Below are 57,671 nucleotides of genomic sequence, written 5' to 3'. Positions count from 1 at the left end.
ATAATCATCACCATAGAAGGAACTGTTTTCAGTGACTTCTATGGTGATTTTCAGTTACATCCTATGGGGTTTGGACAGTCACCTAAAAAAGGAATAAAGCGACGGTTTGGTAAAAAGAGTATGGAGCTGTTCAAGGTAAGGTTTTAAATATAGATCAAGGTTAAAGTAAAACTTGATAAAAATTACCTTGCAGATAAAAAAGGAGGAAAAGTTAATGTTACCCTTGGTATGATTACAGAAACTAGGGTTAAGTATGAAAAAATCACATATATGAAATACTTCATGGAACAGATTGGGATAAAACTTAATTAGCTATTTTAGGTGTCAGCAAGTGCTTTTGATATAAATAATGCAATTAATGTGATTATTAATTGTAGTAAACAGTTGAAAATATTATAATAATGGGAAGGGGATTAAAAAATTGAAATGGCTTTAAAATTACCGAATAATTATGTTGAGGTTGAGAGTGGTGAGATGGAGTATGGTTAGGAGTTGATGTTATGCCAGTTCGGGTAGCTGGAGAAGGAGCTATCTCATCATATATTAGAAAGGTAGGAGTTAGTGAGGGAAAAAAATATTTAATAGGAATATTAAAACCAAATTACTTTCTATTGGTGCTGGAGCACTAGCAGGTAGCCTTGTTGGTGCAGTAAATTTTGCAATAAATGCCGCTGATATTGGAAACACTGTTGCAAGATACTTAGATAATCATGATTCAAAACCAGGAAACGGTTGGTTATCAATATAAATTTTATAATATAGTAAAAAAATAAGTATTACCAGCTTTAACATTGTATCTTGGTACACTTAATAGTGCATAACAAAATATTAATGTTGAAGCTCGATTATACACAATGTGAGATATAAAAAGTATAGTTTTAAAATTATAAGGAGATGATTTATATGAAAGTCACAAAAGGAAAAGTAATTACTTGTATAAAGTTTTCAGTGTCACTTTGTTTTTTTAATTTTTTGTTTGACTATTTTTTCAGACCATCAAATATAAGTTTAGCAAGAAATATTTCTGTTGCAGTTGGTGTTGCAGTAGGGGTGGTTTTCTATAGCACAATTTTTGATAAAAAGGCAAACTGATATATATATTACTAAAAATTGGAGTATAATATTTATATAAAATTTAAGAAGGTGTATATGATAATTAAAAAGAAAAATATAAAATTAATATATATTAGGTTGCCATGTGGAGATTTCATATTATGAATATAAGTAATAAAAAAATAATGGGTCTTGTTTCATTTTTTGTAGGTATAGATATATTAATAATATTAACAGCGTTATGTAAAATTAAAAACTTATCTATTGATATTGAAAGTGTTCACAAATACAGTATATTAATATTATTAGTTTTATTATTAAGTTGTATTTATATCGATATAATAATTCATGAATTAGGTCACTTTATAGCTGGAAAATTAGTTGGATTTAAATTCTATTCTTTTACTATTTTTCCGTTTGAAATAAGAAATCAAAATCAAAAAGTCATTTTTCAAATCACTGGCAATTATGGGTTATTAGGTTCGTGTATGATGTATCCCAAGACTTTTAGTAAATTATTTAAAGAGTTATTAATATATTATCTTGGAGGCATAGGTTTGAACTTTATATTTATAATTGCATATTTATTTTTGATAATTTATAAGGTACCTAACATGAATAATATTTTCATAAAAATATTTTTTTGTTTTTTATTAATTATTAGTGAATTTAATTTAATTAAAAATGTTATACCAAGTAAAGTTAATGGAATGAAAACAGATGGCTCAAATGTATTGACTATAATAAACCCATCAGATTCCAATGATATTGATTTAATGGAAATGGTAATATCATTGCAACTTTTTTGTGGTATTAGACCAAGGGATATAAATTTTAAAGTACTAAATAATCGAAATATATTTAGTGATAAAAGCTTTCACGAATATATAAGCTTATATTATTTTTATTATTACCTAGATAGTGGAAATTTTGATAAAGCCCAAGTATGTATAGGTATAATTGAAGAAAATATTGATGAATATACTAAGGATGTAAGGCTAGATGTAATGTGTGAAATTTTATATTCTTATTGTTATATTAAAAAAGATATCAACAAATCAAAAGAAATATATACACAAATTTCACAAGTACTTTTAAATGATAAAAGTATTGGTGGTTTTCGAATACAAATGGCATATGAACTTTATATTAAAAAAGATATTGTAAAGGCTTTAGAATTTGGGCAGAGTGGATTAAGTTTAGTTAATCAGGATGAAGTAAAAGGAATAGATATTTTTGAAAAAGCTGAAATAGAAAGAATGATTGAACGAATCTCCAATTATAGTAATTAGCAAACAGAAGGCATACACCGTGATAGAGTAGTTATTACTGTGGCAGGAATGGAAGGTGACTTAGGGTGGATGGGTATGAAACTAGATAAAGAATATTATGTGATAGTGTCTATAATAGTATTTGTATGTGGTCTTATTATTAGTACTTATAATTTATATAATTTTACTGGATTTTTAATAATATTGCTACCGAGTACTATATTTAATGTTAGTTGGCATTGGTATCATAATGATAAAGGAGAATGATGTAGAACACTTAGGGAGCAGTTGTGATTTAAAGTGTATATGCTTTTATGTTAAGAGGTGGTCTGCTTTATGAGAAAAAGATAATCAGGCTAATAACTAAAGGTGGTTGCCAAGGATGTAGGTGATTAACATCTTGATTTAAGAGAGAAATAATGTCTCTCATCTGAATGCCCAAATTAAGTAACTTTAGCTCAAATAATTTAGACAAATGGAGCTAATTTGGTTTGTGACTAAATAGTAACTATAGTTAATAGATTTCAATTTTAGTATTATTTAATTTTTGGGGGGGGGAATCAATTAATTACATAAATAATAATATATTTCATAGAAAATTCAGATTCACTAAAATAATAATTAATGTTATTATACTAATAATCTTAATGAAGGGTGCGTATAAAACCAATTTATATAACATAGTTTTAGGTAAAGTGAATTTAAAAAATGATTACATGTTGAATAGAATGGTAATGTATTTTATTGTGGGAATTTTAATCTACTTTGTTTCAATTTTTATGCATGAATTAGGTCATTATTTAATGAGTAAATTAGTATGTATAAAGTTGGAATTATTTGTTGTAGGGCCAAGCATATATATGAATGATAAAAAAAGTCTCTTGTCATATACAAACCAATATATAAAGATATTATATGGGGGACCGATATTTACATTTGTAATTATTCTCATTTCATCCCTGTTTATAATAGAAAATAAATTTACTGTGATTTGTATGATTTTATTAATTGTAAATTGGTCAATTTTTATAACTATATTTTATAGCAGCATTAGTGTATATGGTGACTATTGTTTAATTGATTTACTCAAAAGAAAGCCTGAGTTTGTTATATTAATGTTTTCTATTCAATTCTCATCTGAATATCCAATTAATAATTTTATAGTTGAAGAATCTGAGCTGTTTGTGGACAAAATTTTGTCCAAGTGTGAATATAATAATATGGTCGTAGCACTAATAAACAGAATTATTGATCAAAAGATAATAAATGGAGAGAATTTAAGTATTCAGTGTATTAAATTTAAAGAATGGATTTTTAATTATTACTTTAAGTCTTCAAAAGGAAATATAATGTTTGATGCTAAAATTATAAAAGTTGCTTATAAATTCCTTCTGCATGAATACTCTTTAACAAAATATGAACTTAAATTAGATAATTATAAAAGTTTTGATAAGTTTTTAACCTTAAATAATTATAATACATTTAAATATTTTGCCATGATAAACGAAAGTTTAAGAGGATTATTTAGTGACGGTACTGGTTTTGATAAAAAATACAAAGAATATATTTGTGATGCGGGACAAATACTTTCAAAATGTAGTAACTATAAAAATTTGTTAGAAGATATTATGAAGAAATTAGGAGGCTGTGAGAAAAGTCTGTAAAATACAGCTTTCTATGCTAAAAATAATAGCTCCTAAATGAAACAAATTTTTTTTGTTTTACTTTGGTCATACGGATATCTCGCTTGATTGTTGCCAAAGAAGAAACTTTATATTTAATTGATAGCTAATTATAAAAAGTGTGATTTATTTTATTTAGATAAATCTTTAGCAAAGAGAATTTTTGTTAGAGACGCTTTGTATGCATCTCTTGGATATATATTAGTTCTTATATCTGCATTTGGATTTTTTGGAATAGGTACTTTGCTTGAATCTGCGGTTATATTGATTGGAATTTTATTACTATATCCAACAATATGTACTGATAGAAAAATAGGACTTAGATATACAAAAGTTAAAGATATTTTAGGTGAAAATTTTTATTCGTATTTTAATTGTAAAGAAAAGAATTTGTAGCAAGGTGAAGAATGCGACTGCGACTCCTGCAGTTTGTGTATAAATCGGATTTTCTGAATTATAATCATCACCATAGAAGGAACTGTTTTCAGTGACTTCTATGGTGATTTTCAGTTACATCCTATGGGGTTTGGACAGTCACCTGAAAAAAGGGAATGAAGCTGAGTTAAGTAAAGGGATAACAACCTCCGGTTAGTATAGAATAATAAAGTATAAAAGGGGAACATATGAGTTTAGTGTTTATATATATCATTATAAGTTTTTTATTAGCGAACATAATTCACGAGCTAATTCATTTTTGGGCTTTAAAATTAATAGAATTGGATATATGTCTTGATGCTTATTCAATTAAAGTTTATAAAAATGAAGGTAAATATAATATAAAAATAGATATTAAGTTGAAAGAATACATGCCTGGTTTTGTTTTACCTAAAATAAGTATGGTTAGAAATGAAACTGATTTTAAAATTAAAAAAATAAAATTATTTATTTAGCTTTAGCTGGTTCTTTTGGAAGTTTACTACTAACAAAAAAAGAATGATGGAGATTGCTAAGGGTTAACAGACCCTATGGCTAGATAGTGGATGGAGAGTGTGTGATGAAAATTACAACGAAAGACAGAATGGTTTCATTTATAAAAGTGTTTTTGATATTTTTTGTGATTAATTTTATTGGTCAATATTTTTTTAAACATTCAATTATGGATTTATACACAATAATCTAGCCGGAGCAGGACTAGTTGTCGCATGCTCGTATGGTCAAGTATGGGTAATTGCTTCTATAATGAAAGTTACTTTTGCTGCTGCAGTGAATAGCTTGGGAATTGCAGGAGTTGCAACTATAGTTGGAGGTACATTTGGAGTTTCAAAGGGTTAGTTGCGCTTGCGCTAAGTAAAGTTTTTAAGGAGGATTTATGACTAAGAAAATGAAACTTGTAAGCTACATCGTAATGCAGTCTTTCATATTATTAGCTGCATTTTTAATAATACTTTTATCATTAAAGTATAATTTATCAATGATGATACCATTGATAATGATTATAATTGCACAAATACCAGTTTTTATATTTTTATTTAGTAAAAATACTAAATAAAAATAGAGGGACTGTCATACTGAATTAGTGGTAGACTTTCATTATTACGCTTAAGATAAAAAAGTAGAGGAAAACGTCATTACATTCATTCCTCTATTTTAAACTATTCGAAATATAGTGTATATAGTATTATACTAATACTAAAAATACTTTAGAGGAGGGGATAAAAAATGGCATTTTTACAAGTGAACTTTGCTTCAAAAGCCTTAAAAAGAGATGTTACTTTCAATGCGCTTATACCAATTGATACAATAGAAATACAGGAGGAAGAAATAATTAAGAAAAAACCAATGAAAGCGCTGTATCTCTTGCATGGGTTAACTGGAAATTACACTGATTGGGTTTGTAGTAGTAAAATTGAGGAACTATCTTTAAGACACAATATCGCAGTGTTTATGCCCTCTGGAGAAAATAATTTTTATTTAGACGATGTTGATAAAGGCGAATTGTTTGGTGAGTTCGTTGGAAATGATTTAGTGGAATTTACACGCAGGATATTTCCGTTATCAAGGAAAAGGGAAGATACATTTATAGGTGGGTTGTCTATGGGTGGATATGGAGCAATTCGAAATGGATTAAAATATTCTGACAATTTTAGCCGTATCATTGCATTATCTTCTGCTATAGTTACATACAATATTGCTGGAGCTTCTAGTGATTTTAAGGACGAAGTTCGTGACTATAAATTTTATACTAGAGTATTTGGTGATCTGAATCAACTTTTGGATAGTGATAAAGACCCAGAGGCACTTATTATTAAGTTGAAGAAGAAAAATGCTCTAATTCCTAAAATATATATGGCGTGCGGTACAAACGATTTTTTGTTAGATGTAAATCATAAATACCGTGATTTTTTAATTTCAGAAAATATAGATGTAACATATGTAGAAAGTCCTGGCAGCCATACGTGGGATTTTTGGAATGAATATATTGAAAAAGGAATCAGATGGGCAGTTAAAAATAAGTAAATAAATTGTTGTATTGCTTTTTACTATCAGGAGTGGTACGGTTAGATTGATTTTAAATTAACAAAGTTATCGTTCTGAATGCACGAGGGTTCGTCCCGAATGAGAAGGCGAGAGAATAGTTGGAATGCTCCAAAGAACATATCTTTATTGGTTGTACCTTTGGTTTCGACGTACTATCCTTGTGCCTTTTCGGGTGCAGGGGTTTTTTTTATTGTTTAAAAGAAAGGAGGTTGCCAATGGAAACAAGAATTGCTCTAATTGGAATTATCGTTGAAAACACAGATGCTGCTCCAAAGCTTAACTCTATTCTCCACGAATATAGAGAATACATAGTAGGAAGAATGGGAGTACCCTATCTGAAACGCCATATTTCGGTAATAAGTATCGTTGTGGATGCGCCGAATGATGTTATCAGTGCCCTGTCAGGTAAGCTTGGAATGCTACCAAATGTAAACACCAAAACGATTTATTCCAAGGCGCCACCTATAGCAAAGCAGTAAACGAATGATTAAATCAAGGTCTATAAGAGTTTGACCATTTATAAATAATAAATATTAAAAAGGGGTTTATGCTATGTATGATAATAAGTCTAAAAATGCAACTGAGTTTATTGATGACGGTGAAATTCTATCTACCATTTCTTATGCTCGAGAAAACAAAAGAAATCGTGAGCTAATTGATAGCCTGATAGAACGTGCAAAAGACTGTAAGGGTCTAACACACAGGGAGGCTGCAGTACTTCTCGAATGTGATTTGGAAGATGAAAAAGAAAAAATGTTCAAACTGGCAAAAGAGATTAAGCAGAAGTTTTATGGCAATCGTATTGTTATTTTTGCTCCACTATATCTTTCGAACTATTGCGTAAATGGTTGTGTGTATTGTCCATATCACGCTAAAAATAAAACAATATCCCGTAAAAAACTTACGCAAGAAGAAATAGCACAAGAGGTCAAAGCACTTCAGGATATGGGACACAAGCGATTGGCTTTAGAATCAGGAGAAGACCCTGTGAACAATCCAATTGAATATATCCTTGAAAGTATAAAGACCATTTATAGTATTAAGCATAAAAATGGAGATATCCGCCGTGTCAATGTCAATATTGCTGCAACTACAGTGGAAGAATATAAGAAACTTAAGGATGCGGGCATCGGTACCTACATACTTTTCCAGGAAACGTATAACAAAAAAAATTATGAGGAGTTGCACCCAACAGGACCAAAGCACAACTATGAATATCATACGCAGGCTATGGATCGTGCCATGGAGGCTGGTATTGATGATGTGGGGATCGGAGTTTTATTCGGTTTAAATATGTACCGTTATGACTTTGTTGGACTACTCATGCATGCAGAGCATTTAGAGGCAGCCATGGGTGTGGGTCCACATACAATTAGTGTTCCTCGAATATGCCCTGCTGATGATATTGACCCAAATACGTTTTCAAATTCAATCTCGGATGAGATGTTCGAAAAAATTGTGGCTATTATTCGTATCGCTGTTCCATACACTGGCATGATTGTATCAACCCGTGAATCGAAAATAACACGTGAGCGTGTCTTGGAACTGGGTATATCTCAGGTAAGCGGAGGCTCATGCACCAGCGTTGGCGGATATGCGCAGACAGAAACGGAAGAAGATAACTCGAAGCAATTTGAAGTAACTGACACTCGTAAATTGGATGAAATTGTAAACTGGCTTTTGGAATTTGGGTATATTCCAAGCTTTTGCACCGCCTGTTATAGAGAAGGGCGTACAGGTGATCGTTTCATGAGTCTTGTGAAATCAGGTCAAATTGGAAACTGCTGTCAGCCGAACGCACTAATGACACTTAAAGAATATTTGGAGGATTATGCTTCACTTGATACCAAAAAAAAGGGCGAGATGGTAATTGAAAATGAGATTCCTAATATAAAAAATGAAAAGGTTCGTACAATTGCAATAGAGCATTTAAAAGAACTTAAGGAAGGGAAGCGAGATTTCCGTTTCTGATATTACAAATTAACATTTAAACATAACCATAATCATAAAATACAGTAAAGGTGTGTGTCAAAGTAATTGACACATGCTTTTTACGTTCTCGCATTAAGTAAAATTTATTTAATAGCTCAGCAACTATAAAATTACATCGCATTTATTTTTATAAACAACATACACGGCGAAAACTAATAAATAAGAAAACGATTTTATTGAAAATATCTATTATAATGTAAATAATTATATTATAATAGATATTAACAAAGATTAAATATTAAAAGGTTTTAAATATTAATAATATGTTGAGGGGTGATATTTATGTATGATGTAATTATTATAGGAGCAGGAGTAGTAGGTGCAGCGATAGCAAGGGAACTTTCAAGATATAATCTAAAAATAGGCGTTTTAGAAAAAGAAGATGACGTTGCAACGAAAGCATCAAAAGCAAATAGTGGAATAGTTCATGGTGGATATGCTGCAAAGTACGGTACATTAAAAGGACGATTATGCGGAAAAGGAAACAAAATGTATAGAAGTCTTGAGGAAGAATTAAATTTTGGATACAGACAAACAGGAGCTTTAGTGATTGGATTTAATGAAGGTGACGAGAAAAAAATTACTGAGCTTTATGAAAATGGTCTAAAATTAGACTGTAATGATTTAGAGGTGATAAGAGGAGCGAGACTAAAAGGAATAGAGCCACACTTAAATAGTGAAGTAAAGGTAGCACTATATGCTAAAAGCGTAGGGGTAGCGTCTCCTTATGAATTTACAATTGCGTTAGTAGAAAATGCTATAACTAATGGCGTTGAACTTAAGCTTGAAAATGAAGTAATATCTATAGAAAAATTAGAAGATAAGTTTATTGTACATACTAACAAGGAGGATATTAAAGCAAGATATATTATAAATGCTGCGGGTTTGCATAGTGATAATATATCTAACATGGTAGGGATCGATGATTTTAAAATAACACCAAAGAGAGGCCAATATATTTTAATGGGAAAAGATCAAGGGCACCTTGTGAATACTGTTATTTTTCAAGTGCCTACAGATAAAGGGAAAGGGATATTAGTAACTACCACATATCATGGCAATTTTATGATAGGACCTAATGCAGAAGAAGTGAGTAATGGAGATGATGTGTCAACTACCGCTGAAACTTTAAAAGATGTCATTATGGCGGCTAGAAAGTCCATACCTGATTTTAATGTGAGAGGCGCATTAACTACTTTTTCAGGGATAAGAGCTAGTAGCAGTACGGGGGATTTTATCATTGAGGAAAGCAGAGTTAAAAGATTTATTAATGTGGCTGGGATAGATTCTCCGGGGCTTACATCATCGCCAGCAATTGCTGAGATGGTGGTAGAAATACTTAAGAATTCAGGAATGAATCTTGTGAAGAATAATAATTTTAATCCTTATAGAAAAGGAATAATAGTAAAAAAAGATAATAGTTTTGATGGAGAAGTTAATCATGAAGATAAATCAAAAAATATTATATGCAGATGTGAGCAGGTTACAGAGGCAGAGATTATAGATGCGCTTCATAGAAATATACCAATTAACTCTATAGATGCGATTAAAAGACGTACAAGAGCAGGAATGGGAACTTGCCAAGGGAATTTTTGTAAACCTAGAGTTAAGGCTATTATAGCAAGAGAACTGAATATTTGCGAAGATAAAGTGAACGTGCGAGGCAAAAGTGATTCTAAACCGCCTGTTAGAGCGGAAATAAATTTGATTAGGAAATTTGAATCTTAGCAAAGGATGATAAAGTAACAAACTACAACCTTAAATATTATTATTTACAATTATCAATTGATATGCTAAAATTATTTATTATATCAAGACTCTGATTCTATTTATGATGATTTATGGAGGAGCTCAATGACAAAAGGACAAATTGAAGCGAAATTAAGCGAAGCAATTAGTAAATTTGAGATTGAACACATGGGTAGAGGCCCAGAAAAAATTCGGACAATCATATTTCAAGATTTAATTATAGTAAGACTTAAAGGATTTTTAAGTAAATCAGAAAAAAGCTTGGCTCAAAGCAAGGAAGGCGTCGATTTAATTAAAAGACTGAATATTGCTTTGTTTGAGAATGCAAGAGAAAATTTGGAAGAAACTATAAAATCTATAATTGATGTTAATATAGTAAGTACTTATTCTGATGTGAGTACCAAAACAGGTGAAAAAATTATAGCTATAATTGTAGACCAAGATATTGAAGAACGATTAATAAAATAATCATGGAAGACGCACTGAAGGGTCAATGACCAGTCAAGGGGTAAGCCAATAACTATAACTCTGAGTGAGGAGTTTTTGTTATTGGCTTTTTTATTGATTTTAATTTTAAAGGAGTATTATAAAAAACGAAGGGGATGATAATATGAAATTTAAGCAAAGGTGGATATATGTGATTTTGGGAATTATAATTATGATGTGCTTAGGCACTGTATACTCATGGAGTGTTTTTAGGATTCCAATTGAAAAGGCTTTTAATATAGGATCTACTCAAAGTGGCTTTCCTTACATGGTTTCTTTAGCAGCTTATTCATTTTTTATGTTTATAACTGGAAAATATTTAGAGAAATACAGTCCAAGAATGGTTATTTCTATGGGTGCACTTCTTGTAGCATTAGGATGGATATTATCTGCATATGCACCAAATATATATATTTTAACTATAACATATGGGGTAATAATTGGCGCTGGCGTAGGCATAGCATATGGAGCTCCGATGACGGTAGTAGCAAAATGGTTTCCAGAAAAAAAAGGCTTAGTAGTAGGCATTGTATTAATAGGATTTGGGTTGTCACCACTTATAACAGCTCCACTTGCAAGAAATTTAATAGAAAGTTATGGAATAACAAAAGCTTTCCTAATATTAGGTGTATCTTTTGGGGTAATAATACCTTTGCTTTCGTATCCATTTAGATATCCGTCTGATGTGGAAAGTAAAAGTCTTGAAACAACTGCAAGCACAAAAATTCATATGAATGGTACGAATACTGCTAAAATGATTAAATCAAAAAACTTTAAAGGGTTATATGTAAATTTTATGATTGGATCAATGATTGGACTAATGTTAATTGGAATGACAAGTAACGTTGGTGTAGAACTCATTAAGCTATCCCCAAAAACAGTAGCTTTATTAATGATCGTATTTGCAGTTTTTAATGGAATAGGTAGACCTATATTTGGCTTGATTACGGATAAGTACTCGTCTAAAACCGCCATGCTAATTTCTTACGCACTAATTATTATCGCAGCATTATTAATGCTAGTGGCAAATGAAGGCAGTTTAGTATTATTTAGTATAGCGTTTTCGATATTTTGGTTTAATCTTGGAGGATGGTTAGCTATAGCGCCTACTTCAACTCTTGATATGTATGGAACGAAACATTATAGTGAGAATTATGGTGTTGTGTTTACGGCATATGGTATAGGAGCCATTATCGGGGTGTTGGCTTCTGGACTTCTAATGGATATCCTTGCGAATTATAATTATATTTTTTATTTTATAATTGGTTTATGTATTATGGGTATTCTTTCATCTAAAAGAATGATTAAAACGTAATCTAACAGAATTGCCCATTTTAGTGGGCTAGAGTTAAGAGATGATTGATAGTAATTTCTAAGTTATTATATTTAATGCTACGTAATATTAATATTACGTAGCATTAAATATAATACAGTAAACTTCATGATGAACAGAATAATGTATTAGTATAACTTTTGGTTGAAGAAAAACGTGAAGTAGGTAGTAGATATATTTCGAGTTAATTTAGAGCTTTGGTTATAGCTAACTTTGATAATCGTTTTAAAGGTAGAAGCCCAATAATTACACAGGTAATAATGGTTTCCACACTTAGGTATGAACCGTTATATAAAAGGGAGTATAAATAAACAGAGGTTCCTTTTGGAGCATAGCTTCCGAAGAACACTACTCCAGAAATAAAATGGCATGTAAATCTAGCTAGCATTGCTACGACTACGCCAATAAGTATGACCTTAGTATTACGTGATCTAAAGTAACCAACTATTCCAATGGCCATAAAAGGAAGCGGATAATCAAATAGTACTTGCACTGGATGGAGTGCGAAGGGTGCTACTAAAAAATTAATAATTCCAAATAAAAAACCTGTTAAAAACCCAACTTCAGGACCATAAAATAAGGATATAAGTATGATTGGAACCATGCTCCCAGCAGTAATGCTACCACCTTGTGGTAATTTTATAATTGTAATAAACTGCAATACAGTAGATAATGCAAGAGATATACCAACTAAAGTTATCATCTGCGTAGTAAATTTAATTTTCCTAACTTTCAAAACTGCATAGATTAATAACAAAACTCCTAATAGTGCAAAAAGAGCAATGGGGGTTTTTGTAATTTCAGCGATTCTTTCGGTAAAAGTCATTTTTATAGCCTCCATGTATTGTGCTACAGAAGTATTATGGCAAAAACAAAAAAACTATATTCAAAAAAGGAATATAGTTAATATACTTATACATCATAACCGCTTTCCTCCGCTGGTATTATCCAGATCAGGTATAAGGGTCAATGAATTAAATATTCATATCTCAGCCATTAGGCACCCCTAGCACATATATTATTATTATAATTTAATTATATAGAAGTATATTATATTTTACAACCTGTTTTAGATATTTATGAATTAAAAGAAAATAATAAAATAAAGAAAATACCGGAAAAGATTGATTTTATAATCTGGATGGTATAAAGTTAATAAATGTAAGGTGATCAATTTAGCATTAGGGTTACAAAATACTCAGGGAATTTATTATTAAGGGGTTTTGTATTAGATGATGAAGATTAAAAAATAATATGTGTTTCCGAAAAAATACATACAAGGAGGTTATTATGAGAAAAAAAATAATTTTAATATTTACACTCGTTATTTTAATGTCTCTTTCGGGGTGTTCAAGATCGAAGACTGCTACAATAAAAAAAACTGCCCCAGTTAAACCAGCAACTGCAGTTGAACCCGTTAAACCGGCTGAACCCGCTCAAACCTCTTCGATACCCGCTTTTGACAAGACTGCTGTTATGAAGGCTTCAGGAAAGAGTGTTCCAGTTTTAATGTACCATTCAATTGACTACGAAAAAGATAATCCTATTCGTCTTCCTGTTAAAAGATTTGAGGAGCAACTAAAATATTTAAAAGATAATGGTTATTATACTATTACACTTACAAATTTATATGAATATCTTATTAAGGATATACCAATACCTGAAAAATCCATAGTTCTTACTTTTGATGATGGTTATGAAGATAATTATACGGATATGTTCCCTGTTTTGAAAAAGTATAATTTTAAAGCAACAATTTTTGTTATTACTGGTAGTATTGATAAAAGTCCTAACTATATGACTTCGAAACAGCTTGTGGAAATGGAAAAATATGGAGTGGAAATAGGGAGTCATACCGTAAAGCATGAAAATTTAAAAGAGATGCCTAAGGATAAGCAACTAGAAACTTTAGTTAAATCTAAAAAAGATTTGGAAAAAATATTAAATAAACAAATAAAATTCTTTTCCTACCCTTATGGTGGATACAGCAAAACTTCAATTGAGGCTGTACGAGAAGCAGGGTATACAATGGCTTTTAGTACTGACGGCAGATGGTCTTCCAAAGAGGATGGTATACTTTCCTTACATAGGGTATATATAAGTTCATTCCATGACATGGAAGAATTTAAGAAACGTATTTCTAATACAGATTAAATTTTAATAAAGTTCAATATTTAGAGTTGGGTCCCTAAGTTACTAGGGGCCCAACTTTTATATGTATTATTCTAGGTACACCAAATTGTAAGGTGTCTCCTGATAAACATAATAATTTAACCAGTTTAAAAAAAGCAAACTTGAGTGACCTCTCCATTTTACGATAGGTATTTTTAATGGATCGTCTTTTGGATAATAATTTTTGGGGACATTTATATTTAAGCCGTTTGCTATATCCCTGTCATATTCATTTTTTAATGTTAATGGATCATACTCTGAATGCCCGGTTATAAAAATTTGTCTTCCCTTTTTTGCTGATACAATGTAAATGCCTGATTCCTCAGATTCTGATAAAATTTCAAGCTCATCTATTTTATCAATATCAACTTTTCTTATTTCAGTATGTCTTGAATGTGGAACATAAAATTCATCATCAAATCCACTCAAAAGTTTAACGTTTTGCTTTGTTATTTTATGTTTAAACACTCCAAATACTTTACTATCAAGTTTATGTTTTTGCACTCCGTAATGATAATGAAGCCCTGCTTGAGCACCCCAACAAATATGCAAGGTAGAGTATACATTGTGAACACTCCATTCCATAATTTTTTTAAGCTCCTCCCAGTAATCCACTTCTTCAAAGGGAATACTTTCAATTGGCGCTCCAGTTATTATCATTCCATCAAATCTAGAATTCTTTATTTCTTCAAAAGTGTTATAAAATTTAATTAAATGTTCCTGCGATATATTTTTACATGCATGGCTTGCAGGGTGAAGAAGAACTATATCAATCTGTAGTGGAGAGTTCCCAAGAAGTCTTAAAATTTGTGTTTCAGTATCGATTTTTGTTGGCATAAGGTTTAAAATCACAATTTTTAAAGGCCGAATATCTTGGTGAAATGCGCAGTCTTCTGTAATAGTAAAAATGTTCTCTTTATTTAAAGTTTTAAACGCTGGAAGATTGTCAGGTATTTTTATTGGCATTTGCATCCTCCTTGTAATTAGGCATCTTATAAAAAAAAGCTGCTTTCCTATAAGGAAAGCAGCGTGATTAACTTTAATAAACAATAAAATTGTATTATAAAATTTGCTATCGTCCTTATCTTTCAGATTTTATAATCTGATGGAATTGACACCATTGCACTCCACTTAAGAATGCTGGTTGTCGGGCATCATCGGGCCAGTCCCTCTGCCGCTCTGGATAAGTTGTATTCAGTTGTTATTGCTTAGTATATTACTCGTAAAAGCAATTGTCAATAGGTAAAAATGTCTTTGTTTTATTTTTGACAATATTGAACATATGTGTTACGATTGCTACTGTTCATCGGAGGGTATATAGATAATTATATGCTGGATAAGATGGTTGGATAAAGCCAACTTCCTTATCCAGCATTTTTTTATTTTAGGAGGCACATATTATGACACAACAGAACATTTTAACAGAAGGAAAGGTTATTATGAAACAAGAGAATACTTTAACAGAGGGTAAGGTTATCCCAACGCTTTTAAAATTTGCATTTCCGTTTCTATTAGCAAGCTTGTTGCAAGCACTCTATGGTGCAGCTGATTTGTTGGTTGTTGGACAGTTTGATAATTCGGCGCAAGTTTCTGCTGTGGCAACAGGAAGCCAGATTATGCAGACAATCACAAGCGTTATCCTTGGATTAACAACTGGAGGTACTATTTTAATTGGCAACTATTTGGGTGCAAAAAAATATAAAGATATTGCAGAGTCAGTTGGAACTATCATTTGTACATTTGGTATAATAGCAGCTGTGTTGACTGTAATTATGGTGGTAATGACAGGTACTATTACAAATTTAATGAATACGCCAACAGAGGCATTTAAATACACAAAAGAATATATTTTTATCTGTTCTTGTGGTATTCCATTTATTATAGGGTACAATGCGTTGAGTGGTATTCTGCGAGGGCTAGGCAATTCAAAAGCACCATTATTCTTTATTGCGGTAGCTTGCGTAACTAATATTATGGTAGATTTAATATTAGTGGGTGGGTTCCATATGGGGGCGCCAGGAGCTGCAATTGCTACTATAGCTGCTCAAGCTATAAGCTTCATAATTGGGGTGCTGTATATAAAAAAGATAGGTTTTAACTTTGAGTTTCATCGTAGTCATATTAGGATTGAAGCAGGAAAAGCAAAGAAGGTATTTAAGCTAGGATTACCAATAGCATTACAGGATGGTTTAATTAATATTTCTTTTATAATAATTACAGCAGTTATTAATGTAATGGGACTTACTGCTTCTGCATCTGTAGGTGTTGTCGAAAAAATAATTGTATTTACAATGCTTCCAACGATTGCATTTGCTTCAGCAATTGCAGCGATGACAGCTCAGAATATGGGGGCAGGAAAGAAGGAAAGAGCAAAACAATGTTTGTATATAGGCACGGGATGCTCATTAATATTAGGAATAATATGTTATGCATATGCACAATGGAATCCAACATCGCTTACAGCATTGTTTTCTAGGGATACAGCGGTCATAGAAACAGCTGCATTATATATTAAATCATACAGCATCGATTGCATTTTGGTATGCTTTGTATTTTGTATGAACTCGTTTTTTAGTGGTTGTGGTAATTCGTTATTTCCAATGATTCACAGTTTAATTGCTACATTTATCATTCGTATACCGTTATCTTTTGTTTTAAGTAAAATAGTAGGTATGACTCTATATGAAATTGGATTTGCTTCTCCTCTTGCAACATTCGCATCACTTGTAATGTGTATAATCTACATGAAATCAGGTAAATGGAATAATAATAAAATTATTTATTGAGGAAATTATATAATATAATGTGAAAAGCAAAAAAATGATTTCTGTGCACAACACAGAAATCATCTTTTTGATTCAGCATAGACTTATTTAAAATTTTTATTTGTAAAGGGTATATTTTTATTTAAATATTTCTTTTCATAGTGGCTATACATAAACCAGGCAACAGCCGCAAAAAATATCGGGCCACCTATACTCCAAAGTGTTATGCTCAATTTTCCTTCCAGTGCTGGTTGTATTATTGAGAAGAAGTTTGCAAATCCAACAGTGAACATAACAACTATTGTCCATATTAGTGCACTTCTTTCAGTTTTGAATATTTCAAAAGGCTTAATAATATCTTTGTTTTTCTTAAATGGTGCAAAAGCAAAAGCTATAAACATGTATGGAAGAGTCATAGCTACATTAGTCATAGCTACTAATACAACGAAGAAACCTGACATATTCTCTCCACCAAAGGATACAAGAGCAATAATAACACAAACTATTGTAGCTTGAATCCACATAGCCCTTTGAGGCATTCCATTTTTCATTTCTGCCATTTTCCCAGGCCATAATTTAGCTGGAGTACCTTCAATTAATTGTTTTAATGGAGAAAACATTAATGTAAAGAATGCACCGGCTAAAGCTAAGAACATTGAAAGCCCAACGAATCTAGCTACTCCATGCGCCAAAGCTAAACATGTTGCTTCGCTTGCACCGAATGCGCTACCAAGAGAATATCCTAGGTTACTCATTACTACATAACCAACATTACCTAAGTGAACGCCATTTCCAGTCATAACAGTTGACCAGTTAGTAAATATACCAACAAGGAATAGTCCAAGTGCGTATCCAACTGAGATAACAATTGCTGAAATAACAACACCCTTAGGGAAGTTTTTTTCAGCATTTTCTGTTTCGTCAACTAGTCCTCCAACAACTTCAATACCACCATAAGCAAATATAGCAAATACTACGAAAGCAAATGATGAAATCATATTTCCAGAATAAGCAGGATCTGGCGAGGATATGAATGAACTAAGTCCAGTTATTGGCTGAGCTAACTGGCCATGATTTCCTATAAGGACTAGTAGAGATCCGACTAATAATACTACATTTAACAATGCAACTGCAGTGCCACCTAGTGAAGTTACCTTTTTAATTTTATCTAATCCCTTAGTTGATATAAATGTAACAAATATTATCCAAAGCATTCCAAGTATTCCTAAAGTTTTAGGCCCGGTTAATCCAAATAAGGAACAAGTCTGTGTTATATCTTTACCAAATATTGCATTCGATATTGGAACCCAAATTCCCGATGCAACGTTAACCATCCAAATTACATAAGATGCGTACCACATGAACGTTGCCATAAAAGCAAATTTAGCCCCCACTGATTTTTCCATCCATGAGTAGATTCCACCTTTTTCATCCTTGAAAGCTGCACCAAACTCAGATAGCATGAAAGCAAAAGGAATAAAAAATGTTATTCCAGACAGTATGTACCAAGGAATGGCAGCATAACCCATCTTATAGAATGATCTGGGAATGTTGTTAAATCCATAAACCGAAGTAAAAATCATTAAAACTAATGATACTAATGTTAAATGTTTAGTACTTTTTACTTTTTCCGACATGTTTTTTCCCCCTTTAATGTAGACGATCTAAGTTAATTTACTTTGTTAATATCATTATATAGCAACTGGTAAAAATTTCAATAGCAAAGGGGTTATTTATAGTTAATAATTGTAAAATAGACCAATAAATACTATTGTGATTAGGTAAATAGTGCATAAGGTAAGAAAAGAGGATATAATAAGGGAAGCTTTGAAACTAACTTTTTATTGTAAATCCATTTAAATAAAGGGGAAGATGATGATAAAAACAAATGCTATGCGAATTTTAGATAAAGGGAATGTAGAATACAATGTTATAACTTATGATATCAAAGATGATAAAATAGATGGAGTGTCTGTGGCAAATAAGATAGGTAGAGATGAAAAGTATGTCTATAAAACTTTAGTGACACATGGAATTTCTAAAAATATTTATATTATATTAATTCCAGTTAGAGAAGAAATAGACTTTAAGAAAGTAGCTAAAGTAACTAACGAGAAAAGAATAGAAATGTTAGATTTAAAGGATCTTCAAAAGGTTACAGGATATGTTAGAGGGGGGTGTTCCCCTATAGGTATGAAGAAACAGTATAAAACATTTATTGATAAAAGTGCTCTCGAAATAGATACCATAATTGTAAGTGCCGGAAAAATAGGAGTTCAAGTAGAAATCAACGCAAATTTATTAAAGGATAATGTGGAGGGTGAGTTTGCTTTTTTAGTAAAGTAATCTAACAATTATTCTGAGGGATTATCCAATCGGGATAATAAATTATCATAGGGTGGTGTATTAGCAATTTTAAAATAGGGGATGTTAATGATAAATTACGTTTCTAAAAACTTTTAACGACATTTCAGAAGGAAAGTCTCACACTTCTATAAGTGGGAGTAACTACTATAAGTGGAAGTATTTGCAAAATTGGGTGTAAAATATTATAATATGCAATTACAGTTTAGATAAGAAGAAGTTGAACTTAGGTTACAAAAGAATGTGAATAAAAAAATTGGCAAAAGCCAGATAGTGAACTACTGAAATATATATTTCAGTAGTTTTTTGAATATCGAGCATTTTTAATATTACTTGTAATTTATTTCATTATCGGATTTCAATTTAAAGATGAAATGTTGATACAACAGTTGTTAGTACTATATTAGGTACTTTTATTAATTAATCAATATTTTTTATTATTCTACAAGGATTTCCAACAGCGATAACATTAGCTGGAATATTTTTTGTAACCACGCTACCAGAACCTATTACGCTATTATCCCCAATAGTTACACCGGGATTTATTATAGAGCCACCACCAATCCATACATTATTACCTATAGTTACAGCTTTTGTATAATCAGCATTTTTGGGCCTTAATTTGGGATCAATTAAATGAGTTGCAGTAAATATGCTTACATTAGGAGCACACAATACATCATGTCCAATTTTTACAAGTCCATCATCTAAAACCAAAAAATTAAAATTCGCATAGAAATTTTCTCCAATTTCAATATTAGTGCCATAATCACAATGAAAGGGAGGTTCTATTTCAAAATTCCCGCCTATTTCTCCAAGTAGTTTTTTAATAATATTTATTCGCTCGATTGTTTCCTCGGGATCTGTATTATTATATAGTTTTGTAAGATGCCTAGCTTTATTTCTTAAGAGTACTAAATCTTTATCATAGGCATTATATATTTCACCATTTAGCATCTTTTGTTGTTCATTCATTTTATACACTCCTTATTATACTTAGTTAGTATGAGTATAGCATAGTAGAATAAACAGTAGAATTAAAGAGCCAATAAAGCTTAATATAGAAAGTAAAGTGATTAGAAATGGAACCATGTGATATGTCTTTAAAGTATATGATATACAGCGAGAATAAGGGGCGCGTTTCACAAGAATTTGGAAAGGAAATTATGGCAAAATAAGCATGGAAGAACAAAAAACTAAGTCACTTAGATTATTTATGTGACTTAGCCTAATCATATGATTTTGCTCGAATCTAAGTAGAAAATTATTTTTTTACATTGTCTTTGTCCGGCATAGGCATCATATGGTGCATATGCATCATACACATCATACACATCATATGCATCATATGCATCATACAGTTCTGCATCATAGGATCCATTGGTGTCTGATTCATAGGCATCATTGACATCATAGGATTCATTTGATTCATAGGCATCATATGCATCATGGGATCCATTTGATTCATAGGCATCGTAGGATTCATTTCTTTCATGTTTTTACAGTCCATTGAATAATTTTTCATAAAAATCTCCTTATAAAAGTTATACACAATATATTATTATGTAAAATAACATTTTATGTTACTACCTTTTCTAATTTAAAACATACTTCTAAAGAATCTTTATTGTTTTATATATAAGTAATTGTAAGTAGTTAAAGAGAACTACATGATTACAAAATTTCAAAATAAAATTAAACCATTAAAAAATGCGATTTTTTAATGGTTTAATATTTGTGATACTATACTATTTTTTTAATTCCGTTTTTCCTGTCAATTTACTTTTGGCATCCATTTTGAATGTAGATTTAGATTCATCAGTAGTAAAATATATATTTCCGTCAACGGTAGCATCTTTTAACTGAAAGTTATTTGCAGAAACATAAAGATCACCTTTGAAAGTCCCATGTTCTATACTGCCGTTAACACTATTGATAGTTAATTTTGGAACAGTTAAAGTGAATCTAGCAGTTATGTTTTTATTCTCATCTTGGCTGTATAGAGCTATCTTACGTTGTATAATATCTTTGCCACTATCATCTTTTTTACCGTTTTTATACTCACCATCAACTACAAGATCTTTATCAATAGCTAAATCCTTTGTTATTGCAATAATCCATGTCCCCTTGCTACTTATAGCCTTTTCAAAAGTAGCTGTAGTATTTACTATTGAAGCTGTAGTTACTACATTTGGGGTTGTTTCTGGCGGTGTTGTTTGTTTTGGGGGTGCAGGTTGCTTAGCACATCCTACAAACAACACAGTTAATAGAGCTGATGTTAATAGTACAATTTTTGATTTCATGAAAAATCCTCCTTATTAGTAAAATAATTATCGGTTTAAATGTAGTATAACCAAAATCATAAAAATTCATGTTTTTAAATAAATTATATTTAAGTAAAAGTCAGATATGATTATTTTGAGATAATTGTTTTGATTTAGTTCTCATAATTATCTTTATATAATAATATTACTAGTATAGCGGTTATAAAGATTATTATCATTGAAGTAAATAGAAAAGCAGATAGATGAAACTAAACATTAGATTTCATACGCTGTTTTTTATGGTATAATTTTCTTGGATGTACTAATAATAAATTATAAATAAAGTAAGCAAAATCAATCCGTGCAGAAGGCTACACGAGATATTGGAAGGAAGTGAGTATTTAGTGAATTTGAGTACTTGTTGTACACTTACTCGCTAAAAATAAATTATGAATAATGAATTATTAGAAAAATATGCTCTTTTATTGGTAAAAACAGGAATTAATATTCAAAAGAATCAAACACTTGTAATCAACTCGCCTATAGAGTGCGCGTCTTTTACTAGAATTGTTTCTCGAAGTGCTTATATAGAGGGTGCTAGGGAAGTAATTATAAATTGGAGGGATGAATTATCCTCAAAAATTAAATTCATGCATGCGCCAGAAGAGGTTTTTGAAGAATATCCGGAATGGCAGAGAGATTTTTACTTATCTAATGCACGAATGGGCGCAGCTTTCTTAAGTATTTCAGCCTCTGATCCTGAACTTATGAAGGATGTTAATCCGCAGAGATTGTCAAAAGCACATAAAGCAGCTAGTACTGCAATAAAAGAATACAGAGATAGGCTTATGAGTAATAAAAATGTATGGTGTGTTGCATCAATTCCAACTTTATCCTGGGCAAAAAAAGTTTTTCCAGAATTATCAGAGGATAAGGCAATGGAAAAACTTTGGAACTCTATATTTAAAACAGTAAGGGTTGATACAGAGGATCCTGTTGCTTCATGGGAAACTCACAAAAGCAATCTAAAAAAAAGTATGGACTTTTTAAATTTGAATAACTTTAAATATTTGCAATATAAAAATTCATTGGGTACTGATCTTAAAATTGAGCTTCCAGAAAATCATTTATGGCTTGGAGGATCAGATTATACCCCAGAGGGCATAGAGTTTATAGCTAATATGCCTACTGAAGAGGTATTTACACTTCCTAAAAAAACTGGAGTTAATGGAATAGTAGTAAGCTCAAAACCTTTAAACTATAATGGAAATCTAATTGAAGAATTTTCACTTACTTTTAAGCAGGGAAGAATTGTAGATTTCAAAGCAAAAAATGGTTATGATATTTTAAAGAGCATTATTGAAACCGATAAAGGATCTTATTATCTTGGTGAAGTGGCTTTAGTACCATATGATTCTCCAATATCAAATTCAAATATACTATTTTATAATACACTTTTTGACGAAAATGCATCTTGCCATTTGGCTATTGGGAAAGCATATCCAGTATGCATAAAAAATGGTGAAAATTTAAGTAGTGAGGAACTTGCAAAACTAGGGGTCAATGATTCCTTTGTGCATGAAGATTTTATGGTTGGCACAGGAGATTTGCAAATAATAGGTATTACAGCAGATGGAAAAGAAATACCTATATTTAAGAGTGGTAATTTTGCATTTTAACCACATTTCAGAAGGAAAGTCTACTACTTCTATAAGCGGGAGGTAACTACCCTAGCAAAAATAAAACTTCAGTGGGATTATAAATATCCTTCTGGAGTTCTTCAAAGCTGTGCAGCTACCCAGGAGATGATTTAAAGGATAGAGATAAATATTATTTCACTATGGTATGATTTTATAATGATATAAAAAAATGATTGTATAAAAAAGTAAAAAAATATTGTACATGCATTCATAATATGTTAATATAAGTATATAATAGTAATTAATAATTGCTATCTAGAGAATCTAATATGATAAACAGCATATCCTCTTTTAAGGAAATTATTGTTAATCAAATTTAGATTTTAATTTCCAAATAAAAGGAGGAATATTTAAAATGGAAGACAAAAACTTAATTTGTAAAGATTGTGGGAAAGAATTCGTATTCACTGAGGGCGAACAAGCTTTCTACAAAGAAAAAGGATTTGAAAATGAACCACAAAGATGTGTTGATTGCAGAAGAGCAAGAAAACAACAAAATGATAATTCATCTTTTAGAAGATAGTATAAATAAGTGCAAAGCCCTATAAAACTTTGGTTTTATAGGGCTTTTTTTATTTTCTAGGAAATTGTAAAAGTGCATAAGGTAGTGAAGTGGAAACTACAAACTAAAAAACTCCAGAAACATTCTGGAGTTTTTCTAGCGATAAAAATATTATTTGTTATGAGATAATTTAGAGCGTTTAGTCAATTTGTCATTATTTGCATCAATTTTCACGCCATTTTCAATTCCTATATCACCACCGCTTTGGGGGAACATTTTTCTCAGTTCGGCGTTAGTTTTTTTATCAGTTTTCATGTGACTTTTATTATTGTCCATAAGTATTACCTCCTTTTATATTAGGGTTATATAATAATATAACCTAATAATCATAAAAATATTTGCATGAGGAAGTTACTATAAATAGTAGAGATATTTTTACCTTTTTAAGTAATTAAGTAAAATAATATTTTGTGAAATTTGTATTTAACAATTTTAAATAGAGGTGTAATATTAATATGGAATATTTTTTATATGATTTAAAAATAATTTAGGAGGAAGTGACGTAATATGCCTTTTAATGTATACGATAGAAATAGGAAATATTTAGGGTTTATTCAAGCTGCATATCCACAATATACAAGTGTATTTATGGTTGCTAACACAGATATTAAGTTGGAAGAGAAGGATTTTAATAAAAGCAAAATAAAATTGGAGTTAGCTAGCTTTTTGGGCTGTAAAAACATTTTAGGGAAAATTAATGAACCAAGATTAAGCAAAAGCATAGATAATGTAATGAGAAAAGAATTTGGAAAATTTAAAGATAATACCTATGAAGAATTGTTGAAATTGGTATATCTTAGAATATTACGTTGTGAAGAAAAATTTCATTATAAAAGCATCCCAAATGAAGAAATCAATGCATATTTCTTGGTGGATATTAATAATGTTATAATTGAAAATGATTCAATAATTATGAATGAGGATACAGTATATGTTAGTAATGAAAAAATAGGAAATGATATTCCTATGGTTGCAAAGATTATTGATTATCCAAGAATACAAATTGATAGCATGACCTCAGGACAGGGGTTGCTATTAGGGGCAGACATTGCAGATTTGGCGGGAAGAAACCATATTCACAGGACAAAACTAAAAATAAAATCAGGAAATTTTGTATGTGATCTTAATTTGCCTGTAGAGTTATACTTGAAAAAGGGTGATACAATTCAAATATATGTATATAATAAGGTTATTAAAAGGATATTTTGCGATGGTATAATATATGAATTCTAATAATGTTTAGAGTTTAATACAAATGAAGACTGGAGAAATGAAAATGTATATCAATGAAACGAAATTAAAAGTAAGGTATGTAGAGACGGATCAAATGGCGATTGTGCATCATTCAAATTATTACGCTTGGTTTGAAGTAGGTAGAACGGAGTATATAACAGAAATAGGCATGACCTATAAACAGGTGGAAGAAAATAATATTATGTTACCAGTGGTAGAGAGCTCTTGTAGGTACATAGAAGGTGCAAAATATGAAGATATAATTATAATTCAAACATTCATGAAAGAGCTAAATAGGGCTAAGGTAATATTCAATTATAATGTTATTAGAGAAAATGACGGGAAAATCTTAGCTAAAGGCAGTACAACTCATGCTTTTGTTAATGAAAAATTTAGAGTTGTAAATCTTAAAAAAGTCAATATGGAGATGTGGAGTGGATTTGAAAAACTCTTTGAAAAGATAGAATAATGTACGATTATTCTATCTTTTCATTATAAATTATTTAACAAGCTTTGAAAAATAATGTTTAGGGATAAAGCCTTTCTTAATACCTTCTGTAACTAGCAAATAGGTTGCAGTAGTATCAAATCTAGCATCGTGAAAATTTGAAGTATCTCCAAAATATTCATTGCTTTTTAAATTTATATGAGTCTCATTTAACTTAAGAAATGTAATAGTTTCTGATAATTTTGGGTTTTTATATCCACCTCTTGAAGTAAGAAGTTTGCATATATCTTTATAATATTTCATTGTACAAAAAGTATGGCTAAGATTTAGCTTATGCCCACAACTTTCAAGTTCATGAGTTAAAAATTTTATATCAAAATTAACATTGTGTCCTATAAGAATGTCTGCGGTTAAAAAGTCATCAATAAAATCTTCGTGAGAATCTTCAAAAGTTTTGCCATTGCTTAGTTTAAATAAAGCCTCTACACTGAAACCATGCACATCTTGCGCAGATGGCTCTATATAATCTACTGTAAAGAAGATATTTTTACCTATTGTTTTTGTTGGTTTATAATTAGTATCAACAAGGATGTAACTTAGTTGACATATATTACCTGGCCTTATGCCAGTAGTTTCTGTATCAAAAAAAATCATTCGCATTAGAGACCCTCCTGTAGTTATCACCTAGGTGTATATTTACAATTAATAGAATAATGTATAAAGGCTATTTAAAGTATTCCAACATTTCGTATTAATTAAAAATAACCTTATAGTAATTATAGCATAGATAATATATCTTTATATATTATAGAATGTTGTATATACTATTTATAAAGCCTTCTTTAATCATGTGTGAAAAATAGACTAAGCTAGTTATTTTTAGATATATTGGGTGAAATGGAGTTAATATGTATGATCGAATTGTTAAGAAATCTTACTAATAATTTAGGGTATGTGATTCTTATTGCTTTTTTCGTTTCTAGGATAGGGAGCTTTAAGAGGATCGTTCAAAAAGATGAGTTCAAAAAAAAAGATCTAATTATGCTCTCGATAATTTTTGGAACATTTGGAATTTTAGGGACCCACACGGGAACAGAGTTTAATGGAGCGATTGCTAACACTAGAATTATTGGAGTAATGGCAGGGGGAATATTATGTGGTCCTTTTGTAGGAATACTTGCAGGGGTTATAGCTGGAATCCACAGGCTACTAGTAGATGTAGGAGGGGTTACATCAATACCTTGTACAATCGTAACTATAATTTCAGGAATAGTTGCAAGTATAATATATAAAAAATCAAATGAAAATAACAAGTGGTTGTATGGGCTAATTGGTGGGATTCTAATTGAAACGTTAGAAATGATTTTAATACTTGTGATGGCACATCCTTTTAGTAGGGCCTTAACAATTGTGGAAAGTATATATTTACCTATGAGCTTTACAAATGCCATAGGAATCGCAATCTTAATATTAATAATTCAAAAAATACATAAGGAAAAGGAAGAAATCGCAGCAAAACAAGCACAAATAGCTTTGGAAATAGCTAATAAAACATTGCCATATTTTAGAAAAATGCAAGAAAATTCATTTGAAGAGATATGTGGAATAATAAAAGATTCAATTCATTCAGATGCAGTATCTATAACAAATAAGGAGTATATATTAGCTCATGTAGGTGTAGGAGCTGATCATCATATAAGAGGAAAACGGATTGTAACAGAAGCTACAAAAAAAGTTATTAGAGAGGGAAACTTACTTTCTTTAACTAATGCAAAACAGATAGATTGTCCTAATGTTAAGTGCAATTTGAAATCCGCAATCATTGCTCCTTTGAAGGAAGGAGACGAAATGATAGGAACATTAAAAATATATTATTGCAGCGAGGATGCAATTTCCTTTAGAAATATAAACTTAGCCGTAGGATTATCCCAACTAATTTCTACTCAATTAGAAATTAGTAAATTAGGAGAGCTAAAGAATATGGCAAATAAGGCTGAAATAAAGGCGTTACAAGCTCAAATAAACCCTCATTTTTTATTTAATGCACTAAATACTATAATTTCATTTATTAGACTTGATCCTAACCGTGCAAGAGAGTTAATTATAAATTTATCCACTTACTTGAGATATAATTTAGAAACAGGAGAAAATCTCGTAGATATTTACCGTGAACTAGAGCAGGTTAAAGCATATATAGAGATAGAAAAAGCAAGGTTTGGAGAAAAACTTCATGTAATTTATGATATTGAAGACGATTTAGATGTCAAGATTCCAAATCTGATCATTCAACCAATAGTTGAAAATTCTATTAAACATGGTATTTTAGAGGGGAAAGGATACGGCAGCGTGACAATTGAAATTAAAAAAATTGCGGCTGGTGACATTACAATAGTAATTGAAGATGATGGAGTTGGAATTTCAAAAGAGATTATAGAAAAAGTCTATGAAGGTAAAATGGAAGAAAATAAAATAGGCATGTCAAATGTTCATAATAGATTAAAGTATATTTATGGTGAAGGATTAAGGATAGAAAGACGTACGAGTGGTACTAGAATCAATTTCAATGTGAGGGAAATAAGGGAGTGACGATATGAATTGTATTATTGTTGATGATGAATATCCTTCAAGAGAGGAGCTAAAGTACTTCATAAATAATTTCAGTAGTATAAAAATAATGGATGAATTTGATGATTCTATTAAGGCATTAGAGTTTATTGAGCAAAACAAACCGGATATTATTTTTTTGGATATCAATATGCCTAAATTAGATGGAATGGCATTAGGTAAAATTATTAATCACTTCCCGAAACATTACCTTATTATTTTTATTACGGCTCATAAAGATTATGCTGTAGATGCATTTGAAATTCAGGCTTATGATTATATATTAAAGCCGTATTCAGAAGAGCGTATAGTTAGTACATTAAAAAATATTGAGAAATTTTTCGATAAAAAAAGTATAAATAATAAAATAACACTTTGGAAAGATAATAAAATGATGGTGAGGAGTATGATTGATATTTCTTATTGTGAAGCAAGAGAAAGAGAAACATTAATTTATATTAAAGGAATGCAATACAATATAAATTGTAGCATTTCTGAGTTCTATAAAAAGCTTCCAGAAGAATTCTTTTTTAGAGGTCATAGATCATATATTATAAATACTGATAAAATAACTGAAATAATTCCATGGTTTAACAATACCTTTATGTTAAAACTGCAAGGTGAAGAAGTACATATACCGGTAAGTAGAAATAATATAATTGAGTTTAAACAACTAATGGGCATATAAAAGTACTCCATGCGCTTTTTTTGTTTTTTCTTTTCATGTATAAAACTGTATTTAATTCTTAATAATATATTATAATTATGTCAATATAATATAATTATGTTAATAAATTGAAATGTAATTATAAATATTGAGGAGGAGTTAAAATGGTATCGTTTATTTTAGCAATTATCGCCCTTATAGTAGGTTATTTTATTTATGGTACAATTGTAGAAAAGGCCTTTGGGGCAGATGCTGTTGCAGCTCCGCAGGAGATGATTTAAGGCATATGAAAATAAAGATGATTGTTACAAAATAGTATATTAACGGACTTTTTATAAAATATAGACCATATATTGCAAATTTACAAACAATGGGTATATAAAAGCACTTTATGTGCTTTTTTTGTCGTTTCATGTATGAAAGCGTATTCAGTTCTTAAAAATACATTATAATTTAGTTGATAAATAATTAGGGGGAGTTCAAATGGTATCATTTATTTTAGCAATTATAGCGCTTATAGCAGGTTATTTTATTTACGGCACAATTGTAGAAAAAGCTTTTGGAGCAGACGAGTCAATTAAAACACCCGCTGTAAGGCTAGCGGATGGTGTAGATTTTGTTGAAATGCCTGGATGGAAGATTTTCTTAATTCAATTTCTTAACATTGCAGGATTAGGACCTATATTTGGAGCAATTGCAGGTGCAATGTGGGGTCCAGTTGCATTTTTGTGGATTGTCTTTGGATGCATCTTTGCAGGTGGAGTTCATGATTACTTTTCAGGTATGCTATCAGCAAGACATGATGGTGCAAGTATTCCTGAAGTTGTAGGAAAATATCTTGGTAAAGGATTTCAAAACTTTATGAGAGTGTTTTCGGTAATAGTTTTAATACTAGTAGGAGTAGTTTTCGTAACTGGACCAGCAGGTATATTAAAAGATTTAACAGGTATGAATTTTCAACTATTAGTTTATATAATATTCGCATATTATTTACTGGCAACAATGGTTCCAATAGATAAGCTTATTGGAAAAATATATCCTATATTTGGATTTTGCTTGTTGATTATGGCAGTTGGTATTGCTTTTGCTTTAATCTTTGGTAGGTACCATATTCCAGAAGTGACACTATCAAATTTGGTTAATATGCATTCAAATTCAGATAAAAATCCAATATTTCCTATGTTATTCATAACTATTGCTTGTGGTGCTATTTCGGGGTTCCATGCAACTCAATCGCCTTTAATGGCAAGGTGTATAAGTAGTGAAAAACAAGGTAAAAAGATATTTTATGGTTCAATGATCGTGGAAGGTATAGTTGCATTAATTTGGGCAGCGGCAGCAATGAGTTTTTTTGGAGGAGTAGATCAGTTAAATGCTACTATGGCGATTAGTGGTCATACAGCAGCGTGGGTAGTAAACGAATCTTCAATTAGTTTGCTTGGAAAAGTTGGTGGAATCTTGGCTATACTCGGGGTTGTAGCATGTCCTATAACTTCTGGTGATACAGCGTTTAGAAGTGCAAGATTAACTTTGGCTGATGCATTTAAATTTAGTCAAGGTCCTATTAAAAACAGATTTGTAATTAGTATTCCACTATTTGTGGTAGGATTCATATTAACTAAGATGGATTTTGCAATAATATGGAGATACTTTGGATGGTCTAATCAAACTTTAGCTACTATAGTATTATGGACAGCGGGTATGTATATGGTTAGTATGGGTAAAAAACACTGGATGGCAACGGTGCCGGCTACATTTATGACAGCCGTATGTACTTCTTACATCTTAATTGCCCCAGAGGGGTTTAAACTTTCACAAAATATTTCATACACGATCGGGATTATAGGAGCAATTGCAGCAATGGTAATTTTCTTGATTGCATCAAAAAAGGTAGAATTAAAAAGCAACATTAATATATAAAATTTCTTTTGAATCTCATTACAAAATAAAGGCTGTTAACATAAATATTATGTTGACAGCCTTTAAAATTCCTTTAAAATTCCTTTAAAATTCCTTTGAAATTTCATTTTTTACAATTTCACCATTAACCATTACCAATGCTACTTTACTTCTTAAATCAAAGGGATGTCCACTATATATAACAATATCGGCATCCTTTCCAATTTCCAAGCTTCCAACAATGCCATCTATGCCAAGTATTTCTGCAGCATTTATAGTTATTGCCTTAAGGGCCTCTTCTTCATCCATACCCTCTCTTGATGCAATGCCAGCACATACTGGGAGATATTGAAGTGGGATAACAGGATGGTCTGTCATTATGGCTACTTTTATACCCGCTTTTGATAAAATTCCAGGCGTTTTAAAAGTTAAATTTTTAAGTTCTACTTTTGATCTATTAGAAAGCGAAGGACCTAATATTACACCCTTTTGAATGCCTTCTTTTAAATAATCTATAATTAAGTGGCCTTCTGTGCAATGATCAAGGGTTATATCTATATTAAATTCCTTTGCGACTCGAAGAGCAGTAAGGATATCATCAGCTCTATGAGCATGAGCTTTTAGAGGTATTTCTTTTTTTATGACCTTTGCTAAAGCTTCCATTTTCATGTCAAATTCAGGCATTTTATCAGGATTTTCTAAGGCTTTATTTTGTTTTTCTATATACATCTTTGCCTTAATGAGATTTTCTCTTAAAATAGCAGCAGTGCCCATTCTTGTGCTGGGGGATTTTTTCTGAGCATGATATACCCTTTTAGGATTTTCACCAAAGGCGACTTTCATAGCAAGACACTCATTTACAATCATATCATCAATTCTATTTCCATAGGTTTTAATAACCGTAAACTGTCCACCAATTACATTGGCGCTACCTGGACCAGTTGCAACGGTTGTTATTCCAGCGTCGATTGCATCTTTGAAACATATATCCATAGGATTAATAGCGTCGATTGCTCTTAAATGAGGGGTAACTGGGTCAACAGCCTCATTACCATCAGCACCTTCAAAGCCCATTCCGTCTTCCCACATTCCAAGATGGCAGTGTGCATCAATCATTCCTGGCATAACAAACTTATTTTTAACATCGATAATTTCTGCGTTACGGGGTGGATTTACGTCATTTGCAATAGCAATAATTTTACCATGATCGATTAAAATCATTCCATTTTCAAAATCCTTATTTGCCATACTGTGTATATTGGCATTTTTAATTAAAATCATATAAACAACTCCTCAATTATTAGATATACTAACATTTCTATAATGAAATTATTATACTAATACTATTATAACATTGATTAGTAAATATTGTAAAAAGATTTTATGGGGAATTTAGAGATTAGATACTATAAAAAAGCTGATTAGAAATTGAAATTTCTAATCAGCTTTTTCGTTTATTCTAAATTATTTTTTTTGAAATTAGAAAGACTTTTTAATATTTAGACAAATGTAACAAAGTAAGTTATCGTCTGTGTTCAACCAAATCAATTGCTCCTAACACAATGTGAGCAAGCCCGAAGCCAATAACACCTGCTTCAATCATAGGAAGCATATTTTTTTTATTCATACTGTTTTTTGAAAATGATGCTCCAGCCGTAGTAACAACTGCACCTAACATAGTTGGAATTAATCCTTCACGCATATTAAAAGACCTCCCTTTTTAATAATATGTTAATATATTTTACAAATATGAGATTATTAATACTATAAAATATATAGAATATAGTCTACATATTATTAAATATGGATTATAATGTATTCACATTTTATATTCATATTTAATAGTTTTAGAATAAAAGTTATCTTCTAGGTAAAAATAAGATATTACAATATTTTATTAAAGTTTAGAGGAGGTAAATAAAAGTCTATGAAAAAAACAAAATTGCCAAAAGGTCAGCATGAAGAGGAAGTTGAAAATATAAAAAATTTGCTTGAAGAAGGCAAGGGCATGATTGAAATTTTAAACTTAACAAGTTTAAATGAAGAGGAAGTCATACAGATTAATGATAAAATTAGAGGAAAGAATAAATAATAAAATGTATTAGTATTAAACAAAATAATATGTAAAAGATAATAAGGTAATGAGGCATATTAAAATAAATTTAAGGAGGAAAAATTATGGCGAAAAAAGGAATGAGTAGACCGCAAGCTCAGCCTAAAGGTGATAATAATAAGAAAATGAAGAAAGACGATGCTAAAAGGGTTCCAGTGGTAGGTAAATAAAGAAAATATAAAAAACTGCTTATTTTATAAGCAGTTTTTTATTATAAATCAATTACCACCATGTTGACTCAACATGGCGGTTAATTATAATTAGGGACTTAGTTGTAATCTAAAATTTGGTAATTATTCATATAACCCAAATCCGGTAATAACAACCATATCCCAATCAGTTTCTTCATTTTTAATCCAATGGTATTCAATGCAAAGTTCTTTTAACCAGGCATTAAGGCCACTACTTTTCTTGCTTACGTTCGGGGATTGTCTTCCAAAATTTTCCCTAATCATTTCAAGTAATTCTATTTGGTCTTCTTTTCCTAGCTCTTTATCTAGCATGTCGTCTATAACGTCACAACACTTTTCATAACATTTTTTGTCTTCAACATACAATTCGTCCGCAAGTAGCTGTCTTTTATTATTTAAAGTGTGTTGTACATTTTTAATTTCATCTAAATTTGATAAGTATTTCTTAGCTATGTTCATAGCGGAAATCTCATTATCTATTCTAACTATTGCTCTTTCTAATTTTGCATTTCTCATTTTAATCTTCCTACTTTACATTTTTTATTTAGTCATTAACTAAGGCATCTTAAAAAAATAACTAGTAAGCATGATAGTCTATTTTTTAGATGGCTAATGACAATAGATTAATTATATCATTAAATTCACTATGATACAAAACTCTACTTAAATAACCTCATCCTAAAAATCAAAATTTTATAAATTAATTAACCCTGGTAATTTATATGGTGTAAAATTAAATTAGTATTATGTATAAAATATCTTTTAAAATTTTAAAAAGTATGGTAAATTTATAAAAACAGAAAATTAAATTAAATATTAGAATGAGATGGGGAGTGGTTATATGAACAGTAGAAAAGAATATTTAAAAGGTGTAACAAAAATTGTGGTAAAGGTAGGAACTTCAACATTAACCCACTCTACAGGATTATTAAATTTTAAACGTATTGAAAATCTTATAAGACAATTGGCAGATATTCATAATCAAGGAATTCAGGTTGTACTAGTCACCTCTGGAGCGATAGGAGCAGGCATGGGGAAATTAGGGTTTACGGTGAGGCCGGAAACAATACCAGAAAAGCAGGCAGCGGCCGCTGTAGGTCAAGGCATTTTAATTCACATGTATGAAAAGTTTTTTTCAGAGTATGGAAAGACTATAGCACAGATTCTTTTAACAAAAGAGGATATCGTAGATAATACAAGATATCTAAATGCCCATAATACGTTTTTGACGTTACTATCTCAGGGGGTTATACCTGTAGTAAATGAAAATGATGCTGTAATCGTTGATGAAATAATGTTTGGAGACAATGACACATTATCTGCAATGGTAACAAGTCTAATAGGTGCGGATTTATTGATAATACTTTCCGATATTGATGGATTGTATGACTCAAACCCTAGGACAAATTCTGATGCGAAAATCATTTATAATGTATCCGAGATTACTGATGAAATTAAGGAATCTGCAGAAGGTGTAGGGTCAAATCTTGGAACTGGGGGTATGGCAACTAAGATTAAGGCAGCAGAAATTGTAGTAGCTGCAAATGCATCTATGATTATTGCAGAAGGCTCTGAACCTAATATTATTAATGATATTTTAGAAGGTCGTGAAGTAGGGACATTATTCGAAAGAAATACAAAAACCATGAGCGAGAGATAGAATAGGTTACACATTGTAATAGCATAGCTGTTATCTATGCTATAAAGCGCCAAGGAGGAGAAAAATTGAATTTTGAAGATTATATTATAAATATAGGCAGACGTGCTAAAGATGCGTCTAGAATCATGGTTACTGCTAGCACTAATGCGAAAAATAATGCACTTTTACATATGGCAAAAGCTTTAATAAACAGTGAAAACGCTATAATTGAAGCAAATATTAAGGATATGGAATTAGGTAAGAAAAATAATTTGTCTGTTGCAATGCTGGATAGATTAATGATTAATCAGCAGAGAATTGAAAATATGGCTGAGGGACTTAAAAATGTTGCATCACTTCCTGATCCTATAGGTGACGGAATAAAAAGATGGAAAAGACCAAATGATTTAGATATTTCCATGGTAAGAGTTCCATTGGGCGTTATAGGTATGATATATGAGTCAAGGCCAAATGTAACTGTAGATGCAGCAGCTTTATGCTTAAAGGCAGGTAATTCAATAATACTCAGAGGAGGTTCAGAGGCTATAAATACTAATATGGCTTTAGCTAAAGTTATTAAAAAAGCTGCTACTTTCGCAGGACTACCAGAAGGGTGTATTCAGCTTATTGAAATGGTGGATAGAGAATTAGTAAATAAGTTAGTAAAGCTTAATGATTACGTAGATGTAATTATTCCTAGAGGTGGCGCTGGACTTAAAAAAGCCATTATAGCAAATGCTACTGTACCAGTAATCGAGACAGGGCTAGGTATTTGTCATATATATGTGGATTCAGAGGCTGATTTAGGTATGGCGGAAGAAATAGTAGTTAACGCTAAAACTCAAAGACCGGGAGTATGTAATGCAGTAGAAACAGTACTTGTACATGAAAATATTGCTAGTGAGTTTTTACCAAGGCTTGCACAAAGACTTTATGGATTAGGTGTGGAAATTAGAATATGTGAAAAAGGAATTGAAATTATTAAAGATGCGAAGGCTGCGATCGACGCGGATTGGGATACTGAGTATTTGGATTTAATACTTTCAATTAAAGTTGTTGAGTCAATGGAAGAAGCTATTGACCATATTTTTAAATACGGAACAAAACATTCAGAAGCTATAATAACTAATAATTATAGAAATTCGCAGAGATTTTTAATGCAAGTAGATGCCTCTTGTGTATATGTAAATGCTTCTACAAGATTTACAGATGGCGCAGAATTTGGATTTGGTGCAGAAATAGGTATAAGCAATCAAAAACTTCATGCTAGGGGCCCAATGGGGCTTGAGCAGTTAACAACTACAAAATATCTTATATATGGAGATGGGCAAGTTAGGGAATAATGAGCTACCTCAAAAGTAAAATTTATGTAGGGTAACTAAAATCATATTAATATTTTAAATTAAAAATAGTAAAAGCACTGCCAATATTATTGAGTTTCAATAATATTGACAGTGCTTTTTTAGATTTTAGTATTTTTTGTACATAGCTTTAAACATTCACCACAGCCCTTAATTATATTGGAATGCAACAATTCCATTTCTTGTCCATTTGCCAAGGCTGCAGAAATAGCTAAGGGGTTAAAAGTTTTGTAAATCATTGACTTTTATTTGTCAAGATGGTAATCTTGACGAAGGGTATAATAGGAAAAAAAACAATATTTTTACAAAAAAATAACAGAGCGTTAGTTATTTATAAATATTCTAAATGAATCTAGAAAACGTATACGAAAGGTAACTATATTTATTGTATGCATCCTAAAAAAAGGCGTAATAAATATAGTAAGTAGGATTATATTATTCATTCCTTTGTAGTATTTTGAATTATCACAATGTCTAGAGTACAAATACAGTCTCCATTATTGTAAATTTATTTATAATTTAATTATAAAAGGGGGATATATTCTATGAGGACAGTAAATTCACCTAGAAACAACGATGGTATCTTGTATAAGATAAACGACAAACCACCAATCCACATTACAATCATACTTGCTTTTCAACACATTATGGCGGCGTTCGGAGGTATTGTAGCAGTTCCACTAATAGTTGGAGGTGCTTTAGGACTACCAGTGAAAGACATTGCATTTTTAGTAAGTGCCGCATTATTTGCAGCGGGCATCGCTACATTTATTCAAGCCAAAGGAATTGGTCCTGTAGGGTCTAAACTTCCATGTGTTATGGGAACTGATTTTACATTTGTTGGACCATCTATAGCAGTAGGTTCTGCTTTCGGGTTGCCGGGAATGTTTGGTGCAACAATAATGGGATCTTTCATTGAGATTTTTTTAAGTTATTTTATTAAACCACTGAGGAAGTTTTTTCCACCAATTGTAACGGGAACTGTTGTTATGTTAATTGGTTTAACTTTAATACCTGTATCAATAGATTGGGCTGCTGGTGGAGTCGGATCTAAAGATTATGGAAGCGTGAGGAATGTATGTATAGCGTTTGCGGTTATGTTAGTAATTGCTTTATTAAATAGATACGGTAAAGGACTCATTTCTTCTGCATCAGTTATAATTGGTCTGGTATTTGGATACACAATATGTTTTCCATTAGGAATGCTTGATTTTTCAGCAATTGCAAATGCTAGCTGGATTGAATTTCCAACAATTTTCAAATATGGTGTTGCCTTTAAGCTCAGTGCATTTGTTGCATTTATTACAGCGTATCTAGTAACAACTGTTGAGACGGTAGGATGTCTTATGGCTGTTGGTGAAGCAGCGGGAAAAGAGGTAACTTCAGAAGAACTTTCAAAAGGTATACTTGCCGATGGTGTTGGGTCTCTTATAGCAGGATTTATTAATGCTGGGCCTAATACATCATTTTCGCAGAATGTTGGGCTTATACCACTTACTAAAGTTGCAAGTAGATTTGTAGTTGCTGTTGCTGGAATTATTTTAATGGGACTAGGTATATTTCCTAAAATTGGTGCCCTTATTGCAATTATGCCAAGCCCGGTTTTAGGTGGTGCCGGTATTATAATGTTTGGAATGATAGTATCAGCGGGAATTAAGACTATTAAAGGTGTAGAACTTAACAACAGAAATATGCTTATACTTGCGATTTCAATTGGAATAGGGTTAGGAGTTACTGTAAGGCCAGACCTTTTAAATAGTATGCCGTCAGCAGTTAAAAGTTTCTTTTCTTCAGGTATAAGTGCAGGTACAGTGTCAGCTCTATTACTTAATTTTGTATTAAAAGAAGAATCGAAAGCTAACTTAGATTCAAAAACAGTTTCACAATAAAAAATATTATTAGATCATAAGAGGTTATTGAATATAATAAGGACGCATTTATATAAGGAGGGAAAAAAATGAGTATTGGGAAAAGTATTAAGAGGGTTGATGCTTTTGATAAAGTAACTGGACGGGCACTATATACAGATGATTTTCAATTAAATAATGCTCTAGTTGCTAAAGTTCTTCATAGTAAAATTGCGAATGGTCTTGTTAAAGCTATTGATACTACAGAGGCGATGAAACTTCCAGGGGTTGTAAAAATTGTAACTTGTTTTGATGTTCCTGATATTAAATTTCCAACAGCTGGGCATCCTTTTTCAATTGACCCGAGTCATGCGGATATTGCAGACCGAAAGTTACTTAATCAAAGAGTTAGATATTATGGTGATGACATAGCAGCTGTAGTTGCTAAAGATAATGTAATTGCAACAAGAGCAATTAATCTTATAAAAGTTAAATACGATGAATATGAACCATTAATGTCCATAGAAGCTGCCTTAAAAGAAGGGGCAAAAGCAATCAATGAAGATTACCCTGATAATATTCTTTCGCATACAAGTTATGAAATGGGTAATTATGATAATGCGATAAAAGAACAAGGACTTATTGTTTTTGAAGGGGAATACGAAACTCCGGCCGTTAAACATTGCCAGATTGAAAATCCAATTTCCTATGCATATGAAGAGGGAAAAAGAATTGTTGTTGTTTCATCAACTCAAATCCCTCATATTACAAGACGTGTAATTGGTCAAGCACTTGGTGTTGATTGGGGTAAAATCAGAGTTATTAAGCCATATATAGGGGGTGGGTTTGGGAATAAACAAGATGTTCTTTATGAACCACTTAATGCATATTTATGTAAGGCTATCGGTGGTAGATGTGTCAAACTTGATCTGACCCGGGAAGAGGATTTTGCTAATACCCGCGTGCGTACTGCCATGAAAATCAAAATTAAAAGTTATCTAAGATCAAATGGACGATTTGTTGCAAGAAAAGTTGAAATATATGGTAATAAAGGCGCTTATGCATCACATGGACATAGTGTAACAAATAAAGCTGGCCACGCATTTAAACAGATATATCAAGATGCGGTTGCAACTAAAGGGGATATGTATTCGGTATTTACGAATATGCCTCCATCTGGTGCCATGCGTGGTTATGGGATACCACAAATCACTTTTGCGCTTGAATCCCATATGGATGATATTGCAATAAAACTTGGGTTAGACAGGATTGAAATAAGAAAACTTAATGCTATGAAAGTAGGTTTTGTTGATAATCAGGTTAAATGCAATTGTAATGGTCTTTACGAATGTATCGAAAAAGGTAGAAAATATATTGATTGGGACAATAAAATTAAAGAATACCAAAATCAAACAGGGCCTGTAAGAAAAGGTGTTGGTATGGCAATATTTAGTTATGCAACAGGTGTTTATCCAATATCACTCGAAACAGCATCTTGTAGGATTGTGCTTAATCAAGATGGTTCTGTTCAAGTTCAAATGGGTGCGACAGAGATAGGTCAGGGGGCAGATACGGTATTTAGTCAAATGGTATCAGAGGTTCTTACTATTCCAATTGAAAATGTCCATATGATATCAACTCAAGATACAGATATTACACCATTTGACACAGGCGCTTATGCATCGAGGCAGTCTTATGTATCAGGGATGGCCGCTAAAAAAACTGCTATAAAGCTCAAAGAAAAAATAATTGAGCACGCAAATTTCATGTTAAAAGTTCCATCAGGAAATATTGATCTTAAAGATAATAATATTATAAACAAGGAAACTGGTGAAGTTTTAGCATCACTTAAAGAAGTTGCTATTCATGCACTTTACAATGTAGAAAGATCAATTCATATAACAGCTGAAGAAACAAACCAATGTAAATCAAATACGTTTTCCTTTGGAGTATGTTTTGTCGATGTTGAAGTTGATATTCCCGTTGGTAAAATTAAAGTTATTAAAGTTATTAATGTACATGATTCTGGTAAAATTATTAATCCAGCACTTGCAGAAGCCCAGGTACATGGTGGTATGAGCATGGGACTCGGTTATGGTTTAAGTGAGCAGCTATTGTTTAATGAAAAGACTGGCAAACTACTTAATGACAATTTACTAGATTATAAATTTCCAACTATGATGGATACACCACACTTGGAAGCACAGTTTGCGCAAACATATGATGTGTCAGGGCCTTTTGGTAACAAGGCACTAGGAGAACCGCCTGCGATCCCCGTTGCACCTGCAATTAGAAATGCTGTGCTAAATGCTACAGGAGTTCAGTTCAATGTTGCTCCGTTAACGCCACAAAGACTTGTAGAAAAATTTAAGAATCAAAATTTGATATAAAGATGGAGGTGACATAACAATGTATGATATCGGAAAAATATATAGTGCAACTTCAATTCAAGATGCAATACAGCATCTTGTGGATGAACCTGATGCTGTAATTATTGCAGGTGGGAGTGATGTACTTATTAAGATTCGTCATGGAAAGCTTGCTGGATGTTCTCTTATAAGTATTTATGGATTAGACCAGCTAAGAGGAATATCTATGGAGGAAAATGGTAGTATAAAAATAGGCGCCCTTACTAGTTTTTCACATATAACAAAAAATGAAATTATTAAAAAACATATTCCAGTACTGGGAGATGCGGTTGATGAAATAGGAGGCCCACAGTTAAGAAACATTGGCACAATTGGAGGGAATATTTCAAATGGTGTTACAAGTGCTGATAGTGCATCGACGTTATTTGCACTGAATGCTATTCTTGAAATAGAAGGGGCAAATGGGAAGAGGGTTATTCCAATTGCGCAGTATTATGTAGGTCCAGGAAAAGTTAGTTTAAAAAATGGTGAAATACTTACGGCTATATATATTACAAAAGAAAATTATGAAAATTTCACAGGTAATTATATTAAATATTCTATGCGTAATGCAATGGATATTGCAACCCTTGGATGCAGTGTAACTTGCAAACTTAATATGCAAAAAGATGTGATTTGCGATGTACATCTTGCCTTTGGGGTTGCAGGTCCTGTCCCTATGAGATGTCCAAAAGCTGAAGAAGCCATAAAGGGAATGAAAATATCTGATGAAATGTTCAATATTTTTGGAGAAATAGCAAAGACAGAAGTTAATCCGCGTACTTCCTGGCGTGCATCTAAAGATTTTCGTCTCCAGCTTGTTTATGAATTGTGTAAACGGGCTTTAAAGGAATCAATAAGACTATCAGGAGGTGTGGTAAATGGCTAATGCAATTTTAAACTTCACAGTAAATGATGAACCTAAACAACTTATGATAGATGATAGAGAGTCACTTACGGATGTTCTCAGAAATCATCTTCATCTTACGAGCGTTAAAAAAGGCTGTGAGGTTGGAGAATGTGGAGCTTGTACTGTCCTTATTAATGATGAAGCTTTTGATTCTTGTATTTACCTTGCAATTTGGGCAGAGGGTAAAGAAATTCGTACAATTGAGGGTTTAATGGATGGTGATGGAAATATATCAGATATTCAAGAAGCATTTATTGATGAAGGTGCTGTCCAATGCGGTTTTTGTACATGTGGAGCTGTTATGGCATCTATCCCTGTTCTTGAAGACAGTAAAGAGTATACAACAGATGAAATTAAAAAAGAACTTTCAGGTAATCTTTGCCGTTGTACAGGTTATGAAAATATTTTGAATGCTGTAGAAAAAGTTAAAAAGCATCGTTGCGAAAATTGTAACCATTGAGAACGATGGTGAAATGTTTTAAACTTCGATCGTCACTGGTTTAAAACAATAATGAAGATTCAAGAAATGAAAAATAAAGCACTTACATCGCTGCGATGGAAGTGCTTTGCTTTTATGTTCTAATATTGAACCCTATCTATTTTAATTTTCCATTTTTTAAAAGCTTCAAGGCTCTCTTCTCTATCTATTTGTAGCCTTTCAACTTGCAATTTTTTTGCCGTTCCGTTTATTACATCATAAATATATTGGTCATCAAAATCTATATTTGCAGCATCTTGCCTTGTTGAACCATAATAAAGTGTTTTTATTTTTGCCCAATGAATTGCTGCAAAACACATAGGACAAGGTTCACAAGAGGAGTATATTATACAATCTGATAAATCGAATTTACCAAGTGCACTAGAAGCTTTTCTAATGGCTGTAACCTCAGCATGTGCAGTAGGGTCGTTGGTCTTAATAACTTGATTATGAGCGGAACTTATAATTTCACCATTTCTTACAATAACGGCTCCAAAAGGGCCACCATCGTTGTTCTCCATTCCAGCTAAAGCTTCTTCTATAGCGATTTTCATAAACTTATTCATTTTTATACCACCTCATTAAAAAGCCACTAAAGTGGCTTGATTTTTTTACATGTTTATTGATTTAGATTTATTATTAGTAATAGTAACGTTTTCAGGTTTATCTTTAGGTAAGATAAGGTTTAGTGCTATTGCAACTATGGTTGTAACAACAATGGATGATTTTCCGAATATAGATATAAACCATGATGGGAATAGAGCAAATGCATTGGGAACTTGAACAATACCTAGACCTAATGCAATTGCAATTCCTACAACTGCTGAGTTTCTCATTGTAAGATTAGTTAAAGAAATCATTTTAACTCCTGTCATTGTTATTGTGGCAAAAACCGAGATTGTTGCTCCGCCAAGAACACATTGAGGAATAGTTGTAAGCAGTGAAGCAAATTTAGGAATAAGACCTGCTAAAATTACAACAAAAGAAGCAAAAGCAAATACCCACTTATTGATAACTTTATTTGTAATTACTATACCTACATTTTGGCTATATGTCGCAGTTGGCATACAACCAAAGAAAGCACCAATTATACTTGAAAATCCGTTTCCGATAATACCACCAGAAAGTTCTTTATCAGTGGGAGATCTATCCATACCTCCACCCGTTGTAGCAGATAAATCACCTATAGCTTGAACAGAATTTACAATATACATTATAGCCATAGATGTTATAGCTGTAATATTAAAGTTTATACCGAAGTGTAGTGGTTTTGGAGCTTGAAATAAGCCAGCTGAAGTCACCGCATCAAAGGATACCATTCCAAGAAATATAGCAATAACATATCCTGCAATTATACCTATTAAAATAGATGCAAGTTTGAGAGTCCCCTTAGTAAAATAATTTAAAAACATAACAACAGCAAGTGTTGTTAGAGCAACAGCCCAATTTTTAGGAGAACCGAAAGTTGGAGAACCAGCACCGCCAGCTATATATATAATAGCGACTGAGTAGAGTGATAATCCTATGCTAAATATAACGGTACCAGTAACAAGAGGTGGAAAGAATGCTAAAAGTTTTTTTAAAAATATCCCAAAAATTATAGCAACTAAACCACCTATTATTTGGGCTCCCAAAACAGTAGCAATATTAAATTCACCAGTAATAGCCGTTAATGTTGGAACATATGCAAAACTTACTCCCATAATTACAGGTAATCTTGAACCAATAACTTTACCAAGTGGAAAAATTTGAATTAAGGTTGCTATACCAGCAAAAAAAAGTGAGGACTGTACAAGTAAAATTTTATCAGCGGCGGTGAGATTTGCAACGCCAGCAATTATGAGAGCCGGTGTAACACAACCAACAATCATAGCAACGACGTGTTGCATGCCTAGCGGTATAATCTCTTTAAGTGAAGGTTTACCATCATATTGGAATAATAAGGATTTTTGATTAGAACTCATAAAAACTCCCCCCAGCATTTAATTTGGGTTATTTTAATTTGCGCTCTTTATTGATCTTCTCAAGCATAGCTAAAACTTCTTGTGGATTATTAACTTTACTTAAGAAAATCATAGCAGCTATTGTATAAGGTTTATAGCTTGCTTCTTTATAAAGTGGTTTGCGATAACGATCAAACACAGAAGCTGCAACTTCTCCAACTTCACAGTTAACACCAGAGATATCAGCGGGCAAACAGTGAAGATAAAGTGCTTTCCCATCTTTTGTAGTTTTCATAAGTTCCTCAGTACACTGCCAATCCTTATGCTCAGCATTTTGTGAAAGGAGTTCTTTTTCAAGTGTATTTATACCAGCTTGGTCATTTTTTGCATATAAATCTGTACGTTTTTCCATAGCGACAAAAGGAGCCCAGCTCTTAGGATAAACTATGTCGGCATCTTTGAATGCTTCTTCCATAGAATTTGTTTTTGTAAATGAACCACCAGACTTCGCAGCATTTTTTATTGAAATTTCTTCGACGGAGCTCATAACTTCATAACCTTCTGGATGTGCAAGAACAACATCCATACCGAAACGAGTTAAAAGTCCAATTACTCCTTGGGGAACTGAAAGGGGCTTACCATAAGATGGAGAATATGCCCATGACATAGCAATTTTTTTACCTTTTAAATTTTCAATACCGCCCAATTCATTTATAATATGAAGAGTATCAGCCATACATTGAGTGGGGTGGTCTATATCACATTGTAAACTAACAAGTGTTGGACGTTGTTCTAAAATCCCTTCATCGTTACCTTCTTGTACAGCCTTAGAAACTTCACGCATATAAGCATTACCTTTTCCAATATACATATCATCACGGATACCTATAACATCTGCCATGAAAGAAATCATGTTAGCGGTTTCTCTTACTGTTTCACCATGAGCAACCTGAGATTTTCCTTCATCAAGATCCTGAACTTCAAGACCAAGAAGGTTACAAGCAGAAGCGAAACTAAATCTTGTACGAGTTGAATTGTCACGGAAGAGTGAAATTCCCAGGCCACTATCGAAAATCTTTGATGATATGTTATTTACTCTTAATTCTTTAAGAGCTTCTGCAACTGTGAACACTGACTCGAGTTCGTCCTTTGATTTTTCCCAAGTGAGCATGAAATCATTATTATACATATTTTTAAAATCCAGGGAGTTAAGTTTGCTGATGTATTTATCCATTAAAGCCATTTTTAAAAACTCCTTTTTATTTAGTTTTATTTATTTTTACAATAAATCGTTGGGAGAGCAGCATATACAGCAGCACATTTAACCAAGTCATCTTTCCAAGTTTTTTCATTTGGAGCATGTGCCTGAGATTCTGCACCAGGTCCGAATCCTATGCATGGTATTCCATGACGACCCATTATAGCAACACCGTTTGTTGAGAATGTCCATTTATCAGTAAGCGGACGAGCTTTTCTCATTTCATCAGTGCTATAAGAACCGCTTCTTGTTGTTCCGAACATTCCTTGGTAAGATTCTTCCATTGCCTTAACAACAGCATGATCTTCAGGAATAACCCAGGTAGGGAAGTAGCAATCCTGAGGGTATGAAAGTCCAGTCCAGCTTTCTTTGTCATATTTATACATAGTAACTTCAGCATTGTATTTTTTAGCAGCTGGAAGTTGACGGATTTCTTCTAAACAACTTTCAAAGGTTTCTCCAGAGGTCATACGACGATCTAATGAAATTGCGCAAGAGTCAGCTACTGCACAACGGCTTGGTGAAGTAAAGAATATTTCTGATGTAGTTACAGTACCACGTCCTAAGAATCGAGCTTCTTCGAATTTAGGGTTATATTTTTTATCTAACATTTTTACGAGACCTTTGATTTCTGTAGAATCAGCAGCATCATTTGCGTTAAGGTTTTTGATATCTATTAATATTTCAGCCATTTTGTAGATTGCGTTGTCTCCTCTTTCTGGAGCTGAACCGTGGCATGAAACACCCTTAACATCAACACTGATTTCCATACGTCCTCTATGTCCTCTGTAGATGCCGCTATCAGTTGGCTCTGTGCTTACAACGAATTCAGGTTTGATTTTGTCCTGTTCTATGATGTGCAGCCAGCAGTTTCCGTCACAATCCTCTTCCTGTACTGATCCAACTACGAGAGCTGTGTAGTCTTCGCTTAACATGCCAAGATGTTTCATTATCTTAGCGCCGTATACAGCTGATACGATACCACCAAGTTGGTCAGATGCACCACGTCCACCGATTTCTTCCTCAGTTTCAAAACCTATATAAGGGTCAAAAGTCCAGTTGCTGAGATCTCCAAGACCAACAGTGTCAATATGAGCATCAAAAGCTATAAGAGTTTTACCTGTTCCAACATAACCTAAAATATTTCCTTGTGGATCAATTTCTACTTTGTCAAAACCAAGAGAAATCATTTCTTGCTCTATTCTTTTAACAACACCTTCTTCTCCACAGCTTTCGCCAGGGATAGCAATTAAGTCACGTAAGAATTTTGTCATTGGAGCTTTATAGCTCTCCGCTTTTTCCTTAATACTGTTAAAATCCATTTTTTTATTCCCCCTTAAATTTTAATAAATATTAAATTACTAGTTAAATTGAGAACTATTACAATGATGAATAATTACCATCCCATACAATATTACGATATACATCTGGATCAGTATCTCCCTCTGTTGAAAACAAGAGTACTTTTGAATTTTCATCAAGTTTTAGAGCTTGTTTTAGATCTTTTAAATTATCATTTTTCATTATATTAAAGAGAACACCCATTGTTACAGCGCCGGATTCGCCAGAGGTAACAGTAGGATCTCCCTTAATAGGTGCAGCAAGTAGTCTCATTCCTTTAGCGGAAATATTATCTGGGCAAGATACAAAGAATGAACTATTATTTTTTAAAATATCCCATGATATTGTATTTGGTTCTCCACATGCAAGGCCTGCCATGATTGTTTGCATGTCATCAGTAACAATTCTTATATTTCCGTCTTTTGCTGATGCAGAACGGAATATACAATCAGCCTTATTGGGTTCTACTATAGTAACTATTGGTGGATTACCAGGATAAGCATTTGAAAAATAGCCTTGGACTGCACCAGCAAGAGAACCTACACCAGCTTGCAGAAAAATATGTGTTGGTGCATCACAATTATCATTATGCAGTTGTTCATTAGCCTCCATTGCCATTGTTCCATAACCTTGCATAATCCAAGAGGGTATTTCTTCATAACCAAGCCATGCAGTATCTTGAACAACTACAGAATTAGGAGTTTTTGCCGACTCGGCTATTGCGATGCGGACGCATTCGTCATAATTTACATCTTCTATTGTAGCAATAGCGCCTTCCTTTTGAATGTTTTTTAATCTGGTTTTTGAAGAGCCTTTTGGCATGAAAATGACGGATTTTTGATTTAATTTGTTAGCTGACCAGGCAAGACCTCTTCCATGATTCCCATCAGTTGCTGTGAAGAAAGTTGTTTGTCCGAATTCTTTAAGAAGTTCTTTCGACGTAATAGTATCATAATGAAGTGTTGATATATCCTTACCTAATTTTTTTGCAATGTAGCAACCTATAGCAAAAGAACCACCTAAGACCTTAAAAGCGTTTAAGCCAAATCTATAAGACTCATCTTTTACATACAGATTCTTAAGGCCAAGAAATTTAGCCATATTATTTAGTTTAGCTAAGGGCGTTTGACTGTATTGCGGGAAACTTTTATGAAAAGAGGATGCCTTATCAATTTTTTCAAGGGACATTACATTTAACATTTTATTACTGTTTTTAGGGAGCTCATTCCGTATCCAGTTTATTTTATTCATAACAAAACCTCCAAAAAATTTATTTTTTTATATCTACATAATTGTAGATTGAATACTTTGAAATTCCGAAAAAACTTGCTATTTTATCGCCTGCTTTAGTAATTAGGAAAGCGCCGGCATCATTAAGATATTGAATAGCTTGTATCTTTTCGTCTTTACTCATTAATGCAACTGGTTTATTTATTTTCATTAAAGATTCTTCTAATAAATCATCTAGTAGTTGATTTACATTTTGAGGAATTTTATCCCCGTCATAAATGTTTTCTTTATGACTAATTAAGGACTCTATACAATTACTAGCAATTGTAAGCTCAGTAATATCATAATTTATAGAAAATATACCAACAGGAATGTTTTCATCATTTCGTATATATATAGTACTCGATTTTAGAATCCTGCCATCGTGAGTTTTGGTAATATAGTTTAAATTATCTTCAATTTGTTCACAATTGTTTTTTAAAGTAGTTAATACAACACGCGAAGCGCTACTAGTGCTCGTTGTTCTTTTTGTAACATCGCCATTCTCAATAAATAGAATGGGATAATCTGGGTTGCCGGAAGATAAGTCATGTATAACTACTTCACAATTTCGCCCAAATTGAGATGAAATGCCTTTGGCTAAATTTTTTAAAAAATCTAAATTACTGTTAATATCCATAATAAACCTCTCAATCGGCTATATAATAAGTAATAATTTATAAAATATTACAATATTTATAAGATAAGTATATCAGTGTTTTCTTATAAATCAATAAAAAATACAAAAATTTTTTAAGCTTACAAAAATTTTATTGGAATGAATTGACTAAATTCGGAAAAAAATGGTAGAATAAATTTGGAATAGTAAAAACAATGAGAACAATCAATTAATTGCATATCATTTTGAAAATATATTACAGGAGGGATATTATGATTTTAATAGGCAATGGTAAGTTATTGACTAGAGATAATGACAATACATTTATTGAGGATGGTTGTGTATGTATTGATGCTAATATTATAGTGAATATCGGAACCACAGAGCAAATGAAGAAAAAGTATGAGGGCGCTGAGTTTATTGATGCTAAAAAAGGTTTAATTATGCCAGGAATGATTAATACTCATCATCACATATATAGTGCATTTGCCCGTGGTCTTTCTATTAAAGGGAATAACCCTAAAAGCTTTTTAGATATTCTTTCTGGAATGTGGTGGAAAATAGATAGATTATTAACACTCGAAGATACAGAATATAGTGCATATTCAACATACTTAGATTGTATAAGAAATGGGGTTACAACTGTTTTTGACCATCATGCAAGTTATGGTAGTATTTCCGGAAGTTTATTTCAAATATCGGGTGTTGCTAAAAAGCTAGGAATTCGTACATCTTTATGTTATGAAGTTTCTGATAGAGATGGAGAGGGAAAAATGAGACAAGCTGTAAAAGAAAATGTTGAATTTATGAAGTCAGCTAAAAAGGATTCCTCTGATATGCAAAAGGGTATGATGGGACTTCATGCATCTTTTACATTAAGTAATAAAACACTTGAGTATTGTGCTAAAAATATAACCTGTGGTGCTGGGTATCATGTGCATACAGCAGAAGGTATAGATGATGTATATGATTCTTTAAAAAAATACAATAAAAGAATAGTAAATCGTTTATTTGATTTTGATATTTTGGGTGAAAAAACTATTGCTGTTCACTGTATACACATAAATCCTGCTGAAATGGATTTATTAAATAAAACAGATACAATGGTAGTACACAATCCTGAATCTAATATGGGTAACGCTGTAGGATGTACACCTGTGCTAGAGCTTGTTAAAAAAGGATTGACTTTAGGGCTTGGAACTGACGGATATACAAGCGACATGTTTGAATCCATGAAGGTTGCAAATATTTTGCATAAGCATAATAACTGTAATCCATCTGTTGGATGGGACGAAATTCCTCTAATGACATTTAAAAACAATGCAAAGATTGCTAATAGATTCTTTGAAAAACCTCTTGGAATTATACAAAAGGGAGCTTATGCTGACATTATAGTAGCAGAATACGATCCACTAACGCCATTTAATGTAAATAATGCAAACGCTCATATTTTGTTTGGAATTAATGGAAGATGTGTAACAACTACGATGATAAATGGTAAGGTTCTTATGAAGGATCGTGAAATAATCGGTGTTGATTCTGAGCAAATCATGGCGAAATCAAGAGAATTATCAAATGAATTGTGGAATAAAATCAACAGCTAAAAAACAATAAAAATAAGGGGGTATTACCTATGGGTGATAGAATGACACCTATTCCATTTAAAAACTTAATGGAGTGGATAACTTACGAAAATAAAAAGCAGGTCAAGATATTTGGAGTAAACAAATTTTTCAAAAAGCAGGATAATAAGGTTCTCGAAATATTTGGAGAAAAAATTGAAACTCCTTTTGGTCCAGCAGCTGGTCCACATACACAGTTAGCACAAAACATAATTGCAGCTTACGTTTCTGGGTGTAGATTTTTTGAATTAAAAACAGTGCAAACCCTTGACGGTGAAGATTTACCTGTGTCAAAGCCATGCATAAGAGCAGAAGATGAGTGCTATAACGTAGAGTGGTCAACAGAGCTTAGAGTTACCGAGGCATATGATGAGTATGTTAAGGCTTGGTTTGCACTAAAAATATTGTCAAAGGAACTTGAGCTAGGAAGTCCTGATGGATTTATTTTTAATATGAGTGTAGGATATGATTTTGAGGGGATTTCTTCACCTAAAATAGGTGAATTTATTAGGGGACTTAAAGATGCATCTAAAAGTGATATATGGAGTGAATGCAGGTCATACGTCTTTGGAAATATGGATAAATTCCAAAACATTGATAGTGAATATGTTGAGCATATATCACCTAAGGTATGTACATCGATAACATTATCAACATTACATGGATGTCCATCACAAGAAATTGAACGCATTGCAACATACCTAATAAATGAAAAAGGGCTAAACACTTATGTGAAATGTAATCCCACATTATTAGGTTATGAATTTGTACGTAAAACTTTAGATGATATGGGGTATGATTATGTTTCATTTGATGAACATCACTTCAATGAGGACTTGCAATTTAATGATGCTACTCCTATGTTTAGAGGTTTACAAGATTTGGCAAGCAAGAAAGGATTGTCATTTGGCGTTAAATTAACGAATACAGTTCCAGCTCAGATTAAAAATGCTGAATTACCAGGTGATGAGATGTATATGTCAGGAAAATCTCTATATCCCCTTTCAATAGCACTTGCATATAAGCTTTCAAAAGAATTTGAAGGAAAACTTAAGATTTCTTATTCAGGGGGTGCAGACGTTTTTAATATAAATGATATATTTGAAACGGGTATATGGCCTATAACTATAGCAACAACACTTTTAAAAGTTGGTGGATATCAAAGATGTGTTCAAATTGCTGAAAAATTAAACAAGTCGGAATATGCTAATAAGTATGTTATTGATAATGGAAAATTAAGAGATCTTAAAGATAAATCAGTAAAAGATATTCATCATATAAAGCCTATAAAACCAATTCCTAATCGCAAAATAAATGAGAAAGTACCATTAGTTGATTGCTTTATTGCATCATGCGAGAAGGGATGTCCTATAGGACAAGATATTCCAGAGTACATACGTCTTGTTTCAGAAGGAAAACATCTTGAAGCACTAAAGGTAATAGTTGAAAAAAATCCACTCCCATTTATTACTGGAACAATATGCAGTCATGCTTGCATGAGCAAATGCATCAGAAATTTCTGCGATGAGTCTGTTAACATAAGGAATATAAAATTACAAGCAGCAGAAAAAGCATACGATAGTTTAATTAAGGAACTTAAGATAGCAGATAAAGGTGATGCACGGGTAGCAATTGTTGGTGGAGGAACTACAGGTCTTGCGGCAGCGTATTTCCTTGCAAGAGAAGGAATCAATGTAACAATTTTTGAAAAAAGAAACTCTTTAGGAGGAATAGTAAAACATGTTATTCCAGGATTTAGAATACCATCAAATTCTATTGAGAAAGACATTGAGCTTGTTCGAAGCGTGGGAGTTAAAATTGAATTAAATTCAGAGAAGAATTCTGCAGATGAGTTGAAAAAGCAAGGATATAAATATGTCCTATTTGCGATCGGGGCATGGCAGCCAGGTAGAGTTAATATCCAAGGCGGAAATGTAATAAATGTACTTCATTTTTTAGAGAAATTAAAGAATAATGATAAAAATTTAAATATTGGTAAAAATGTTGTAGTAGTAGGTGGTGGTAACACTGCTATGGATGCAGCTAGGGCAGCTAAAAGAGTAGACGGAGTAGAGAATGTATATGTAGTATATCGTAGAACTAAAAAATACATGCCTGCAGATGTCGAAGAATTGCAAATGGCAATCAAAGATGGAGTAGAATTTAAGGAATTACTATCACCTGTAAAAGTTAGCGGTGGTGTTCTTAAGTGTGAGGTTATGAAACTCGGAGAACCAGATGAAAGTGGAAGACGAAGACCAGTTCCAAGCGGCGATATGGTAGATATAAAAGCAGATATCGTTATATCAGCAGTTGGGGAGAAGATAGATACTAAGATATTTGAAGAAAATAATATTAAACTAAATGAAAAAGGACAAGCCGATGTAAATGCACAAACACTAGAAACAAACATTAAAAAAGTATATGTTGCTGGAGATGGTCTGCATGGACCGGCTACAGTAGTTGAAGGCATAGCAGATGCAACAAGATTTGCAAGGTCTATAGTCAAAGAAGAAATGAATCGTGATTTAAGAATAAATATGCCAAAAGCAAGCACAAATACTGAAGCGGCAATAGCTAAAAAAGGTATACTCCAAATGGCTGAGTGCGGTCCTAAAGAATGCGCACGATGTCTTGAGTGTTCAACAATATGTGAAGCTTGTGTTGATGTCTGCCCTAACCGTGCAAATATTACTATAAAAGTAAAAGGTAATAAAATGCATCAAATAATTCACTTGGATAAACTATGTAATGAGTGTGGAAACTGTGAAACGTTCTGTCCATATGATAGCGCTCCATATAAAGAAAAGCTTACACTATTTGCTAAAGAAGCCGATTTTGAAAACAGCAAAAACATGGGATTTGTATTAATTAATAAAGATGAAAAAATCGTAAAAGTTAGGTTAGATAGAGAAGTTTTAGAAGTTAATCTTAATGAAAACAATACAGAAATACCTAAAGACATTGAAAATATGATTTGGGCTGTAATTTCGAACTATAGTTATATGATTTGAAAATTGATGAGGTGGGTTAAATGTTAATTATTATAAAAAATGGGACTATTGTAACTCCTAGAAAAAGCTATATTTCTGATATTAAAATTGAAGATGAGATAATTACCTCTATTGGTGAAAATTTAGAAGATGATAAAGCACAAATTATAGATGCAGCAGGTTGTTTAGTATTTCCAGGATTTATTGATTCTCATACTCACTTTGATTTAGATACAGGATACACTAGAACTGCAGATGATTTTAAAACAGGTACTGCCGCGGCTATTGTAGGTGGAACCACAACGATTTTGGATTATGCAACTCAAAACAAAGGAGAAACTCTAAGTGAAGCGCTAATAAATTGGCATAATTTAGCTAAAGATGTTTCAAGTTGCGATTATGGATTTCATATGGCAATAACGCAGTGGAATGCAGATGTAAAAGATGAACTTAAAATAATGAAAGACCAGGGAATAACATCATTTAAAGCGTATATGGCCTATGACAATTTGCGTCTTAATGATGGAGAGATATATGATCTTTTAAAGTGCTTAAAAAAATATAATGGTTTGCTTTGTGTTCATTGTGAAAATGGTGATCTTGTAAATACTATGATAAAAGAACAGCTTAATAGTGGAAATACGACCCCGGTAGCCCATCCACTGTCACGACCTAATATTGTGGAATCAGAAGCAGTATCAAGATATATAGATATTGCAAATTTAGCAGATGCGCCTATATATATTGTACATCTAAGTACAAAAGAAGCTTTAGAAGAGGTATTAAAAGCAAGAAAAAGAGGACAAAAAATATATGTAGAAACATGTCCTCAATATCTACTTTTAGAAGATAGTTTATATTTATCAGAGGATTTCGAAAGTGCTAAGTATGTTCTGTCACCACCTTTAAGAAAAAAAGATGATCTAGAAAGATTATGGCAAGCTTTATCAAAGGAAGATATTGATACAATTGGAACAGATCATTGCAGTTTTAATTTTAAAGGTCAAAAAGATCATGGTATAAACGATTTTAGTAAAATACCCAATGGTATACCAGGGGTTGAACATAGACCAATCCTTATGTACACCTATGGAGTAGATAAAGGTAGAATAAGTAAAGAGCAAATGTGTTCTCTGCTTAGTGAAAATATTGCAAAGATTTTTGGAATGTATCCTAGAAAGGGAGCATTACAAGTTGGAAGTGATGCGGATATAGTTGTATGGGATATAAGAAATCAAGGAATTATATCTAAGTATAATCAAACACAAAATGTAGATTATACACCTTTTGAAGGATTTAGAACTGTAGGGTCTGCTAAGCATGTTTTTCTACGAGGGACACAGATTGTAGAGAATGGAAATATTATAAAGCAGAATTTTGGGAAATATATAAAACGGGGTGGTCGCAATTTTTAACTTTGTTGTAAATGGGAATAAAGTTAGGGCTAAGGAAGATAAAAAGTTAATTACATTCTTAAGGGAAGATTTGAATTTAACATCAGTTAAAAATGGGTGCTCTGAGGGTGCCTGTGGAACATGTATGGTTTTAGTTGACGGCGAGGCAAAAAAAGCATGCATATTAAAAACAAGCAAGATTGTAGATAAAAATATTATAACGGTTGAAGGCCTAACTGGTAGAGAAAAAGATATATATGGATATGCTTTTATGCAGGCAGGAGCAGTACAGTGTGGTTTTTGTACTCCAGGAATGGTTATAAGTGCAAAGAGTCTTATTGATAAGGTAGAAAATCCAACTGAGGTCGAAATAAAAAATGCTTTGAAGAATAATATTTGCCGCTGCACGGGATATGTGAAAATAATTAAAGCTGTGAAGCTGGCGGCTAAACTATTACGAGAAAATACAGGGGTGCCTAAATCTACTTGTAAAGGTTCAATAGGAGAAAATTTAAATAGAATTGATGCTGTAGACAAAGTGCTTGGCACAGCAGAATATGTAGATGATATGCGTATAGATGGTATGATTTATGGTGGAGCGGTTAGAACTAAATATCCACGTGCCTTAGTAAAAAGTATAGATATTAGTGAAGCTAAAAGACTACAAGGTGTTTATTTAGTAATTACAGCGGATGAGCTTCCTGGAAGCCCAAAAGTTGGTCATATTATAAAGGATTGGGATGTATTAATACCAATGGGAAAGATAACTCACTGCATAGGAGATGCTATAGTTCTAATAGCTGCCCGAACGAAAGAAATACTAGAAAAAGCTAAATCTTTAGTTAAAATTGATTTTGAAGAATTAACACCGGTTACATGTCCGGAAGATGCATTGAAGGGAGGTGCGCCTCAAGTACATGCAAGCGGTAATTTATTAGTAACTGAAAGCATGGTATTTGGTAATGCAGATAAATATATAAAAAGTTCGAAATACAGCGTAACAAATAAATACAGCACGCCATTTACAGAACATGCTTTTTTAGAAACCGAAACGGCAGTAGCTGCGCCAGATGGTAATGATGGAATAATAATATATTGCGGTGACCAAGGTATTTATCAAACAAGGAAGGAATGTGCAGAAGCTTTAGGGATTGATCAAAGTAAAGTAAGGGTTGTAAGTAAAATAGTTGGTGGTGGTTTTGGTGGAAAAGAAGATATGAGCGTTCAACACCATGCATCAATTCTTGCTTATTTATGTAACAAACCTGTGAAGGTTGCATTAAGTCGCAGGGAAAGCATGATGATACATCCCAAACGTCATGCTATGGAGATGGAGGTTACAACTGCGTGTGATGAAAATGGATATTTGATTGCTATGAAAGCTATCATAATAGCTGATACAGGAGCATATGCGTCGCTGGGGGGACCTGTGCTGCAAAGAGCATGCACCCATGCTGCAGGACCGTATAATTATCATAATATTGATATAATTGGGAAAGCAGTATATACAAATAATCCACCAGCTGGTGCATTTAGAGGGTTTGGGGTAACACAGAGCTGTTTTGCAATAGAAAGCAATTTAAATCAGCTTGCGCATTTGGCTTCAATAACTCCCTTTGAAATAAGATATAGAAACGCAATTAGACCAGGCCAAGTACTTCCTAATGGTCAAATTGCAGATTCATCAACATCTATTGTTGAAACTTTGGAAGCAGTGAAAGAAATATGCAAGCAAAATCCTAAAGCAGGAATAGCTTGTTCTATTAAAAACAGTGGACTAGGAGTCGGAATTCCTGATATTGGACGTTGCATGCTGGTTATAAAGGATGGTAGCGTATATATTCATACCAGTGCGGCTTGTATTGGACAAGGGCTTGGGACTATATTAACGCAAATAGTTTGCGAAACCCTTAATATGTCAGCGGATAAAGTGGTACATGCAGCGCCAGATACTTTGACTTGCCCTGATTCTGGGAATACAACAGCTTCACGCCAAACATTATTCACAGGGGAGGCAGTAAAAAGAGCAGCTAGAGAACTTCTTGATGCATTAACTTATCAAACATTAGAAAACTTAGATGGGCAAGAATTTTATGGAGAATTTAAAGGGATAACTGATAAAATGAGCTCAATTAAACAAAACCCTGTAAGTCATGTAGCTTATGGCTATGCTACACAGGTAGTTATTTTGAATGATGAGGGTAAACTTTTGAAGGTTATTGCGGTTCATGATGTTGGTACTCCTATAAATCCTAAAAGTATTGAGGGGCAGATTGAAGGCGGTGTTGTTATGAGTCTTGGATATGCTCTAACAGAGGATTATCCGCTTAGGGGCAGCGTACCAACTGCAAAATTTGGGACACTAGGATTGTTTAAAGCAACGGAGGTACCGAAAATAGAATCTATTATATTAGGTAAAGGAAATATGAATCTTGCATATGGAGCAAAGGGAATAGGTGAGATATGTTCAATACCAACTGCGCCTGCTGTGGCTGGTGCGTATTATAACTATGATGGAGAGCTTAGAACAAAGCTACCTATTTCGAATACGCCATACAGTAAGAAAAAATAAGTAGGTGATATCATGAAGCTGAGTAATTATATGGAATTGAAGAAAAAAGACATTATATCTTTTGTAGGTGCAGGTGGGAAAACCACAATGATGTTTAAGCTTGCAGAAGAGCTGAGAGCGAATAATAGGGTCTTAGTAACTACAACCACTAAGATATACATTCCATTAGATGATAAGTATGATTTTATATGCACTGATAAAGAAATAATTCCAAGGTATATTACTATGGATAAAAATGGAATTTATATTTTAGGATTAGCTGTAAATGGAGAAAATAAAATATTGGGGCTAAGCACAAAAGAATTAGATGAGTTAGTACCACATTTTGACTATATACTAATAGAGGCAGATGGGGCAAAGGAAAAACAGCTAAAAGGGTGGAATGAACTTGAACCAGTTATATACGCAAAAACTACAAAAACTGTAGGAATTATAGATATACAGTCATGTGGTATTCTAATTAATGAGAGAAATATTCATAGAAGTAGGATATTTTGTGAAATAACGGGGGTAAAAGAGGAAGAAACTGTTAAAATTGAACACCTATCTAAGCTAATATTTCATCCTAAGGGGTTGTTCAAGGAAGCACAAGGAGAAAAAATACTATACATAAATAAAATAGAAGACCTCCATCATTTAATATTAGCCAGGTTGTTAGTTAAGGAAATAAATTTAAAGAATAAGAAATTATTAAATAGTGTATTTATTGGAAGTTTAAAAACTAACGTATATTTTGGAGAATTCCATGAAGGTATTACATGATTAGAAGGATTTTTTATCATATAAATTATGTAAGAAAAATGAAATTAAGTTTTAACTTTGTAGTTATGGGTAAGAGTAGGTGATATAATAATGGTAACTGCTATAATATTAGCATCAGGGTATTCGAGGAGAATGGGGAAAAATAAGCTTATTTTAAAATATAAAGGTAAAATGCTAATTGAACACACTATAGAAGTAATTAAACAATGTTGCTTTTTAGAGGTGATTG

The 57,671-nt window shown here is 32.2% G+C and carries 54 protein-coding genes and 2 riboswitches (1 of these 56 only partly in view); of the genes, 37 read left to right on the top strand and 17 right to left on the bottom strand.

The annotated features are described in order from the left end of the window. Positions 1 to 500: 500 nt before the first annotated feature. The 14 genes from KTC92_RS09535 to KTC92_RS09470 all read left to right on the top strand — a co-directional run bounded on the left by KTC92_RS09535 (position 501) and on the right by KTC92_RS09470 (position 12,026). Positions 501 to 629, top strand: coding sequence for a hypothetical protein (locus tag KTC92_RS09535; RefSeq protein ID WP_258280573.1), 129 nt, complete (start codon positions 501 to 503; stop codon positions 627 to 629). 274 nt (positions 630 to 903) lie between these two features. Beyond that, positions 904 to 1,092: a hypothetical protein gene (locus KTC92_RS09530; RefSeq protein WP_216303199.1), complete on the top strand. Its 189-nt coding sequence runs from the start codon at positions 904 to 906 to the stop codon at positions 1,090 to 1,092. A gap of 122 nt (positions 1,093 to 1,214) precedes the next feature. Then, the gene (locus KTC92_RS09525) at positions 1,215 to 2,345 is read left to right on the top strand and encodes a site-2 protease family protein (protein WP_216303198.1); all 1,131 of its coding nucleotides are present in this window, start codon (positions 1,215 to 1,217) and stop codon (positions 2,343 to 2,345) included. 39 nt (positions 2,346 to 2,384) lie between these two features. Continuing rightward, on the top strand, positions 2,385 to 2,591 hold the full coding sequence (locus KTC92_RS09520) for a hypothetical protein (protein WP_216303197.1): 207 nt from the start codon (positions 2,385 to 2,387) through the stop codon (positions 2,589 to 2,591). Between the two features lie 380 nt (positions 2,592 to 2,971). Next, on the top strand, positions 2,972 to 3,988 hold the full coding sequence (locus KTC92_RS09515; protein ID WP_258280572.1) for a hypothetical protein: 1,017 nt from the start codon (positions 2,972 to 2,974) through the stop codon (positions 3,986 to 3,988). 117 nt (positions 3,989 to 4,105) lie between these two features. Then, positions 4,106 to 4,402: a hypothetical protein gene (locus KTC92_RS09510; protein ID WP_220286758.1), complete on the top strand. Its 297-nt coding sequence runs from the start codon at positions 4,106 to 4,108 to the stop codon at positions 4,400 to 4,402. 227 nt (positions 4,403 to 4,629) lie between these two features. Continuing rightward, entirely contained in the window at positions 4,630 to 4,896 is a 267-nt protein-coding gene (locus tag KTC92_RS09505) for a hypothetical protein (protein WP_220286757.1), read from the top strand. Positions 4,897 to 5,315: 419 nt separating this feature from the next. Continuing rightward, the gene (locus KTC92_RS09500) at positions 5,316 to 5,495 is read left to right on the top strand and encodes a hypothetical protein (protein WP_216303194.1); all 180 of its coding nucleotides are present in this window, start codon (positions 5,316 to 5,318) and stop codon (positions 5,493 to 5,495) included. A 170-nt stretch (positions 5,496 to 5,665) separates the two neighbouring features. After that, a complete protein-coding gene (locus KTC92_RS09495; protein WP_220286756.1) occupies positions 5,666 to 6,463 on the top strand; it encodes an alpha/beta hydrolase family protein in 798 nt (265 codons plus the stop codon). A gap of 236 nt (positions 6,464 to 6,699) precedes the next feature. Then, positions 6,700 to 6,963, top strand: coding sequence for a TM1266 family iron-only hydrogenase system putative regulator (locus KTC92_RS09490; RefSeq protein WP_216303192.1), 264 nt, complete (start codon positions 6,700 to 6,702; stop codon positions 6,961 to 6,963). Between the two features lie 73 nt (positions 6,964 to 7,036). After that, positions 7,037 to 8,455: a [FeFe] hydrogenase H-cluster radical SAM maturase HydG gene (hydG, locus tag KTC92_RS09485; RefSeq protein ID WP_220286755.1), complete on the top strand. Its 1,419-nt coding sequence runs from the start codon at positions 7,037 to 7,039 to the stop codon at positions 8,453 to 8,455. A gap of 303 nt (positions 8,456 to 8,758) precedes the next feature. Further along, positions 8,759 to 10,204, top strand: a complete 1,446-nt coding sequence (locus tag KTC92_RS09480; protein ID WP_220286754.1) for an NAD(P)/FAD-dependent oxidoreductase — start codon at positions 8,759 to 8,761, stop codon at positions 10,202 to 10,204. Between the two features lie 126 nt (positions 10,205 to 10,330). Continuing rightward, entirely contained in the window at positions 10,331 to 10,693 is a 363-nt protein-coding gene (locus KTC92_RS09475; RefSeq protein WP_220286753.1) for a DUF2294 domain-containing protein, read from the top strand. 142 nt (positions 10,694 to 10,835) lie between these two features. Then, positions 10,836 to 12,026, top strand: a complete 1,191-nt coding sequence (locus tag KTC92_RS09470) for an OFA family MFS transporter (protein ID WP_220286752.1) — start codon at positions 10,836 to 10,838, stop codon at positions 12,024 to 12,026. Positions 12,027 to 12,228: 202 nt separating this feature from the next. Here the strand turns inward: KTC92_RS09470 and thiT are convergent, their stop codons facing one another. Next, positions 12,229 to 12,870 carry an energy-coupled thiamine transporter ThiT gene (gene thiT, locus KTC92_RS09465; RefSeq protein ID WP_216303187.1) on the bottom strand — a complete coding sequence of 214 codons (642 nt, stop codon included), beginning with the start codon at positions 12,868 to 12,870 and terminating at the stop codon, positions 12,229 to 12,231. 87 nt (positions 12,871 to 12,957) lie between these two features. Next, a riboswitch (TPP riboswitch) is annotated at positions 12,958 to 13,062 on the bottom strand. A 272-nt stretch (positions 13,063 to 13,334) separates the two neighbouring features. Between thiT and KTC92_RS09460 the strand changes: the two genes are divergently transcribed. Next, positions 13,335 to 14,198 (top strand): polysaccharide deacetylase family protein, encoded by an 864-nt coding sequence (locus KTC92_RS09460; protein ID WP_220286751.1) that lies wholly within the window; start codon positions 13,335 to 13,337, stop codon positions 14,196 to 14,198. A 66-nt stretch (positions 14,199 to 14,264) separates the two neighbouring features. Here KTC92_RS09460 and metA read toward each other — a convergent pair whose 3' ends face one another. Then, entirely contained in the window at positions 14,265 to 15,182 is a 918-nt protein-coding gene (gene metA, locus KTC92_RS09455; protein ID WP_220286750.1) for a homoserine O-succinyltransferase, read from the bottom strand. Positions 15,183 to 15,294: 112 nt separating this feature from the next. Further along, positions 15,295 to 15,406, bottom strand: a riboswitch (SAM riboswitch). 210 nt (positions 15,407 to 15,616) lie between these two features. Here metA and KTC92_RS09450 point away from each other — a divergent pair. After that, positions 15,617 to 17,002, top strand: coding sequence for an MATE family efflux transporter (locus tag KTC92_RS09450; protein WP_258280571.1), 1,386 nt, complete (start codon positions 15,617 to 15,619; stop codon positions 17,000 to 17,002). Between the two features lie 83 nt (positions 17,003 to 17,085). On the opposite strand, the gene yjeM is transcribed toward KTC92_RS09450, so the two are convergent. Then, positions 17,086 to 18,618, bottom strand: coding sequence for a glutamate/gamma-aminobutyrate family transporter YjeM (gene yjeM / locus KTC92_RS09445; RefSeq protein ID WP_220286749.1), 1,533 nt, complete (start codon positions 18,616 to 18,618; stop codon positions 17,086 to 17,088). A 238-nt stretch (positions 18,619 to 18,856) separates the two neighbouring features. Here yjeM and ybaK point away from each other — a divergent pair, with 238 nt between their 5' ends. Continuing rightward, positions 18,857 to 19,327 carry a Cys-tRNA(Pro) deacylase gene (ybaK, locus tag KTC92_RS09440; protein ID WP_216303183.1) on the top strand — a complete coding sequence of 157 codons (471 nt, stop codon included), beginning with the start codon at positions 18,857 to 18,859 and terminating at the stop codon, positions 19,325 to 19,327. A 438-nt stretch (positions 19,328 to 19,765) separates the two neighbouring features. Here ybaK and KTC92_RS09435 read toward each other — a convergent pair whose 3' ends face one another. The 3 genes from KTC92_RS09435 to KTC92_RS09425 all read right to left on the bottom strand — a co-directional run bounded on the left by KTC92_RS09435 (position 19,766) and on the right by KTC92_RS09425 (position 21,648). Next, positions 19,766 to 20,320, bottom strand: a complete 555-nt coding sequence (locus KTC92_RS09435) for a sugar O-acetyltransferase (protein WP_220286748.1) — start codon at positions 20,318 to 20,320, stop codon at positions 19,766 to 19,768. Positions 20,321 to 20,609: 289 nt separating this feature from the next. Beyond that, positions 20,610 to 20,870, bottom strand: a complete 261-nt coding sequence (locus KTC92_RS09430) for a hypothetical protein (protein WP_220286747.1) — start codon at positions 20,868 to 20,870, stop codon at positions 20,610 to 20,612. Between the two features lie 223 nt (positions 20,871 to 21,093). After that, positions 21,094 to 21,648, bottom strand: coding sequence for a hypothetical protein (locus KTC92_RS09425; RefSeq protein ID WP_216303180.1), 555 nt, complete (start codon positions 21,646 to 21,648; stop codon positions 21,094 to 21,096). Between the two features lie 410 nt (positions 21,649 to 22,058). Here KTC92_RS09425 and KTC92_RS09420 point away from each other — a divergent pair, with 410 nt between their 5' ends. Together KTC92_RS09420 and KTC92_RS09415 are read left to right on the top strand one after the other, a co-directional pair. Then, complete coding sequence (locus KTC92_RS09420; RefSeq protein WP_220286746.1) at positions 22,059 to 23,288, top strand: aminopeptidase; 1,230 nt, start codon at positions 22,059 to 22,061, stop codon at positions 23,286 to 23,288. 376 nt (positions 23,289 to 23,664) lie between these two features. Then, entirely contained in the window at positions 23,665 to 23,832 is a 168-nt protein-coding gene (locus KTC92_RS09415) for a zinc-ribbon domain-containing protein (protein WP_165412632.1), read from the top strand. Between the two features lie 150 nt (positions 23,833 to 23,982). Here KTC92_RS09415 and KTC92_RS09410 read toward each other — a convergent pair whose 3' ends face one another. Then, positions 23,983 to 24,147: a hypothetical protein gene (locus KTC92_RS09410; RefSeq protein WP_165412633.1), complete on the bottom strand. Its 165-nt coding sequence runs from the start codon at positions 24,145 to 24,147 to the stop codon at positions 23,983 to 23,985. A gap of 231 nt (positions 24,148 to 24,378) precedes the next feature. On the opposite strand from KTC92_RS09410, the gene KTC92_RS09405 reads away from it, so the two are divergent. Then, positions 24,379 to 25,104, top strand: a complete 726-nt coding sequence (locus tag KTC92_RS09405; RefSeq protein ID WP_216303179.1) for a hypothetical protein — start codon at positions 24,379 to 24,381, stop codon at positions 25,102 to 25,104. 43 nt (positions 25,105 to 25,147) lie between these two features. Then, on the top strand, positions 25,148 to 25,573 hold the full coding sequence (locus tag KTC92_RS09400) for a thioesterase family protein (protein WP_220286745.1): 426 nt from the start codon (positions 25,148 to 25,150) through the stop codon (positions 25,571 to 25,573). 30 nt (positions 25,574 to 25,603) lie between these two features. On the opposite strand, the gene KTC92_RS09395 is transcribed toward KTC92_RS09400, so the two are convergent. After that, positions 25,604 to 26,212, bottom strand: coding sequence for a 3'-5' exonuclease (locus KTC92_RS09395; RefSeq protein WP_220286744.1), 609 nt, complete (start codon positions 26,210 to 26,212; stop codon positions 25,604 to 25,606). 252 nt (positions 26,213 to 26,464) lie between these two features. On the opposite strand from KTC92_RS09395, the gene KTC92_RS09390 reads away from it, so the two are divergent. The 3 genes from KTC92_RS09390 to KTC92_RS09380 all read left to right on the top strand — a co-directional run bounded on the left by KTC92_RS09390 (position 26,465) and on the right by KTC92_RS09380 (position 30,743). Next, entirely contained in the window at positions 26,465 to 28,138 is a 1,674-nt protein-coding gene (locus tag KTC92_RS09390) for a sensor histidine kinase (RefSeq protein WP_220286743.1), read from the top strand. A 4-nt stretch (positions 28,139 to 28,142) separates the two neighbouring features. Beyond that, on the top strand, positions 28,143 to 28,844 hold the full coding sequence (locus tag KTC92_RS09385) for a LytTR family DNA-binding domain-containing protein (RefSeq protein ID WP_216303175.1): 702 nt from the start codon (positions 28,143 to 28,145) through the stop codon (positions 28,842 to 28,844). Positions 28,845 to 29,306: 462 nt separating this feature from the next. Next, positions 29,307 to 30,743, top strand: coding sequence for a carbon starvation protein A (locus KTC92_RS09380; protein WP_216303174.1), 1,437 nt, complete (start codon positions 29,307 to 29,309; stop codon positions 30,741 to 30,743). Between the two features lie 84 nt (positions 30,744 to 30,827). Here the strand turns inward: KTC92_RS09380 and KTC92_RS09375 are convergent, their stop codons facing one another. Further along, entirely contained in the window at positions 30,828 to 32,003 is a 1,176-nt protein-coding gene (locus tag KTC92_RS09375) for an amidohydrolase (RefSeq protein ID WP_220286742.1), read from the bottom strand. Between the two features lie 241 nt (positions 32,004 to 32,244). After that, positions 32,245 to 32,424, bottom strand: coding sequence for an asparagine synthase (locus KTC92_RS09370; protein WP_216304641.1), 180 nt, complete (start codon positions 32,422 to 32,424; stop codon positions 32,245 to 32,247). A gap of 225 nt (positions 32,425 to 32,649) precedes the next feature. Here KTC92_RS09370 and KTC92_RS09365 point away from each other — a divergent pair, with 225 nt between their 5' ends. Continuing rightward, positions 32,650 to 32,814, top strand: coding sequence for a hypothetical protein (locus KTC92_RS09365; RefSeq protein ID WP_165412643.1), 165 nt, complete (start codon positions 32,650 to 32,652; stop codon positions 32,812 to 32,814). A gap of 314 nt (positions 32,815 to 33,128) precedes the next feature. On the opposite strand, the gene KTC92_RS09360 is transcribed toward KTC92_RS09365, so the two are convergent. Next, positions 33,129 to 33,542 (bottom strand): hypothetical protein, encoded by a 414-nt coding sequence (locus tag KTC92_RS09360; RefSeq protein ID WP_165412644.1) that lies wholly within the window; start codon positions 33,540 to 33,542, stop codon positions 33,129 to 33,131. Between the two features lie 325 nt (positions 33,543 to 33,867). Here KTC92_RS09360 and proB point away from each other — a divergent pair, with 325 nt between their 5' ends. The 6 genes from proB to xdhC all read left to right on the top strand — a co-directional run bounded on the left by proB (position 33,868) and on the right by xdhC (position 41,651). Next, positions 33,868 to 34,686, top strand: coding sequence for a glutamate 5-kinase (gene proB, locus KTC92_RS09355; RefSeq protein WP_216304244.1), 819 nt, complete (start codon positions 33,868 to 33,870; stop codon positions 34,684 to 34,686). A gap of 65 nt (positions 34,687 to 34,751) precedes the next feature. Beyond that, positions 34,752 to 36,008: a glutamate-5-semialdehyde dehydrogenase gene (locus tag KTC92_RS09350; protein ID WP_220286741.1), complete on the top strand. Its 1,257-nt coding sequence runs from the start codon at positions 34,752 to 34,754 to the stop codon at positions 36,006 to 36,008. Between the two features lie 563 nt (positions 36,009 to 36,571). After that, the gene (locus tag KTC92_RS09345; protein ID WP_220286740.1) at positions 36,572 to 37,915 is read left to right on the top strand and encodes a nucleobase:cation symporter-2 family protein; all 1,344 of its coding nucleotides are present in this window, start codon (positions 36,572 to 36,574) and stop codon (positions 37,913 to 37,915) included. 68 nt (positions 37,916 to 37,983) lie between these two features. Beyond that, a complete protein-coding gene (xdhA, locus tag KTC92_RS09340; RefSeq protein ID WP_220286739.1) occupies positions 37,984 to 40,263 on the top strand; it encodes a xanthine dehydrogenase subunit XdhA in 2,280 nt (759 codons plus the stop codon). Between the two features lie 19 nt (positions 40,264 to 40,282). Beyond that, positions 40,283 to 41,170: a xanthine dehydrogenase subunit XdhB gene (xdhB, locus tag KTC92_RS09335; protein WP_220286738.1), complete on the top strand. Its 888-nt coding sequence runs from the start codon at positions 40,283 to 40,285 to the stop codon at positions 41,168 to 41,170. Then, positions 41,163 to 41,651: a xanthine dehydrogenase subunit XdhC gene (gene xdhC / locus KTC92_RS09330; RefSeq protein WP_216304250.1), complete on the top strand. Its 489-nt coding sequence runs from the start codon at positions 41,163 to 41,165 to the stop codon at positions 41,649 to 41,651. Before xdhB ends, xdhC begins: the two co-directional genes overlap by 8 nt. 119 nt (positions 41,652 to 41,770) lie before the next feature. Here the strand turns inward: xdhC and KTC92_RS09325 are convergent, their stop codons facing one another. Genes KTC92_RS09325 through KTC92_RS09300 form a run of 6 tightly spaced genes read right to left on the bottom strand, consistent with a single transcriptional unit; the run spans position 41,771 to position 48,120 of the window. Beyond that, positions 41,771 to 42,235 (bottom strand): nucleoside deaminase, encoded by a 465-nt coding sequence (locus KTC92_RS09325; protein ID WP_216304251.1) that lies wholly within the window; start codon positions 42,233 to 42,235, stop codon positions 41,771 to 41,773. Between the two features lie 45 nt (positions 42,236 to 42,280). Beyond that, positions 42,281 to 43,633 carry a uracil-xanthine permease family protein gene (locus tag KTC92_RS09320; RefSeq protein ID WP_220286737.1) on the bottom strand — a complete coding sequence of 451 codons (1,353 nt, stop codon included), beginning with the start codon at positions 43,631 to 43,633 and terminating at the stop codon, positions 42,281 to 42,283. A 28-nt stretch (positions 43,634 to 43,661) separates the two neighbouring features. Continuing rightward, positions 43,662 to 44,855 (bottom strand): knotted carbamoyltransferase YgeW, encoded by a 1,194-nt coding sequence (gene ygeW / locus KTC92_RS09315; RefSeq protein WP_220286736.1) that lies wholly within the window; start codon positions 44,853 to 44,855, stop codon positions 43,662 to 43,664. 26 nt (positions 44,856 to 44,881) lie between these two features. After that, positions 44,882 to 46,192 (bottom strand): YgeY family selenium metabolism-linked hydrolase, encoded by a 1,311-nt coding sequence (locus KTC92_RS09310; RefSeq protein ID WP_220286735.1) that lies wholly within the window; start codon positions 46,190 to 46,192, stop codon positions 44,882 to 44,884. 58 nt (positions 46,193 to 46,250) lie between these two features. Then, positions 46,251 to 47,462: a diaminopropionate ammonia-lyase gene (gene dpaL, locus KTC92_RS09305; RefSeq protein ID WP_220286734.1), complete on the bottom strand. Its 1,212-nt coding sequence runs from the start codon at positions 47,460 to 47,462 to the stop codon at positions 46,251 to 46,253. 19 nt (positions 47,463 to 47,481) lie between these two features. Continuing rightward, positions 47,482 to 48,120 carry a transcriptional regulator gene (locus KTC92_RS09300; protein ID WP_220286733.1) on the bottom strand — a complete coding sequence of 213 codons (639 nt, stop codon included), beginning with the start codon at positions 48,118 to 48,120 and terminating at the stop codon, positions 47,482 to 47,484. Between the two features lie 251 nt (positions 48,121 to 48,371). On the opposite strand from KTC92_RS09300, the gene ssnA reads away from it, so the two are divergent. The 6 genes from ssnA to mocA all read left to right on the top strand — a co-directional run. Then, on the top strand, positions 48,372 to 49,703 hold the full coding sequence (gene ssnA / locus KTC92_RS09295) for a putative aminohydrolase SsnA (protein ID WP_216304257.1): 1,332 nt from the start codon (positions 48,372 to 48,374) through the stop codon (positions 49,701 to 49,703). 29 nt (positions 49,704 to 49,732) lie between these two features. Then, positions 49,733 to 52,735, top strand: coding sequence for a putative selenate reductase subunit YgfK (gene ygfK / locus KTC92_RS09290; RefSeq protein WP_220286732.1), 3,003 nt, complete (start codon positions 49,733 to 49,735; stop codon positions 52,733 to 52,735). A 20-nt stretch (positions 52,736 to 52,755) separates the two neighbouring features. Continuing rightward, positions 52,756 to 54,129 (top strand): dihydropyrimidinase, encoded by a 1,374-nt coding sequence (gene hydA / locus KTC92_RS09285; protein WP_216304259.1) that lies wholly within the window; start codon positions 52,756 to 52,758, stop codon positions 54,127 to 54,129. Continuing rightward, complete coding sequence (xdh, locus tag KTC92_RS09280; protein ID WP_220286782.1) at positions 54,122 to 56,680, top strand: selenium-dependent xanthine dehydrogenase; 2,559 nt, start codon at positions 54,122 to 54,124, stop codon at positions 56,678 to 56,680. The genes hydA and xdh overlap by 8 nt, the downstream gene beginning before the upstream one ends. Before the next feature lie 12 nt (positions 56,681 to 56,692). Beyond that, positions 56,693 to 57,442, top strand: a complete 750-nt coding sequence (gene yqeC / locus KTC92_RS09275) for a selenium cofactor biosynthesis protein YqeC (RefSeq protein ID WP_220286731.1) — start codon at positions 56,693 to 56,695, stop codon at positions 57,440 to 57,442. 90 nt (positions 57,443 to 57,532) lie between these two features. After that, a protein-coding gene (gene mocA / locus KTC92_RS09270) for a molybdenum cofactor cytidylyltransferase (protein WP_216304261.1) crosses the window boundary here: on the top strand, positions 57,533 to 57,671 show its 5' portion. The gene runs 455 nt beyond the window's last position; 139 of the gene's 594 nt are visible here — the first part of the coding sequence; its start codon is at positions 57,533 to 57,535; its stop codon lies beyond the right edge, outside the window.

Source organism: Clostridium sp. CM027 (assembly GCF_024730565.1).
Classification (GTDB): Bacteria; Bacillota; Clostridia; order Clostridiales; family Clostridiaceae; genus Clostridium_AD; species Clostridium_AD estertheticum_B.
The sequence above is the reverse complement of the archived record's forward strand: the minus strand, read 5'-3'. Positions and strand labels throughout refer to the sequence as shown.

What these genes read in the sequence shown, in the direction of transcription:
- KTC92_RS09480 (WP_220286754.1), top strand. Translation starts at nt 8,759, where the DNA reads ATGTATGATGTAATTATTATAGGAGCAGGAGTAGTAGGTGCAGCGATA.
- KTC92_RS09385 (WP_216303175.1), top strand. Translation starts at nt 28,143, where the DNA reads ATGAATTGTATTATTGTTGATGATGAATATCCTTCAAGAGAGGAGCTA.
- KTC92_RS09525 (WP_216303198.1), top strand. Translation starts at nt 1,215, where the DNA reads ATGAATATAAGTAATAAAAAAATAATGGGTCTTGTTTCATTTTTTGTA.
- KTC92_RS09400 (WP_220286745.1), top strand. Translation starts at nt 25,148, where the DNA reads ATGTATATCAATGAAACGAAATTAAAAGTAAGGTATGTAGAGACGGAT.
- KTC92_RS09500 (WP_216303194.1), top strand. Translation starts at nt 5,316, where the DNA reads ATGACTAAGAAAATGAAACTTGTAAGCTACATCGTAATGCAGTCTTTC.
- KTC92_RS09430 (WP_220286747.1), bottom strand. Translation starts at nt 20,870, where the DNA reads ATGAAAAATTATTCAATGGACTGTAAAAACATGAAAGAAATGAATCCT.
- KTC92_RS09320 (WP_220286737.1), bottom strand. Translation starts at nt 43,633, where the DNA reads ATGAGTTCTAATCAAAAATCCTTATTATTCCAATATGATGGTAAACCT.
- hydA (WP_216304259.1), top strand. Translation starts at nt 52,756, where the DNA reads ATGTTAATTATTATAAAAAATGGGACTATTGTAACTCCTAGAAAAAGC.
- ygeW (WP_220286736.1), bottom strand. Translation starts at nt 44,855, where the DNA reads ATGGCTTTAATGGATAAATACATCAGCAAACTTAACTCCCTGGATTTT.
- KTC92_RS09345 (WP_220286740.1), top strand. Translation starts at nt 36,572, where the DNA reads ATGAGGACAGTAAATTCACCTAGAAACAACGATGGTATCTTGTATAAG.
- KTC92_RS09365 (WP_165412643.1), top strand. Translation starts at nt 32,650, where the DNA reads ATGAAAAAAACAAAATTGCCAAAAGGTCAGCATGAAGAGGAAGTTGAA.
- KTC92_RS09375 (WP_220286742.1), bottom strand. Translation starts at nt 32,003, where the DNA reads ATGATTTTAATTAAAAATGCCAATATACACAGTATGGCAAATAAGGAT.
- KTC92_RS09410 (WP_165412633.1), bottom strand. Translation starts at nt 24,147, where the DNA reads ATGGACAATAATAAAAGTCACATGAAAACTGATAAAAAAACTAACGCC.
- ybaK (WP_216303183.1), top strand. Translation starts at nt 18,857, where the DNA reads ATGATAAAAACAAATGCTATGCGAATTTTAGATAAAGGGAATGTAGAA.
- KTC92_RS09470 (WP_220286752.1), top strand. Translation starts at nt 10,836, where the DNA reads ATGAAATTTAAGCAAAGGTGGATATATGTGATTTTGGGAATTATAATT.
- KTC92_RS09370 (WP_216304641.1), bottom strand. Translation starts at nt 32,424, where the DNA reads ATGCGTGAAGGATTAATTCCAACTATGTTAGGTGCAGTTGTTACTACG.
- metA (WP_220286750.1), bottom strand. Translation starts at nt 15,182, where the DNA reads ATGCCAATAAAAATACCTGACAATCTTCCAGCGTTTAAAACTTTAAAT.
- yjeM (WP_220286749.1), bottom strand. Translation starts at nt 18,618, where the DNA reads ATGTCGGAAAAAGTAAAAAGTACTAAACATTTAACATTAGTATCATTA.
- dpaL (WP_220286734.1), bottom strand. Translation starts at nt 47,462, where the DNA reads ATGAATAAAATAAACTGGATACGGAATGAGCTCCCTAAAAACAGTAAT.
- KTC92_RS09380 (WP_216303174.1), top strand. Translation starts at nt 29,307, where the DNA reads ATGGTATCATTTATTTTAGCAATTATAGCGCTTATAGCAGGTTATTTT.
- KTC92_RS09300 (WP_220286733.1), bottom strand. Translation starts at nt 48,120, where the DNA reads ATGGATATTAACAGTAATTTAGATTTTTTAAAAAATTTAGCCAAAGGC.
- xdhA (WP_220286739.1), top strand. Translation starts at nt 37,984, where the DNA reads ATGAGTATTGGGAAAAGTATTAAGAGGGTTGATGCTTTTGATAAAGTA.
- KTC92_RS09450 (WP_258280571.1), top strand. Translation starts at nt 15,617, where the DNA reads ATGACACAACAGAACATTTTAACAGAAGGAAAGGTTATTATGAAACAA.
- KTC92_RS09360 (WP_165412644.1), bottom strand. Translation starts at nt 33,542, where the DNA reads ATGAGAAATGCAAAATTAGAAAGAGCAATAGTTAGAATAGATAATGAG.
- KTC92_RS09395 (WP_220286744.1), bottom strand. Translation starts at nt 26,212, where the DNA reads ATGCGAATGATTTTTTTTGATACAGAAACTACTGGCATAAGGCCAGGT.
- xdhC (WP_216304250.1), top strand. Translation starts at nt 41,163, where the DNA reads ATGGCTAATGCAATTTTAAACTTCACAGTAAATGATGAACCTAAACAA.
- KTC92_RS09505 (WP_220286757.1), top strand. Translation starts at nt 4,630, where the DNA reads ATGAGTTTAGTGTTTATATATATCATTATAAGTTTTTTATTAGCGAAC.
- KTC92_RS09390 (WP_220286743.1), top strand. Translation starts at nt 26,465, where the DNA reads ATGATCGAATTGTTAAGAAATCTTACTAATAATTTAGGGTATGTGATT.
- ssnA (WP_216304257.1), top strand. Translation starts at nt 48,372, where the DNA reads ATGATTTTAATAGGCAATGGTAAGTTATTGACTAGAGATAATGACAAT.
- KTC92_RS09325 (WP_216304251.1), bottom strand. Translation starts at nt 42,235, where the DNA reads ATGAATAAGTTTATGAAAATCGCTATAGAAGAAGCTTTAGCTGGAATG.
- KTC92_RS09460 (WP_220286751.1), top strand. Translation starts at nt 13,335, where the DNA reads ATGAGAAAAAAAATAATTTTAATATTTACACTCGTTATTTTAATGTCT.
- hydG (WP_220286755.1), top strand. Translation starts at nt 7,037, where the DNA reads ATGTATGATAATAAGTCTAAAAATGCAACTGAGTTTATTGATGACGGT.
- KTC92_RS09405 (WP_216303179.1), top strand. Translation starts at nt 24,379, where the DNA reads ATGCCTTTTAATGTATACGATAGAAATAGGAAATATTTAGGGTTTATT.
- KTC92_RS09475 (WP_220286753.1), top strand. Translation starts at nt 10,331, where the DNA reads ATGACAAAAGGACAAATTGAAGCGAAATTAAGCGAAGCAATTAGTAAA.
- KTC92_RS09420 (WP_220286746.1), top strand. Translation starts at nt 22,059, where the DNA reads ATGAATAATGAATTATTAGAAAAATATGCTCTTTTATTGGTAAAAACA.
- ygfK (WP_220286732.1), top strand. Translation starts at nt 49,733, where the DNA reads ATGGGTGATAGAATGACACCTATTCCATTTAAAAACTTAATGGAGTGG.
- thiT (WP_216303187.1), bottom strand. Translation starts at nt 12,870, where the DNA reads ATGACTTTTACCGAAAGAATCGCTGAAATTACAAAAACCCCCATTGCT.
- KTC92_RS09535 (WP_258280573.1), top strand. Translation starts at nt 501, where the DNA reads ATGCCAGTTCGGGTAGCTGGAGAAGGAGCTATCTCATCATATATTAGA.
- yqeC (WP_220286731.1), top strand. Translation starts at nt 56,693, where the DNA reads ATGAAGCTGAGTAATTATATGGAATTGAAGAAAAAAGACATTATATCT.
- xdhB (WP_220286738.1), top strand. Translation starts at nt 40,283, where the DNA reads ATGTATGATATCGGAAAAATATATAGTGCAACTTCAATTCAAGATGCA.
- KTC92_RS09415 (WP_165412632.1), top strand. Translation starts at nt 23,665, where the DNA reads ATGGAAGACAAAAACTTAATTTGTAAAGATTGTGGGAAAGAATTCGTA.
- KTC92_RS09515 (WP_258280572.1), top strand. Translation starts at nt 2,972, where the DNA reads ATGAAGGGTGCGTATAAAACCAATTTATATAACATAGTTTTAGGTAAA.
- KTC92_RS09425 (WP_216303180.1), bottom strand. Translation starts at nt 21,648, where the DNA reads ATGAAATCAAAAATTGTACTATTAACATCAGCTCTATTAACTGTGTTG.
- KTC92_RS09310 (WP_220286735.1), bottom strand. Translation starts at nt 46,192, where the DNA reads ATGGATTTTAACAGTATTAAGGAAAAAGCGGAGAGCTATAAAGCTCCA.
- KTC92_RS09435 (WP_220286748.1), bottom strand. Translation starts at nt 20,320, where the DNA reads ATGAATGAACAACAAAAGATGCTAAATGGTGAAATATATAATGCCTAT.
- KTC92_RS09490 (WP_216303192.1), top strand. Translation starts at nt 6,700, where the DNA reads ATGGAAACAAGAATTGCTCTAATTGGAATTATCGTTGAAAACACAGAT.
- KTC92_RS09495 (WP_220286756.1), top strand. Translation starts at nt 5,666, where the DNA reads ATGGCATTTTTACAAGTGAACTTTGCTTCAAAAGCCTTAAAAAGAGAT.
- proB (WP_216304244.1), top strand. Translation starts at nt 33,868, where the DNA reads ATGAACAGTAGAAAAGAATATTTAAAAGGTGTAACAAAAATTGTGGTA.
- KTC92_RS09530 (WP_216303199.1), top strand. Translation starts at nt 904, where the DNA reads ATGAAAGTCACAAAAGGAAAAGTAATTACTTGTATAAAGTTTTCAGTG.